The sequence below is a fragment of the Metabacillus rhizolycopersici genome (genome assembly GCF_020075705.1).
This window is the reverse complement of record NZ_JAIQUM010000045.1, coordinates 1-46401: the sequence shown is the minus strand read 5'-3', so window position 1 is coordinate 46401 and position 46401 is coordinate 1. Positions and strand designations below refer to the sequence as shown.

The 46401-nt window shown below is 36.4% G+C and carries 41 protein-coding genes, 4 pseudogenes and 1 riboswitch; of the genes and pseudogenes, 37 read left to right on the top strand and 8 right to left on the bottom strand.

All coding sequences use genetic code 11. From position 1 onward, the window contains the following. Together K9V48_RS17935 and K9V48_RS17930 are read left to right on the top strand one after the other, a co-directional pair. A pseudogene (locus K9V48_RS17935) lies at positions 1-548 on the top strand (hypothetical protein); the annotation flags it as partial. 231 nt (positions 549-779) lie between these two features. Further along, positions 780-989: a hypothetical protein gene (locus K9V48_RS17930; protein ID WP_224140504.1), complete on the top strand. Its 210-nt coding sequence runs from the start codon at positions 780-782 to the stop codon at positions 987-989. Between the two features lie 4 nt (positions 990-993). Here K9V48_RS17930 and K9V48_RS17925 read toward each other — a convergent pair whose 3' ends face one another. Next, positions 994-2085: a CdaR family transcriptional regulator gene (locus K9V48_RS17925; RefSeq protein ID WP_224140502.1), complete on the bottom strand. Its 1092-nt coding sequence runs from the start codon at positions 2083-2085 to the stop codon at positions 994-996. 150 nt (positions 2086-2235) lie between these two features. Here K9V48_RS17925 and K9V48_RS17920 point away from each other — a divergent pair, with 150 nt between their 5' ends. The 4 genes from K9V48_RS17920 (at position 2236) to larE (ending at position 6739) form a co-directional block, all read left to right on the top strand. Next, entirely contained in the window at positions 2236-3396 is a 1161-nt protein-coding gene (locus K9V48_RS17920) for a glycerate kinase family protein (protein WP_224140501.1), read from the top strand. Then, entirely contained in the window at positions 3393-4523 is a 1131-nt protein-coding gene (locus K9V48_RS17915) for a 2-keto-3-deoxygluconate permease (RefSeq protein ID WP_224140499.1), read from the top strand. The genes K9V48_RS17920 and K9V48_RS17915 overlap by 4 nt, the downstream gene beginning before the upstream one ends. A 74-nt stretch (positions 4524-4597) precedes the next feature. Beyond that, the gene (gene larA / locus K9V48_RS17910; protein ID WP_224140497.1) at positions 4598-5878 is read left to right on the top strand and encodes a nickel-dependent lactate racemase; all 1281 of its coding nucleotides are present in this window, start codon (positions 4598-4600) and stop codon (positions 5876-5878) included. Positions 5879-5905: 27 nt separating this feature from the next. Then, the gene (gene larE / locus K9V48_RS17905; protein ID WP_224140495.1) at positions 5906-6739 is read left to right on the top strand and encodes an ATP-dependent sacrificial sulfur transferase LarE; all 834 of its coding nucleotides are present in this window, start codon (positions 5906-5908) and stop codon (positions 6737-6739) included. A 407-nt stretch (positions 6740-7146) separates the two neighbouring features. Here larE and K9V48_RS17900 read toward each other — a convergent pair whose 3' ends face one another. Then, positions 7147-7617 carry a hypothetical protein gene (locus K9V48_RS17900; RefSeq protein ID WP_224140493.1) on the bottom strand — a complete coding sequence of 157 codons (471 nt, stop codon included), beginning with the start codon at positions 7615-7617 and terminating at the stop codon, positions 7147-7149. A gap of 483 nt (positions 7618-8100) precedes the next feature. Further along, positions 8101-8817 (bottom strand): DUF459 domain-containing protein, encoded by a 717-nt coding sequence (locus K9V48_RS17895; RefSeq protein ID WP_224140492.1) that lies wholly within the window; start codon positions 8815-8817, stop codon positions 8101-8103. 478 nt (positions 8818-9295) lie between these two features. On the opposite strand from K9V48_RS17895, the gene K9V48_RS17890 reads away from it, so the two are divergent. Then, a complete protein-coding gene (locus K9V48_RS17890; protein ID WP_224140491.1) occupies positions 9296-9565 on the top strand; it encodes a GNAT family N-acetyltransferase in 270 nt (89 codons plus the stop codon). A 54-nt stretch (positions 9566-9619) separates the two neighbouring features. Then, positions 9620-10951, top strand: coding sequence for a CoA-disulfide reductase (locus K9V48_RS17885; RefSeq protein WP_224140490.1), 1332 nt, complete (start codon positions 9620-9622; stop codon positions 10949-10951). A 289-nt stretch (positions 10952-11240) separates the two neighbouring features. On the opposite strand, the gene K9V48_RS17880 is transcribed toward K9V48_RS17885, so the two are convergent. Further along, positions 11241-11693 carry an Lrp/AsnC family transcriptional regulator gene (locus K9V48_RS17880; protein WP_224140489.1) on the bottom strand — a complete coding sequence of 151 codons (453 nt, stop codon included), beginning with the start codon at positions 11691-11693 and terminating at the stop codon, positions 11241-11243. Positions 11694-11936: 243 nt separating this feature from the next. On the opposite strand from K9V48_RS17880, the gene K9V48_RS17875 reads away from it, so the two are divergent. From K9V48_RS17875 to K9V48_RS17820, 12 genes and pseudogenes are all read left to right on the top strand, one after another. Then, on the top strand, positions 11937-12338 hold the full coding sequence (locus K9V48_RS17875; protein ID WP_224140488.1) for a thioesterase family protein: 402 nt from the start codon (positions 11937-11939) through the stop codon (positions 12336-12338). A 71-nt stretch (positions 12339-12409) separates the two neighbouring features. Continuing rightward, positions 12410-13550 (top strand): annotated as a pseudogene (locus K9V48_RS17870) (Leu/Phe/Val dehydrogenase). Positions 13551-13704: 154 nt separating this feature from the next. Further along, complete coding sequence (pdhA, locus tag K9V48_RS17865; protein ID WP_224140485.1) at positions 13705-14772, top strand: pyruvate dehydrogenase (acetyl-transferring) E1 component subunit alpha; 1068 nt, start codon at positions 13705-13707, stop codon at positions 14770-14772. Continuing rightward, positions 14772-15794 carry an alpha-ketoacid dehydrogenase subunit beta gene (locus tag K9V48_RS17860; protein WP_224140484.1) on the top strand — a complete coding sequence of 341 codons (1023 nt, stop codon included), beginning with the start codon at positions 14772-14774 and terminating at the stop codon, positions 15792-15794. Before pdhA ends, K9V48_RS17860 begins: the two co-directional genes overlap by 1 nt. A 12-nt stretch (positions 15795-15806) precedes the next feature. Further along, complete coding sequence (locus K9V48_RS17855; protein ID WP_224140482.1) at positions 15807-17105, top strand: dihydrolipoamide acetyltransferase family protein; 1299 nt, start codon at positions 15807-15809, stop codon at positions 17103-17105. A 198-nt stretch (positions 17106-17303) separates the two neighbouring features. Then, a complete protein-coding gene (locus K9V48_RS17850) occupies positions 17304-18680 on the top strand; it encodes an amino acid permease (protein WP_224140481.1) in 1377 nt (458 codons plus the stop codon). Positions 18681-18929: 249 nt separating this feature from the next. After that, complete coding sequence (locus tag K9V48_RS17845) at positions 18930-19478, top strand: 3D domain-containing protein (protein WP_224140480.1); 549 nt, start codon at positions 18930-18932, stop codon at positions 19476-19478. A gap of 168 nt (positions 19479-19646) precedes the next feature. After that, positions 19647-19763 (top strand): carbonic anhydrase family protein, encoded by a 117-nt coding sequence (locus tag K9V48_RS29995; RefSeq protein ID WP_438803900.1) that lies wholly within the window; start codon positions 19647-19649, stop codon positions 19761-19763. A 421-nt stretch (positions 19764-20184) separates the two neighbouring features. Continuing rightward, complete coding sequence (locus tag K9V48_RS17835) at positions 20185-20628, top strand: DoxX family protein (RefSeq protein ID WP_438803899.1); 444 nt, start codon at positions 20185-20187, stop codon at positions 20626-20628. Between the two features lie 12 nt (positions 20629-20640). Further along, positions 20641-20865, top strand: a pseudogene (locus tag K9V48_RS17830) (LXG family T7SS effector ribonuclease toxin YxiD); the annotation flags it as partial. Beyond that, a complete protein-coding gene (locus K9V48_RS17825; RefSeq protein WP_224140478.1) occupies positions 20865-21305 on the top strand; it encodes an SMI1/KNR4 family protein in 441 nt (146 codons plus the stop codon). The pseudogene K9V48_RS17830 and the gene K9V48_RS17825, both read left to right, overlap by 1 nt. A 271-nt stretch (positions 21306-21576) precedes the next feature. Then, a complete protein-coding gene (locus K9V48_RS17820; RefSeq protein ID WP_224140477.1) occupies positions 21577-23442 on the top strand; it encodes a DUF2339 domain-containing protein in 1866 nt (621 codons plus the stop codon). A 285-nt stretch (positions 23443-23727) separates the two neighbouring features. On the opposite strand, the gene dapA is transcribed toward K9V48_RS17820, so the two are convergent. Next, positions 23728-24615, bottom strand: coding sequence for a 4-hydroxy-tetrahydrodipicolinate synthase (gene dapA, locus K9V48_RS17815; protein ID WP_224140475.1), 888 nt, complete (start codon positions 24613-24615; stop codon positions 23728-23730). 123 nt (positions 24616-24738) lie between these two features. Beyond that, positions 24739-24917, bottom strand: a riboswitch (Lysine riboswitch). A gap of 462 nt (positions 24918-25379) precedes the next feature. On the opposite strand from dapA, the gene K9V48_RS17810 reads away from it, so the two are divergent. Together K9V48_RS17810 and K9V48_RS29445 are read left to right on the top strand one after the other, a co-directional pair. Next, complete coding sequence (locus K9V48_RS17810; protein WP_224140474.1) at positions 25380-25757, top strand: hypothetical protein; 378 nt, start codon at positions 25380-25382, stop codon at positions 25755-25757. Positions 25758-25873: 116 nt separating this feature from the next. Then, complete coding sequence (locus K9V48_RS29445) at positions 25874-26779, top strand: IS200/IS605 family accessory protein TnpB-related protein (protein ID WP_224140472.1); 906 nt, start codon at positions 25874-25876, stop codon at positions 26777-26779. Positions 26780-26870: 91 nt separating this feature from the next. Here K9V48_RS29445 and K9V48_RS17800 read toward each other — a convergent pair whose 3' ends face one another. Then, positions 26871-27344 (bottom strand): DinB family protein, encoded by a 474-nt coding sequence (locus tag K9V48_RS17800; protein WP_224140470.1) that lies wholly within the window; start codon positions 27342-27344, stop codon positions 26871-26873. A 670-nt stretch (positions 27345-28014) separates the two neighbouring features. Here K9V48_RS17800 and K9V48_RS17795 point away from each other — a divergent pair. From K9V48_RS17795 to K9V48_RS17785, 3 genes and pseudogenes are all read left to right on the top strand, one after another. Then, a complete protein-coding gene (locus K9V48_RS17795) occupies positions 28015-29064 on the top strand; it encodes a DUF3231 family protein (RefSeq protein ID WP_224140468.1) in 1050 nt (349 codons plus the stop codon). A 77-nt stretch (positions 29065-29141) separates the two neighbouring features. After that, positions 29142-29354, top strand: a pseudogene (locus K9V48_RS17790) (hypothetical protein); the annotation flags it as partial. Between the two features lie 356 nt (positions 29355-29710). Further along, positions 29711-30001, top strand: coding sequence for a hypothetical protein (locus tag K9V48_RS17785; RefSeq protein ID WP_224140466.1), 291 nt, complete (start codon positions 29711-29713; stop codon positions 29999-30001). A 252-nt stretch (positions 30002-30253) separates the two neighbouring features. On the opposite strand, the gene K9V48_RS17780 is transcribed toward K9V48_RS17785, so the two are convergent. Beyond that, positions 30254-30688, bottom strand: a complete 435-nt coding sequence (locus K9V48_RS17780; RefSeq protein WP_224140464.1) for a CBS domain-containing protein — start codon at positions 30686-30688, stop codon at positions 30254-30256. Positions 30689-31020: 332 nt separating this feature from the next. Between K9V48_RS17780 and K9V48_RS17775 the strand changes: the two genes are divergently transcribed. The 6 genes from K9V48_RS17775 (at position 31021) to K9V48_RS17750 (ending at position 39531) form a co-directional block, all read left to right on the top strand. Next, a complete protein-coding gene (locus tag K9V48_RS17775; protein ID WP_224140461.1) occupies positions 31021-31278 on the top strand; it encodes an SDR family NAD(P)-dependent oxidoreductase in 258 nt (85 codons plus the stop codon). Continuing rightward, positions 31275-31586 carry a hypothetical protein gene (locus K9V48_RS17770; protein ID WP_224140459.1) on the top strand — a complete coding sequence of 104 codons (312 nt, stop codon included), beginning with the start codon at positions 31275-31277 and terminating at the stop codon, positions 31584-31586. Before K9V48_RS17775 ends, K9V48_RS17770 begins: the two co-directional genes overlap by 4 nt. 16 nt (positions 31587-31602) lie before the next feature. After that, positions 31603-32709 (top strand): GerAB/ArcD/ProY family transporter, encoded by a 1107-nt coding sequence (locus K9V48_RS17765; protein WP_224140457.1) that lies wholly within the window; start codon positions 31603-31605, stop codon positions 32707-32709. A gap of 329 nt (positions 32710-33038) precedes the next feature. Further along, positions 33039-35396, top strand: a complete 2358-nt coding sequence (locus K9V48_RS17760) for a glycoside hydrolase family 2 protein (RefSeq protein ID WP_224140454.1) — start codon at positions 33039-33041, stop codon at positions 35394-35396. Positions 35397-36180: 784 nt separating this feature from the next. Continuing rightward, positions 36181-37833 (top strand): PucR family transcriptional regulator, encoded by a 1653-nt coding sequence (locus K9V48_RS17755; RefSeq protein ID WP_224140451.1) that lies wholly within the window; start codon positions 36181-36183, stop codon positions 37831-37833. A 348-nt stretch (positions 37834-38181) separates the two neighbouring features. Beyond that, entirely contained in the window at positions 38182-39531 is a 1350-nt protein-coding gene (locus tag K9V48_RS17750) for an ArgE/DapE family deacylase (RefSeq protein WP_224140448.1), read from the top strand. A 112-nt stretch (positions 39532-39643) separates the two neighbouring features. Here K9V48_RS17750 and K9V48_RS17745 read toward each other — a convergent pair whose 3' ends face one another. Continuing rightward, entirely contained in the window at positions 39644-39889 is a 246-nt protein-coding gene (locus K9V48_RS17745) for a helix-turn-helix domain-containing protein (protein ID WP_224140446.1), read from the bottom strand. A 353-nt stretch (positions 39890-40242) separates the two neighbouring features. Here K9V48_RS17745 and K9V48_RS17740 point away from each other — a divergent pair, with 353 nt between their 5' ends. The 6 genes from K9V48_RS17740 to K9V48_RS17715 all read left to right on the top strand — a co-directional run bounded on the left by K9V48_RS17740 (position 40243) and on the right by K9V48_RS17715 (position 46120). Next, positions 40243-41070: an ABC transporter ATP-binding protein gene (locus K9V48_RS17740; protein WP_224140443.1), complete on the top strand. Its 828-nt coding sequence runs from the start codon at positions 40243-40245 to the stop codon at positions 41068-41070. Beyond that, the gene (locus K9V48_RS17735) at positions 41070-41903 is read left to right on the top strand and encodes an ABC transporter permease (RefSeq protein WP_224140440.1); all 834 of its coding nucleotides are present in this window, start codon (positions 41070-41072) and stop codon (positions 41901-41903) included. Before K9V48_RS17740 ends, K9V48_RS17735 begins: the two co-directional genes overlap by 1 nt. Before the next feature lie 22 nt (positions 41904-41925). Beyond that, positions 41926-42933, top strand: a complete 1008-nt coding sequence (locus K9V48_RS17730) for an ABC transporter substrate-binding protein (RefSeq protein ID WP_224140437.1) — start codon at positions 41926-41928, stop codon at positions 42931-42933. 127 nt (positions 42934-43060) lie between these two features. After that, a complete protein-coding gene (locus tag K9V48_RS17725) occupies positions 43061-44023 on the top strand; it encodes a carbon-nitrogen hydrolase family protein (RefSeq protein WP_224140435.1) in 963 nt (320 codons plus the stop codon). Next, positions 44016-45374 carry an amidase gene (locus tag K9V48_RS17720; protein WP_224140432.1) on the top strand — a complete coding sequence of 453 codons (1359 nt, stop codon included), beginning with the start codon at positions 44016-44018 and terminating at the stop codon, positions 45372-45374. Before K9V48_RS17725 ends, K9V48_RS17720 begins: the two co-directional genes overlap by 8 nt. Before the next feature lie 5 nt (positions 45375-45379). Next, entirely contained in the window at positions 45380-46120 is a 741-nt protein-coding gene (locus K9V48_RS17715; RefSeq protein WP_224140429.1) for a sulfite exporter TauE/SafE family protein, read from the top strand. Positions 46121-46401 lie beyond the last annotated feature (281 nt).

Sequence of the window (46401 nt, the reverse complement as noted above, 5' to 3'; positions counted from 1 at the left end):
TTCACTTAACAGTGAAAAATCGTTTTGAAATGAACGATTATTACACAAATTCAGTTGTTCAGGAAGCAAATGCTTTGATGAAATCTCAAAGTGAACTTAAGAAAATGTACATTTCTACGAAAGAAGAGCAAATCAAATCCGTCAAAAAGAAAATCAAATCGACAAAAAGTAGAGTAACCACTCTAACAAAAATCAAACACTCGTTCATCAAAGAAAAACCATCCTTCAATAAAACCTCTCGTGAACAACAAAAAGGAAACTTTTTTGTTGTGGAATTCAAAAAGAAAACGGATATTTACTATCATGCATATCAATTTGAACATCACTATTTAGATGCCCAAATAAAAGCTCTTAAGAATCGATTAGGTCGATTAGAATTCCGTTTAGATCGACTTCAAAAACAACTTAAAACGTTAAAAAATAGTGAAAAAAGTGTGGTTTTTGGTGGCAAAAAACTGTTCAAAGGACAGCACAACTTACATCATTATCGGAATAATCATAAACTGTGGGTAGAGGATTGGGAACAATCTCGCCCTTTAATGGAGTAACATACTTGAGTATTACAACTTCGATAAGAACATAAAAAGAAAAATCCTGTTTAATTAATACAGGATTTTGATTAAACTTTATTACAAGTAATCAATCTTTTTTATAAACAATCAGACTTTATTATAAATTATCGAACTTTATTTCAAAGCCACACTATATGCCTTTCAAGGTTTTTTAGTAATTTAAAAAGTTTTAAGGTTAAAAAATTTTCACATTTGAATCAAAAACTCATGAGTGAGGTCTACCAATTAAAAGGACAGGCTGAGCAACAAACAATTGCTTATCTAACTTTCAAAAAGAACCAAGAAGAGGCTCGAAAACGACAAGCAGAAATTGAAGCGGAAATCGAAGCAAGGAAAAGGGCAGAAGCAGAATTTGCCTATCCGTGTTTTCCGCTTCTATCACCATGTTTTGTTTCGGTGCTACTTAAACAAATGTGAACAGTTACTGCTCTGTTTTCTGAAAAATCCATAAAGCTACTTGTAAGATCAAAGCATCTTTGAAACTCCTAGGATCATAACCTGTTTCTTCTGTGATTTTATTCAAGCGATAGATTAACGTATTTCGATGCACATATAGATTATCAGCGGTTTTTTGGATGTTTAGATTATGATGAAAGAAAGACTCTAATGTTTTTGCTTTATTGTCATCAAAATTTTTCAATACACGATGAGAAAAACGATCCGCCAAACCTTGATCAACTTGATAGATTAAAGCTTTTGCTTCGATTTGCTCAAATGAAACAAAGTCTTTTTCGCTCTCACTTATTTTTAAGGTGATTTCACATTCTTTGTAGGATTGTTTGAAATTCTTAAGGCTTTGAAAGGGAATACTGTAGGCCATCCGAAATACCATATGTAAATGCTTCAATAATTTATATGCATTGTTTATTTTCAGATCAATTTCTTTCTCCTCTAATCCGTAAACAGCTATAAAGATTTGGTTAACATGAATAAATCCAACGATGACATGATTTTCGCCAATGACTTCCTCTAATTTTTGAATGAGTGTTCGATTTGGAATAGACTGCTCTGTTATTTGGATGATAACGGTTGAAAAAGGTGCCATTAGCTTTAAATTAAGCAAGCTCAGACTTTGATTAATGCTTGTCATAGAAGGATCGCTTTTTAATAACTGATCAATGACCATCTCTTTTGTTCGTTGCTTCCATTCCATCTGCGAAGCCATGAATTCCTGTTGAATCATTAGTTCTGTCGTCATTTTTACGAGTTCTCCAATGCTTCCCATTTCATCGGGATCCCCAGTAATACCAATGACGCCGATAATTTGCTCTTGAAATATAATTGGAAGATTGACCCCTGGCTGAGCACCTTCCCATGTTTCATTTTCTTCAGATTTAATAATCAGTGTTTTCCTGCTTTTAAGAACTTCGATTGCTCCTTCATGAACTGAACCTATACGAGATTTATCTTTTGTTGCGATAATGATCCCGTTCATATTCATGATGTTAACGTTACGATGGAGACGTGACGATGTCTCTTTTACAATTTCACTTGCAATTTTATCTGTTAGCATCTTCATATCTCCTTTCCTAATTTGGTTAAACCGTACAAAAAATAGGGTGTTTTTGTCATATATATTTATATGGTATAACCATATACAAATTAAGTCAAAATTCTTATAATTTAGATTAAATAAATGAAAACGCTTTCCTAGGAGGTTGTTATGAAAATTATCATAGCGCCAGATTCCTTTAAAGGGAGTCTAAGTGCGATAGAAGCAGCAAATGCCATAAACAAAGGAATTAAAAACGCATTTAAGGAAGCAGAAACCGTATTACTTCCTGTAGGTGATGGTGGGGAAGGAACGATGGAAACGTTGGTAGCCACAACAGGGGGAACGATACGAACGTTAACTGTTACAGGACCATTAGGCAATCAAGTCGAAGCAGTATACGGCATATTGGGGGATGATCAAACATGTGTGATTGAAATGGCTTCTGCATCAGGACTACACTTGGTTCCTGAAGGAAAGCTGTCTCCTCTAAAAGCAACAACGTATGGCACCGGGCAATTAATTAAACAGGCACTTGATGAGGGATTTACTTCCTTTATTATTGGGCTGGGTGGCTCGGCGACAAATGATGGGGGAGCGGGAATGCTTCAGGCACTAGGGCTACAAATTTTGGATGAAACAGAGAATGAAGTCGGCCACGGCGGTGGTGAATTAAACAAAATTAAGAGAATTGCCTTTCATACTTTTGATAAGAGAATAAAAGATTGTTCATTTATCATTGCTTCTGATGTTCAAAATCCGATGGTTGGGCTTGATGGAGCTGCTCATATTTTCGGACCTCAAAAAGGTGCTACAGCATCAGATGTGGAGCTGTTGGACAGAAATCTCACTAATTGGGCAAATGAGATTGAAAAAGCAACTGGAATAAAGCTTCATGATCGACCAGGTGCAGGTGCAGCTGGTGGCATTGGAGGGGCATTTCAAGCGTTCTTTCCTGTTGAAGTGAAACGTGGAATTGATGTAGTAATCGAATACATTAAATTGGATGATGAATTACAGAATGCTGATCTTGTCATTACAGGAGAAGGAAGTGTTGACCATCAAACCGTTTTCGGAAAAACCCCTATGGGAGTGGCTCAAGCGGCCAATCAACGCAATGTCCCAACGATTTTAATCGCAGGATCTGTCGGGAAGGGGATTGAGGCATTATATGATTTTGGTGTTGTCAGCGTAAACAGTATTATAAATAGTCCAATGACTTTAAAAGAAGCAATAGAAAATGCAGAAGAACTACTAGAATCAAGTGCAGAACAAGTTATTCGTTCTTATTTCTACCAAAGTGTAAAAGAAAAAGGGAGGTCGTTAACTTGAGAATTAAAGACACTATCGAAAAGGTACCAGGAGGAATGATGGTTGTTCCCCTTTTGCTGGGGGCTGCTCTAAATACAATTGATCAATTACATATCCCAGTCGTCATGAATGTTTTGAAAGCACTCGGTACAGCGCCGACTGATGACGGTTATTATGAATTTTTAAGAATTGGTGGATTCTCTCAGGAATTATTTAAAGATAGTGCTCTCGTTCTCATCGCCTTATTTTTATTTTGTGTAGGTAGTCAGATGAATTTAAAAGTAGGCGGAGTTGCTTTGAAAAAAGGTGTTTTACTTACTAGTTCAAAGTATTTGGCTGGTCTGACAGTTGGTATGTCGTTCGGATTTTTCTTTGATCCATGGAGTGGAATTTTCGGACTGTCTACACTAGCCATTATTGCAGGCATGACGAATAGTAATAGTGGAATGTATGCGGCACTAACTGGACAATATGGTAATCGATCTGATGTAGGTGGTTTGTCTATTCTCGCGATTAATGATGGACCTTTCTTAACACTTGTATCTTTAGGGATGCTGGGAACTGCTTTTCCATTGATTGCATTCATAGCCGTATTATTACCAATTGGTATTGGAATGCTTTTAGGAAATCTTGATCCGAAAATACGTGAGTTCTTGAAGCCGGGTGAATCGTTGACAATCCCTTTTTTCGCATTTTCATTAGGAGCTGGAATGAATTTAGCTAACTTCTTTAATCCTGCTGTTCTTGCAGGCGGGTTAACACTTGCAATCCTTACATTTGTTCTTAGTGGTGGATTTGGTATTCTCGTTTTTAAATTATTTAAAGAAAAAAGTTACATTGCTCCGATTTCAGAAGCATCAACAGCAGGAAATGCAGCCGCAACACCTGCAGCAATCGCAGCGGCAGCTTCCGTAGCAGTTGGTTCTGGTGCTATGACAGCAGCGGAATTCGAAGCGATACAGAACATTGTTCCAATTGCTACGGCACAAATTTCCGTATCAACCATTACAACGTCCCTACTATGTCCACTTGGCGTTATTTTGATGGATAAGTATCAACGGAGAAAAGGTATTGATGGTACAAAAGAAGATCTCGGACTAAAGGGAATAGAGGGTACAACAGATACAAAACAAGCAGCAAGTAACTAATAGGTCGTTTACTCCTTTACAGTTCAGATGTGATAAATAACATTTTATTTTAGTAAAAAGGAGCGGTATGCAGCATGAAAACAGAACTACTGTATGGAAAAAAAGGGATTTCAGTAGAAGTACCGGATCATTCATTTATTATCGAACCAAAAAACTTACCTAAATTACCAAATCATGAAGAGGCGATTCGCCAGGCCTTAAGAAATCCAATTGGTGCTCCTCCATTAAAAGAATCGGTAAAATCGACGGACACTGTCGCAATTGTCATTAGTGATATCACAAGACCGACACCAAATCATATTTTAGTCCCTTTATTAATCGAAGAATTAAATCACGTTCCTTTAGAAAATTTTGTGATTATCAATGGAACAGGGACACACCGTGATCAAACGAGAGAAGAGTTTGTCCAAATGCTTGGTGAATGGGTCGTAGAGAATATTCGGATTGTCAATAATCAATGTCACAATAAAGAATCCCTTGTAAACGTAGGGAAAAGTAGATTTGGATGTGACGTTTATCTCAATAAAGAGTATGTAGAAGCAGATTTTCGTATCGTCACAGGCTTTATTGAGCCACACTTTTTTGCAGGATTTTCCGGAGGGCCAAAGGGAATAATGCCTGGCGTAGCTGGACTTGAAACGATTATGACGTTTCATAATGCAAGAATGATAGGGGATCCTCTTGCTACGTGGGGGAATATGATTAACAACCCTGTACAGGATATGACGCGTGAAATAAATGGTATGTGCAAACCTGATTTCATGTTAAATGTGACGCTAAATCGTGAAAAAGAAATTACCGCTATTTTTGCAGGAGAGCTTTATGCAGCGCATGACAAAGGCTGTGCGTTTGTTAAAGAACATACAATGATTCATTGTGATGAGCGATTTGATGTCGTCATCGCTTCAAACTCAGGATATCCGCTTGATCAAAATCTCTATCAAGCAGTAAAGGGAATGAGTGCGTCCCATAAAATTGTCAAAGAGGGAGGGGCTATTATTATTGCCTCTGAATGTTCAGATGGTTTACCTGATCATGGGAACTATTCAAAAATCTTTGAAATGGCTAATACTCCTCAAGAATTACTGGATATTATTAACAACCCTGAGTTTAAAATGTTTGACCAATGGCAAGTACAAAAACAAGCAGTTATCCAAGTTTGGGCAGATGTTTATGTGTATTCGAAACTGACAAATGAACAAGTTGAAGGAGCGATGTTGAAACCAACTCATAACATCGAGCAGACGATAGAAGAGCTAAAGGGGAAATATGGTAAAGATATGACAGTAGCTGTTCTGCCTTTAGGTCCATTATCGATACCTTATGTTGAAGAAAGTGAACTTGTTGAATTATAAAAAGCACGACATTTTGAGGAGGAAAATATGCACAAGCTAACTGAAAAAAATCAGCTTCTTGGTGAGATACTTTCTGGAATGAATCGCGTGATTGTTGCCTTTTCTGGTGGGGTAGATAGTACACTGGTCTTAAAAAGAGCTCAACAGGAGCTGGGCTCTTCCAATGTTCTTGCAGTGATCGTTGCATCAGAATTATTCCGTAATGAAGAATTTGATCGTGCTGTTGAACTTGCAGAAAAAATGGGCATAAAGGTTTATCAAACCGAAATAAAGGAATTAGAAGATGAAAGAATTACGGAGAATATTCCTGATAGCTGGTATTACAGTAAGAAGCTGCTTTATTCTCATGTCAATCTGCTCGCTAAAGAACTTGGTTATAAGTATGTTCTGGATGGAATGATCATGGATGATATGGAAGATTTTCGCCCTGGCATGAAAGCTAGAACAGAAGCAGGAGTTCGGAGCGTGTTACAGGAAGCTAACTTTTACAAACAGGAGGTTCGTAAGCTTGCCAAGGAGCTTGAGCTTCCAGTCTGGAATAAACCGGCATCATGCAGTCTTGCATCCAGAATCCCATATGGAACGAAACTAGATAAACATAATATTGAACAAGTCGATCAAGCAGAAAAATTCATGACAAAGCTTGGATTCAATATGGTACGTGTTCGCTATCACGGTGAGGTTGCTCGTATTGAGGTAGCTAAAGAGGAAATTGCTGATTTACTAGATCATCGAGATCAAATAAATTTAAAACTAACATCACTCGGCTTTAAATATGTGTCAGTCGATCTGCTCGGTTACCGAACAGGCAGCATGAATGAAGTATTGACAGAGGATGCTATGAAAGTAGAATTTGGTTGATTAGTAACGAAAGTTCTACACATATATATAAAACGAATCCAATTTATTTAAAGGGGATTCGTTTTTTTCTTGTGTGTTGGTTAGTATTTCATGAGGTTTTATAGGCTTATTAAACTCTCAATCAATGAGCTTTTTTTACAATTGCAGTTTCTGAGGCTGCTAAAACTAACTTGAAAAATTATGAATAAGTAGACTAAAGAAAAAAGTGGGGAATACTCAATTATTAACAAAATTTATATATAATTGAAGATGTATTCTCGAAGTAAAGAATAGAAGAAACTTTTTAAAGGGTAGTTAAAGTAGAACCTAATTATTATAGATCAGAAGTTGATAAATGTCGCAGTTCGCAGATAATACGAATTTGAAAAAAAGCGAAAGAACAATTCAATCGCTTTAAAGTAATACCACTATTTAAATGCATTTGATGAAAACACTTTTTCGTACAAAAACTGAGAACCGTATAAAATAAAAGTCTTGATTAAAAATATTAGTGATAATTGAATTTTTGGAAGCCTTACTAAAGTGACGTAACCTATTTTTTTTAACCAATCCATTCCCAAAAAGGTAAAAAGGGAGTCAATTATAATATTGGTCAGTAGGTATAGATTAAATTTTCCGTAGGTGAATTTTAAGACCCAAAGAGACCCAACAAAAAACGGACCTATTATTAATGGCAATTCTCCCAATACATTAGGTTTTATGTTAAAAGGAAACCACCACCATTTTTTCTTTTCAGCAAGTCTCCCTTCAGCAATTAAATATAAAACCAAAGTAAGTGATGATGGAAGGAATCTTTTGAATGTTTTTAGTCCAAGTAAAGGTATTGAAAACCAAGGTAAACATGTCATTAATATAATAAACATTTTATTTTTTTTCATTTAATACTACCTTCCTTTATTTTAATACCTTTATCTTTGCTTATTTTGGTAATTCTATGTATTATTTGCTTTAATTAAAAGGCTGTTTTAGTAAACTTTGTTGTTTTTAAACTTACTTGATTTCTAATTCAGTTATTCGGAATGATGTATTGTCCATCATCACGATTTATTGTCTGAACTTGAGATTTTTTGGCCAAACTCAAGGTTTTATTGTCTGGTTTTGAATTTTATTGTCCGAAATCACCAAGGTATCGACCAACCCTCAATTTTCGACACATTTTCCGCCCCACTTTGTAACAGCTGTTCATCCTTTTATGTTTAAAAACAACAATCTCTTAGAAAAGAGCCTTTGGAAAAAAGGCTGGAAAAGGTAGGGGATTGCTACAATAATCACTAAAATTGTACGAATCACTTAAAACCCTCCTTTGTTTTTATTTAATTTCCTCAATAGTACAACTCAAACATCCAAATACCAATGACGTATTAAAAGTTGTATTCCTTGAGTATCTCTCTTGTAATCAAATCATAGCCTTTTTTGTTAGGGTGAAGTGAATCGCTGAAATACTTTCTCTTTAATTTATTCTTAAAAATATCGTTCGTTGAGATAAAGTGTACATTCGCAAATCGACTGATAGTCTGTTTACTTGCATAGTTCCATTCCCTTACCACATTCCCAATATCGTTCACAGAAGGATAAGGATTATAAAGTCCTAAGAAAAGAATTGGTGCATTCGGATTTTTATCCCGAATAATTTCTAAAATCTTTTCTAAATTTTTTTGGTAGTCCGCTTTTCCAATCTGTAGCCTTGTATCATGGATAGTGCTTAAATTACCTCCGTTACTTTTTATTAAATCATTTGTACCGATAAATACGATAAAGTAATCTGCCTTATCTAACTCTTCAAAAACTGTAGGTTTTTTAATTTGTTGTAGCAGTCCGTCTGATTTTTGGCCGGGAATACCATGGTTTTGAACAGTGACTTTCCCCTTATAATGTTTATTAAAAAGCCATTGAAGATTATCTACATACCCTTCACCGGAACGATCGCCATATCCATATGTTAAAGAATCTCCTAAAGCGATGATCTGTTTTTCTGGTGTATTTGATGACAACTCCCAATTCTCTTTGTTATATACAAAAACCATTACTAATGTTAGAAGGAGTAGCAAACCGGCTCCATAAAAGAAAATTCGTTTCATATTAACCTCCTAAATCTATTGAAACTATTAGGTATGTATTCCCGATTTGATTTTAGATAAATTTTCAAATATTTTGGAGGAAGTATAAAAAATCTCAAAATCTGGGTTTTTACCAGGTAAATCAAACCTCAAAAACGAAAAAACACTGCCCTTGCTGTGAATTAGTTGGTCCTTTCAGAATAACAAGGAAAACGATGAGGTAATTTATCCCACCTTAACGGGCAGTAAAACTCTGACTTCAAGATTCGAGAGGAGCAAAGAAGATAAGTGGGAGGTAACTGCCCGTAAAGATCCGAATCTTCGAAAAGCAAAAAAAGCAGAATAGGAACGACTCGGTTTTGACATTTCTGGATGAATGGAGAAATCCTTACATTAATTTTGAAGAGGGAAAGAAAAAGAAGTAAATAGGATGAAAAAAAGTCTAAAGAGGGTATAGATAAAAGAAGAAACGGTTTTAAAAAAGGAGAGGAGACTGAACATGAACATTCAAAAGGACGAAAATACATTTTATATTGGCGAGCGAGACGATAAAAAAGCGGAATTGCATTTTGAAGAAAAGGGAGATAGGTTAATTGTCGACCATACTTTCGTGTCAGATGAATTACGCGGACAAGGTGTAGCTGGGAAGTTGGTTGAGAAAGTCGTCCAGTTTGCACGAACGGAAGGGAAAAAGATCCTTCCAACATGTTCATATGCAAAAGAGAAGATGAAAAAAACGAAAGAATATCACGACGTGTTAGAATTTTAAGAGTGAGGCCAACCTGTAAGGACTAGTCGTTATAAGAAAAAAGAGGTGGAGAAAATGAAATATGTGATTATTGGTGGAGAAGCAGCAGGGATGAGTGCAGCAATGCAAATTGTTCGTAATACGGAAGATGCTGAAATTGTTACTCTTGAGAAAGGAGGGATTTATTCATATGGGCAGTGTGGACTTCCATATGTGATAAGTGGAATGATTTCTTCAACAGATGAGCTCATCGCTCGAAGCGTAGAGACCTTCCGACAAAAATATGGGATTGATGCACATTTATATTGTGAAGTGAGAAGTATTGATCCAGAAGAAAAAAAGGTCTATGGAATTCATACGAAAACAGGTAAAGCATTCTGTCATTCCTATGATAAATTGTTGATTGCAACAGGAGCGAGTCCCAACTTACCAGAGTGGGAAGGGATCGAACTCGAACATGTTCATGTATTAAAAACGATTCCGGACACACACCGTATTTTAGATAGTCTAAAAAAAGAAATAAACGATGTAACGATCGTAGGCGGAGGCTATATTGGTCTTGAGATGGCTGAGAATTTCCATAAGCTAGGGAAACATGTCCGAATTATCCAACGAGGGAAACAGCTTGCTTCACTTTTTGATGAAGATATGGCAGAGCATATTCATAAAGAAGCGCAAGATAAGGGAATTGAAGTCATTTTAGAGGAAGATGTGAAGAAAATAGCTGGGCAAACAGCGGTAGAGGCGATTGAAACAGACAAGAGGCGTTATGAGACGGACTTAGTGCTAGTTTCAACTGGAGTACATCCGAATACAAGCTTTCTGAAAGGTACCGATATCCGTTTAAGTGTTAAAGGGGCTATTGAAGTGAACCGTTATATGGAAACGAACGTGAAAGACATTTATGCTGCAGGGGATTGTGCTGTACAATACCATCGGATTAAAGAGCATGACGATTACGTTCCTCTTGGCACAACAGCCAATAAACAGGGACGGATTGCTGGTTTAAATATGGCTGGTAATGGAGTAGCATTTGCAGGAATTGTCGGCTCTTCAATTATTCAGTTTATGGATCTATCACTTGGAAAAACAGGATTGTCTGAAAAAGAAGCCCAAGTTCTTCAGTTTCCATTTCAAACAATTTCGCTAGAAGTGAAAAATCATGCTGGTTATTACCCAGGAGCAAGCCCGCTTTATATCAAACTGATTTATCGAAAAGATAATGATCTGCTTCTCGGCGGACAAATTATCGGAAAAAACGGTGTTGACAAGCGTATTGATGTCTTAGCAACCGCTCTTTTCCATAAAATGACCATCACCGAGCTTGACGATTTAGATCTTAGCTATGCCCCTCCTTATAACAGTCCGTGGGATCCAATCCAACAAGCGGCTCGAAGGCACAAGTAAATACTGTACTACTCTATATTACTAAAAAGATTCAATGTGAGTTAAGGTTAATTTATAGCACGCATAGACGTTTATCTCATAACCATTTAAAAGGAAATATCAACGATTTCTATGTTAAACGATACTCAGGAAATTCCATATAACTAAGATTAACTAAATATGGACTAAGTATTAAAAGAGCGCTGATCTTCAGCGTTTTTTTAATACTGTCTATTCACAGCAATGAGTATATCATGAACATTATTGACCGCTTCAGCGAGGAATAAGAGAATGTCTTTCGTTTTTATGACTACCCTTTCTCAATAGCATTGGGAGTAATGCAGCGAAAAGAGACTGGTGATGATAAAACGATCGATGTATTAACATTTCCATAAGGGGTTAGCCGATCGATCAGTTTACTTAAATGCTCCATTCCTGTAACAGCAGCTTTCAGTAAATAGCTAGTAGCACCGGTTAACCGATGACATTCGATGATATCAGAGTCTTGCATAATCCATTTCTCGAATTCTGTATAAGAAGATGTTTTGAGTTCACTTAGCTGAATAAAAACGATGACATCCCGTCCAATTGCTTTAGGACATACGCGTGCACTAAATCCTTCAATAATCCCCTTCTCTTGCAGCCGGTTTAAACGCTCGGTAACACTCGGACGACTAAGGGATAAATTCTTCGACAATTCACTTATTGTCATGCGCCCATCTGTTTGAAGAAGTTCAAGAAGACGAATATCTAATTGATCCATTGTATATTCTCCTTTTTAAAATGAAGTTAAATATGTAAAAACTTATGCAAAATGTAATGTGTATTACTTGAAATTCATGCAATTTGCTATGTTCTTCGATTCAATTATACCTTATTATTAATACTATAAACAGAATTTTCGCAATAATTGAACAAGCGAAAAATCAAGTTGGCAACCTAGGATTAAAGCAACATGCACTGTATGAATTTCTATGAAACATTTTACTAGTAAAGGAGGAAGGAAATGAGAAGAGGGATGCAAGTGGGAGATACTGCTGTTGTAACGGCAGTAGTAACACTTGAAATGTTTGCTCAGTTTGAGGGGGAAGTTGTCCATCCGGCTTATTCAACTGTTTCCATGGTTTATCATATGGAGTGGGCATCCAGGAAAATTATTTTGCCATATTTAGAGGAAGAAGAAGAAGGAATCGGCGGAGCTGTATCCGTCAAACATATTGCACCGACGGCAGAAGGTTCCATTGTAACGGTTGCTGCCACTGTAACAGCTATTCAAGATAATGTAATTGTGACCAAAGTGGAGGCGCGAAACGAAGAGATGGTCATTGGAGTAGGGGAAGTCAAACAAGTCATTTTACTGAAAAAGGAAATCGAAAAGAAGCTTCGTCAGTCGATCCGTCAACAATAAAAAATGATTTTGTTTTTCTTTCTTTTGAAAGCGGTTTCTTATGTAGACATAGTCATAATGGGGGTATAGCGATGAATGTGATAAAACAATCTGTACAGGCAAAGGAAATAGTTTTAGAAAAAGTGCATGAACATGAGCAAATCGTTTTTTGCAATGATCCGGCAACAGGTCTGCAAGCGATTATTGCCATTCATAATACAACACTCGGCCCGGCATTAGGAGGCTGTCGTATGCGTCCATATCGTACGATGGATGAGGCATTAGAAGATGTACTGCGTCTATCGAAAGGGATGACATATAAATGTGCAGCTGCCGATGTAGACTTCGGAGGAGGAAAAGCGGTCATCATCGGTGATCCTGCAACGGACAAAACACCGGCTATGTTTAGAGCTTTCGGTCAGTTTGTTGATTCGTTAAACGGCCGTTTTTATACAGGTACAGATATGGGGACTTCAATCGATGACTTCATTCATGCTTCAAAAGAAACGAACTGCATCGTCGGAATTCCTGAAGCGTACGGAGGCAGCGGTGATTCATCAGTTCCGACTGCGCTTGGAGTCATATATGGCATAAAAGCAACGAATAAAGTCGTGTTTGGCACGGATGATTTGTCTGGAAAAGCGTACGCCATTCAAGGTCTTGGAAAAGTAGGATTTAAAGTAGCCGAACAGCTTCTTGAATCAGGAGGAGACTTGTACGTAACGGATATTAATGAAAAAGCGATTCAAGCGATTCAAGAACGTGCGAAACAATTGGGTAGCATCGTGCGTGTAGTAAGCGGTGATGAAGTGTATTCAGTGAATGCGGATGTATTTGTTCCATGTGCGTTCGGTGGAATCATCAACGATGATACGCTAGACATGTTAAAGGTAAAAGCGATAGCAGGATCGGCTAATAATCAGCTTTTAACTGAGAAACATGGAGAAGTGCTAAAGAACAAAGGCGTTGTTTACGCACCCGATTATATCGTGAATGGGGGAGGCCTCATTCAAGTAGCGGATGAGTTATACGGCTATAACAAAGAACGTGTTTTAACGAAAACAAAGTCGATTTACACATCATTATTGGAAGTTTACCAGCAGGCAGAATTAGATGACATCACAACTGTTCAAGCAGCGAACCGACTTTGTGAAAAGCGCATGGAAGACCGCAAAAAAACAAAATAGCTTTTTCACTCATACAAAGCGCCCTAAATGGGATGTTCGTAAATAAGAAAAGCGAAGGCGACTGTTCAATCTTGAGAGACATTGGAGCCGCAGTTGGACAACAAGAAAAGGATCAAAATGTAAATTAATAAAGATTGCCTTGCTAACGGCTAATTGAGCCAACCGTCTGTTAGAGCAGAATAATCGAATGAGGTGATGAGATGACAACGAAATTTCCAATCTTGCAAATCGTCGATGAAAGCGGCGAGTTAATAAACGAACAGTATAAAGAACAAATAACAGAAGAGCTTGTCAAAACATTCTACTATAACATGGTTCGCATTCGTACCTTTGATCGAAAAGCGATTAGTTTGCAGCGTCAAGGAAGACTTGGGACATATGCGCCGTTTGAGGGTCAGGAAGCCTCTCAAGTTGGAAGTGCACTGGCGCTTGAAAAAGATGACTGGGTGTTCCCTACATATCGTGACCACGGTGCTACGTTAACGTTTGGGGCCAACATGGCTCGTACGTATTTATATTGGAATGGTCGTGTAGAAGGATGTGTACCTGAAGAAGGAAAAAAGATATTCCCTCCTGCCGTTCCAATTGCTACTCAAATCCCACATGCAGCAGGGGCTGCGATGGCGGAAAAAAGAAAAGGGACAAAAAATGCAGCGATTGCTTATTTTGGTGACGGAGCCACTTCAGAGGGCGATTTCCATGAAGGCTTGAATTTTGCCAGTGTGTTTCAAGCGCCGGCTATCTTCTTTAATCAAAATAACGGCTTTGCGATTTCAGTGCCGATTGAAAAGCAAATGAATTCTGAAACGATTGCACAAAAAGCAGTCGCTTATGATATGCCAGGTATCCGTGTTGATGGAAACGATATATTTGCCGTGTATTTTCAAACAAAGGAAGGACTTGACCGCGCCCGTAATGGAGAAGGCCCAACTTTAATTGAAGCCATGACATGGAGATACGGTGCCCATACAACGGCAGATGATCCGACTAAATATCGCAATCAGTCTGACAGTGACGAAATCCGTGAGATTCGCGATCCTCTCCTTCGTGTAGAACGTTACATGAAATTAAATGGCTTCTGGGATGAAGAGTGGGTAGAGAAGATCAAAGAGGAAATCACGAATGAAGTGGAACAGGCTGTCAAAGACATGGAAAGCTTCCCGAAACCGAATGTCAATGACCTGTTCGATCATGTATTCGAGACACCGACTTGGACAATTGCGAAACAAAAAGAGCAGTATCTTCAATTACTCGGAGGTGAAGGTTGATGGTCATGAGTGTAGAACAACCAAAGGCAGGTTCTGAGACAAAAACAAATCAATTAATGCTTATACAAGCGGTGACAGATGGTTTACGAACGATGTTACAAGGAGATGAAAGCGTTATCTTGCTTGGGGAGGATATTGGGAAAAACGGCGGAGTATTCCGTGCGACAGATGGGTTGCAGGAACAATTTGGCGAAGACCGTGTCATTGATACGCCGCTAAGTGAAGCGGGGATTATCGGGACCTCCATCGGAATGGCGGTCAATGGATTTAAACCGGTAGTCGAGATGCAGTTTTTTGGGTTTATCTATCCGGCTTATGAACAAATTATGACGCACGTATCGCGCATTCGCATGCGGACAATGGGACATTTCACCGTTCCGATGGTCATCCGCGCTCCATACGGGGCAGGTATTCGGGCTCCGGAAGTTCACTCAGACAGCGTGGAAGCATTGTTTACCCATATGCCTGGCATTAAAGTGGTCTGTCCGTCTTCTGCTTATGATGCAAAAGGACTTATGATTGCAGCAATTGAAGATCCAGACCCGGTCTTATTTTTAGAGCCTTTGAGAATTTACCGTGCCAACCGTGAAGAAGTACCGGAAAGAAAATATACGGTTGAAATCGGCAAAGGGAAAAAGCTGAAAGATGGGGAGGATGTGACGATTATTGTATGGGGGGCAATGGTGCAGGTAGCCATGAAAGTAGCCGAACAGGCAGAAAAACGAGGCATCACATGCGATGTGATTGATTTACGTACCCTGTATCCGATTGATAAAGATATCATCGCTGAATCCGTCCAAAAAACAGGGCGTGCGGTGATTGTTCATGAAGCTCATGAAACAGGAGGAGTGGGGAATGATATTGTTTCCATCATTAATGATACATCGTTTCTATACTTGAAATCGCCGATTGAGCGTGTAACAGGCTTTGATGTTCCGGTTCCACTCTTTGCGCTGGAGGATCACTATTTACCGACACCTCAGCGAGTTTATCAAGCAATCGAAAAAGTTGTGCATTTCTAGGAGGGGAAAACATTGGTTGAAGTAAAACTTCATGATATCGGCGAAGGAATGACCGAAGGAGAAATTATTCATTATTTCGTTAAGGTTGGAGATACAGTTAAGGCAGACGAGCCTCTTGTAGAAGTACAAACAGATAAAATGGTGGCGGAGCTTCCTGCTCCAGCTTCAGGAAAAGTAAAAGATATTATCATCGATCGAGGAACAACGGTATCTGTTGGCACAACGCTTCTTGTGTTGGAAGCGGAAGGAGGGGGGGCAGCAGAACCGGCAATCGAAAAGAAACGGGAAGAAGCCGCTCCTAAACAAGCAGAGGTGCAGGCACTACAACCGCAGCAAACCGCTTCGGCTGTGCAAAAAGGTGAAAAGAAATTCATCATTGCGGCGCCTTCCACGAGAAGAATCGCGCGCGAGTTTCGTGTAGATATTAACGAAATTACAGGTACGGGCAAAATAGGGCGAATCACAGTAGAAGACGTCTACAACTTTGTCAAAAAACGAGACGGGCTGCAAAGTTCCAAAGAAGAAAATGCTGTTTCTGTGGAAGTGCCTGAACAAAAGGCAGAAATGAAGCAGGACGTTCAAAAGCAGGAAGTAAGAGAAGGCACCAAACCGCAAGCGGACGAAGAGTTTATTCCATTCAGAGGCCGCCGTAAGCAAATTGCGAAGAAGATGACTCAGTCTCTTTTCACCATTCCACATGTGACTCATTTTGAAGAAATCGATTTGACGGAATTGCTCGTATATCGAAAAGATTTGAAAGAAATGGACATTAATGTGTCGGCTGTCGCTTTCTTTATTAAAGCGATTACGGTTGCGTTAAAACAATTTCCTGTGTTTAATGCAAAGCTTGATGAGGAAAATGAAGTTATCCGCCTGGAAAAAGAATATAATATCGGGATTGCGACAGATACAGAAGACGGCTTAATCGTCCCTGTCATTCATCATGCAGATCAACTATCTGTCCGACAAATTCATGATAAACTAAAAGAATTAACGAAGAAAGCGCAAGAAGGCAAATTGGCACCGGCTGATATGAAAGGCGGTACGTTTACGATCAGCAACGTTGGACCGTTAGGAAGCATCGGAGCTACTCCAATTATCAATCATCCGGAAACAGGTTTAATTGCCTTCCATAAAACGAAGAAAATGGCTGTTGTCATGGAAAATGATGAAATTGCCGTTCGTTCTATTATGAACTTGTCAATGGCGTTTGACCACCGCGTTGCGGACGGTGCTACAGCTGTTGCCTTTACGAACCGCTTTAAACAATTGATTGAAAACCCAAAGCTATGGCCAATTGAACTAGCATAATTGCTTCATTCACGTAACCCATGCAGCATGGGCAAACACTGCTCATGTTGCATGGGTTGCCATAAACAGAATGTATAAGCGCTTACCGAAAAAGGCTTCCCGGTTGAATAATAGTAGCTGTTTAATTGTTGAAAACAGTATAATAAGAATTCGGCAAATACAATCTTTTTGATCGATAGAGCTAAGGAGGAATAAGTAATGGGATCAAATCATGCATCACTTCAAAAAAACCTGTTGCCGCGGCATATAAGTTTGATGGCAATGGGGGGAGCGATCGGTACCGGAATTTTTAAGGGGAGTGCTGAAACCGTATCGTTAGCAGGACCGGGAGTTATTTTCGCTTATACATTCGCAGGGCTATTACTTCTTGTCGTCATGGGAGCTATAGCGGAAATGGCGATCGTCTATCCGAACACAAATATGAAAGGCTTTATTCAAAAAGCATTCGGCAGCCGTGTTTCCTTTGTTGTAGGCTGGATGTATTGCTTCATGTGGCTGGCTGTGTGCATCATTGAGGTAGTCGTGGCAGGATTCTTCTTGCAATATTGGCTTCCAAATATTCCGCTTTGGGTATTAAGCTTAAGCTGTGCAGCTTTAGTCATCGGAATCAACATGATGAATGTTAAAAACTACGGGGAATTTGAATTTTGGTTTGCCGGAATTAAAATTGCCATGATCATGGTATTTATCGTCTTGGGAGCAGCTATTTTATTTGGAATTATCCCAAGCAGCGAATCAAACTATCTGCAAAACTATACAGATCATGGAGGGTTTTTCCCGAATGGGTGGATGTCTATTTTCTCGGCACTATTAATTGTTATGTTTTCGTACGGAGGCTCTGAACTAATAGGAGTAACCGTAACAGAAGCAAAAGATGCGGAACGTGTGTTACCTAAGGTTATTAAAAGCTTTATCGGAAGAATTGTCCTATTCTACACGCTGCCAATCCTCATTATCTGCGGTTTAATTCCTTGGAATGAGCTAAGCGATCAGTCAAGTCCGTTTGTCCAAGTATTATCAATGGCCGGTCTGCAGGGAGCAGCTCACATTATGAACTTTATTTTAATTACAGCGGTTTTATCTGCAGCTAACTCTGGGATATATGGTTGTACGCGGATGCTGCATTCTTTAGCAACAGGAGGAGAAGCTCCAAAGTCTTTTGGCTATGTATCAAAAAGCGGTGTACCACTTTACAGCATAATGTTTAGTGCCGTTATATTGTTCGGCGGATCCCTGTTCGCCTTGGTTGACCAGGATAGGGTATTTACTTTATTGATGGCGATTCCTGGTTTTGTCGTATCATTAGTATGGATCAGTATTTGTTTAGCGCAACTTAAGCTTCGCAAATCTTATCCGAAAGAGCCAAGCTTTAAATTATGGGGCTTTCCATATATAACAGGATTAACAGCAGTTGCGTTAAGCGTTATTTCCGTCGTATTCGTATTTAATGAACAGAATCGCGTGAGTATCATTGCTTGTCTTGTTGTTGTAGCTGTGTTAATTGTGATTTCCATTTTTAAATTTAGAAATGTAGATGAAAAGGATACAAATGTAAAAGAAAAGGATGTAATATAGCCTGATCTAAAGCTATGGAGTTGTTTTTTTATGGAAATTTATATCACAATCAAACTATTATAACCAGTGGTTTTTGATTACCTCTAATCAATGATTATGGTATCCAACCTCTTTAATTGCTCATAGTTAGCTTTATGTTAATTAACTTTTGATACCATTTTGTAACTTAAATACCAATATATTGAAATGTCCCTGTTATATTAAATTGTTAATATAGGATTACAATTTAATATAAGGGAGACTGATCAAATGAAAAAAATGCTCATTACCATTGTGACTGCAACATTTCTGGTATTTGGTTTTTCCGAAGTTTCATTGGCTGCTAGTACATATCAAGTAAAAAAGGGTGATTCATTGTGGAAAATTGCTAATATACATAAAATATCAGTTAATCAGCTTAAAACTTGGAATAATTTAGATAATGATTTAATTAAACCAAATCAAGTGTTAAAGGTACAGAACACAACAAGTACAGTTAAACAGGCTTCAACTACAAAGACGGCTTCTTCTGAAACGATCACAGTAAAGGCTACAGCATTCACGGCGAATTGCGAAGGATGCAGTGGCATTACAGCAACCGGGATAGATTTAAAGAAAAACCCTTCTGCTAAAGTCATTGCAGTAGATCCGAAAGTCATCCCACTTGGCACAAAGGTTCACGTAGAAGGTTACGGTGAAGCAATTGCTGGTGATAAAGGAGGCGCTATTAAAGGAAATAAAATTGACGTATTCATTTCATCAAAACAAAAAGCCATTAATTGGGGTGTAAAGACAGTAAAAGTAAAAGTTTACGAGTAATATAAAAGAATGTTCCAAAAGCATAGCTTTTGGGGCGTTTTTTTTGGTGTAAAAGGATGAAAAATTGCAGTATTGGTGGGAATTTCCTCTAATGATCTTAATGTGGCTTTAAAATAGAGTTATGATAATTTAAAACAAAATCCGATAATTTACAAAAAGTTTGATTAAATTCCTGTATTAGATTTAACAGATTTATCCTTTCTTTATTACAACGGTTCATTAACGACGCCTTCTCGTACAGAAGAAGTAAAATGGATTATGTTTGAGCAACCGATTGAAATGTGAAAAGAACAAATTGAATCATTCCAGCAAATATTTCCTGAGAACCATTGTCCTGTTCAGCTTTTAAACGAACGCGGAATTATTAAGAACTAAGTAGAAAGCTATTTATAATGAAGAAAGACGAAACAAGTTAAAAGAGAACATCGGTATTATAGAATAGCTATATTCTGAAAAGGTTGATCATTATCAATGGCGTGTCGTTAAACAAACGTCACTGATTTAGGTGAAAAGAAGAAATTATTTAATGTCCTTAACAGAGACTTAACAGAGGCTTAACAATTCTTAATACAGATTGTCCAATTTAGTAATAAAATTTTGTTAAATTAAAACTAGGTTGGATAGCACGAGTGGCTATTATGGTATTTAGCGAAGGAGGGGCTAAATACTTTTTAAAATGACTTTTAAATAGTGGGAGGGGAGAATAATGATGAAAAATAATCAAGAAATTGGTTCACTTTTATTAAGAATCATATTAGGTTTTACATTCTTTATGCATGGACTAGATAAATTCCAAGGTGGTATTGAAAATTTTGCTGCTGGTTTCCCATCCATGGGATTGCCAAGCTTTTTGGCATACTTCGTTGCATTCATTGAATTAGTTGGCGGAATTTCTTTAATTCTAGGTATTGGTACAAGAATCTTTTCCGGTTTAATTACTTGCATAATGATTGGAGCAATTATGCTTGTTAAATTAAGAGATGGTTTCTTAGGCGGGTATGAATTTGACGTTGTTTTAATGATCATTGCTCTACATCTCGTGTTAAACGGTAGCTATTTATTATCCGTAGATTCAAAACTATTGCAACTAAAATCGGCATCTTCTCGAAAAGCCCATGAGGAATCCCTTGTAAATGAGAGAACATCTTAATCTTCTAGAATTAAAAAATGGCCTGTTTATAACGAAAATGTTATATCAGAAAAAATAGGTAAGATTATTAGGAAAAAGGGAGATAAGTATGATGCTCACCATATAATTGAAAATACTTTTGGAGGGGAAAATGAATGGTGGAATATGCATCCGGCAAAATTCCCAAGTGAGCATCAAGCTGGTATTCATGAAACAGGTTCACCGGACAATGCACTATTTAAAGAAGGTAAAAAATAATGAGCTATAATTTTATTAAAATAAATCAAGAAAATAGTTTTTATCCAGTGACTGAAAGCGAAATAGAAGAAGTTGAGAAGGAACTCGATATAAAAATTCCTAAGGAGTTAGTTAATTTTTATCTAGAAGTTGGCTACGGGTTTATAAAAGGATCAGAGTTTAATATTAATCGTATAATGGACCCATATTCAATAAGAGACTTTCGATTGAGAATTAATGATTTTGAATTTTATCCCGATATAGAAATCTATGATGAATTTGAGAATAACAAATTAATATTTTTTGAAGGCAGTGAATCCGCTTTAATGTCAATAGAAATGAATGAAAATAATGAGTGTCCAATTTACTATTATGATATTCAAATTGCAACTTCTCTTGAAGAATTTTTGAAAAAAATAGAGGGGAATGACAAATATTACTTAGATTTGCTAGTGGACTAAAAGACATTAATAATACTCATCCCTTGATTGGCTTTATGCTGGTCAAGGTTTTTTTGTTTAATGACATATTATAGTTAAAGGGAGAAATATAAGGAAAATAATCATAAAAGAAATAAAGAAATTATGAAAAGGAAAACATACATGACGTATTTATAAAATTCATACCTTGTTATATCAAGGGTTCATTTGATTTTTCTAGGTGCGGAAGTTGAGTTAAATAAGTATAGTTACATTAGATAATAATAACTTTTTTACGAAAGGAGTTAATTACATGGAAAAAGAACACTATGAACAATTGGAGAAAAGAGTACAGCAATTAGAAAAAGAAGTTCAATTATTAAAGCAACGGCTGGGAAGCAAGAGTGAAATTCTTCTCGAGTCAAAAACAGTAAGTGAACCTAAATTACCATATGAAAATAGAAAAAAAGAAACACTTCATGAAGAGACAATACCTATGAGTCCGTCACCGGTTAAGGAAAAGGAACCGGTAGATTGGGAGAATCTCATTGGACGGGTGTGGTTGCCGAGAATTTTTGTTTTCGTCCTATTACTGGGATTAATATGGGGGTTCAAGGTTGCGGTGGATTATGGTGTATTAACAGAACCGATTCGGGTCGCATTAGGTTTTGGAGTTGCGTTTGGCTTGTACTTTTTAGGAGAAAAACAAATTAAAGGTGCCAGACAGTCGTTGGGGAAGTCATTGTTAGTTGGTGCGATAGGAATCTTAATATTGACCACTTTTGCAATGAATGTCCTATATGGTATGGCTCCGACTATTGTAGCCTTTGGCTTAAATATGATTTGGGTAGGAATCGGATTATTTTTAGCTAATCGTCATCATTCACAAGTAATGGCAATTTTAATGGCGTTCATTGGATATTTAATTCCATTTTTAGTAGCGGGTTCGGGAAATGTTCATGCAGCCGTCATATATGAAATTGTCTTTTATGCAACGTTGGTTTCCTATGCTATCTATAAAGAGTTCAAAGGATTATTTTATGTTGCAACGAGTTTGCTTCATGTTGTTTATATCATTTTTATGATTGGGACTTTGATGAATTATGATAATAATTTAGTCAACCTAATGGCTATGGGTGCTGTTATTCAACATGTAATCATTTTTTATTCTGTCTATCAAGCTAAATTTAATAAGATGTTTCCTGTACCATTATTGTTTACTAGCTTTATAGTAACAACTTTTTGGGTGAAGGTAGGTACACTTCATAATGAATACCAATATGTCATTTACCTGATCGTTGTATCTATTGGGTATGGTTTAGTGGTTTATCTTAATAAGAATAAGCTAAGAAAGGATCTTATTTCTGTTGCATTATCGATTACAACATTCGGCGTATTTTTGTTATTATTACAAGCTTTTAGTGATGACGGAAATGTTTTAATCGCTTCATTTTTATTTGAAGGTGTCATTGCCATTTATCTTGGTTGTCGTTTCCAAGTGGTGTTTCAAAAGCTTTCAGGAGCGCTCGTCTATATAGCTGGGACGCTTATGATTATGTTTACTTATATTTACGAGATTGTAAGTTTAGAAACCTTTATTTGGATCTTTTTTATAATCTCTTTATACTTTCTCATTTATTTAGCAAAGATCTATTATGAAAAAAATGAAGTCGTTCAAGTAGCGATTACTTTTGGGACAATACTAGGACACTTACTGTTTTTTATTCGTTTGCCAAAGTATGGAGCTGTGTTTAGTTTAGAGCTCCTAGCTATGCTTGTAACTGTTTTTTCTCTTTTTATGGTATATGTATGGACAAAAGGAAGTTATGCGACAAACAAAGCGGTTAAAACAATTGTGATAGGGATTAATGCATTTATACAGTTGGTGGTCTTAACAGATCTAGTTCGTTTCAATACGAATGATTTTTCATACAATATTACGATGATGTCTATATCTTTTTCTTGGGCATTATACGCAGCGATATGTGTCATTGCAGGTGTATTCTATAATAAGAAAATCATTCGCTTGTTAGGTATAGGTCTACTAATACTAACTCTAGCTAAATTACTCTTAGTCGATTTAATATATGTAACCATTGTTGTACGTGCCATTCTTTTTATTGGTTTAGGTGCGATTGGTATGTTGTTATCGCGATTATTGTATGTGAAGAAGAAATAGTTTCTGGAAGGATCGAATTTGTTAATAAACTACAAAAACAACATTTAGATAGTGAAACCTAAAATATATTTTAATGAAAAATAGCACCGTCTGCTAATTTGAGAGGGTGCTATTTTTTGAATCCTCAATAATAAAAGCTAAAATAAATATAATTAGAGCTAATGGAAAGATTAAGGAATGTTTCAGAGACAACACAGCTAAGGGTGAAAATAATATTGTGAATGAAATAATCATTTAGGCGTAAGCAAAAGAGAGGAATATAGTATTCGCTCTCTTTTTAACTATTTATCCATTTCCATTAATATTATAAACTTGTAAAACACTCTGTAACGCTCTTGTCTCTTCATCGTTCAAAGCCACCATCGGCAACCGAACACCGCCAACATTTATCCCGCTCATATTCAATGCCGCTTTTACAGGCGTAGGATTTGGTGCAGCAAACAATGCTTTCATAAGCGGAAGAAGGTTGCGATGTAACGTACTAGCTTTTACAATATCGCCATTTTTAAAGCTATTGATCATATCTTGCATTTCATTGCCAATGATGTGTGAAGCAACCGAAATAATTCCTGCTCCACCGATCGCTAATACGGGTACTGTTAAGCCGTCATCGCCGCTGTACAATGTAAAATCACTTGCTGTTTCACTAATAATTTGCGCCATTGCATCAAGGTCGCCGCTTGCTTCTTTTATGCAGACAATATTATCAATTTTTGCGAGGCGAACAATCGTCTCAACCGACATGTTGACAACACTTCTTCCTGGAATGTTGTAAAGCATGATTGGGAGGGATGTTGCTTCGGCAATTGCTTTAAAATGCTGGTACATGCCTTCTTGTGATGGCTTGTTATAGTATGGTGTGACAAGCATTATACCATCAACTCCTGCGTCCTCAGCAAGACGAGTTAAGCTGATCGAAGCTTTCGTATTATTAGATCCGGTCCCAGCGATTACTGGCACTCGTCCTTCTACAACATTTACGACAAATTCGAATAGTTCTACTTTTTCATCGGTTGTTAATGTCGGAGATTCTCCTGTTGTGCCTGCGATCACTAGACCGTCAGAACCGTTCTCAATAAGATGATTCACTAGCGTTTTCGTTGCTTCAAAATCGATTACCCCATTCTGATCAAATGGGGTAACCATTGCAGTTAATACTTGGCCAAAATTCATATCTACACACCCTTTAGGTTATTTTTTACAAGAGGCGGGGCAGGGCATATTATATAAAACGCAAAAAAGCAACAACGAGGGATTCGCTGTTGCTTAAGAAACAATAAGTATTAAAAATCGTTCCCGTGCGATAGCCCTCCATATAGTTACCTATATGACAGTTCTGTATTTATTCAATAGCAGAACCAGCTTCAAGAACATGAGATTCTTTCCGCTTCGGCAAATACCCCTTTCTACAATCTTCAAAGGATCTCATTCTCCTCGAATTGTATACTCTTGATCTTTGCACCTCTATCCTCACTTCAAAAGGTTTTGAAATAAGAAAATATGTAATTGAATGTACTATAACAGTAAAATGCTTTTTTTGCAAGGAACATTTACAGTATCAAACTAGAAAATAATTGAAATGTTTATTCAGTAGCTACTAATAGATAAATAGAAAAGATAGCATAATCAGGTGAATGAATAAGGAAACACAATGTGCTATTAATCTTTCACATACTAATACTAGGTACTGTTTTGATGTTTGTAGCAGTTGGAATTACTCTAACGGCAATGGTTGCTATGATCCTTTTTTATCATTACTATTATACTTGTATTTTAAATTAAGTAAAAGAGATTATTAGTTAAGAAGAAATATATGATAATTACCATTAGAGGGGGAGTAGGATCATGTTCCTAAAAAAATTAGCAAAAAACACATTATCACTGCAATTATACTTATAACATTTCTTTTCATTTATTTTTCCATAAGTAATCAGCAAGTGTATGGAAATGATCAAGCTTCTATAGAACAAGTCATTAAGTCGATAGAGAGTTATGAAAATGATTCAATTGAAATCTTAGAAATAAATGATATAAACGATGACCGAGTTGTTGGTTTTCTGTCTAATCATAATCCCGCTTATATTCAATTTACAAAAAATCATAATGGTGACTATCAATGGAATCATATTGAGAAAAGTTCAGGTCAATCATTTTCTGAGTTCTTAATTAATGTAATGAATGATCATTCTAATGAATTAAAAATGATGATTGTGACTACTCAAGAAAATGAAATTGCTAAAATGCAATTAAGTGTAAATAATCAAGTGAAAGAACAGGAATTTAGTGTGAATCAAAAAAGCGTTTATCTTTTCTAGCCAGAAGACCCCCATCTTCAAGACGAGATAGCGGATAAGTCGGGGATGAATGGCTCTTTTTTTTTGAAAATATTTTTGTTCAAATATGGAATCTCAATTTCACCACTCTAAACGGTGTGGCAGTTGAAATACCGAATCTTGTCTTTCCTTATGGGCAAGAAAACGTTGAAAAAGTTATTCAATCACAAGTAAATATGCCATCTAATTTGAAAAAGGAACACGGAAATGCAGTGGCTTGGTCTGTTGAGGATCACGGTGATTATTATATTTTTAAATGCATCTTGGATATTCCTGAAGAGGAAAACATAAACCACAGTAAATCTGATGGTGTAGTTGGTGTGGATTTGAATGTGAACCACATCGCATGGTCCAACATGAATGTGAAAGGTCAACTGATTAAATCGGGTGTATTTGAGTTTGATTTAGAGGGGAAATCATCGGGTCAAGCAACAAAAATGATTGAAGCAGAAGCGATACGATTAGTAGATTTAGCTGGTAAACTCAATAAACCGATCGTGATTGAAAACTTAAACACAACGAAATCAAAAGTATCAAATCCATATGGGAATAAAAAGGCGAATAAGAAAATGTCCATGTTTGCTTATCGTAAGCTTATTTCAGCCATAAAAAACCGTGCAAACAAAATGGGTGTGGCTGTATGTGAAGTAAATCCGGCCTATACAAGTCAAATCGGTAAAATCAAATACATGAAGCGACTTGGTATTAGTATTCACCAAGCAGCTTCTTATGTCATTGCTAGAAGAGCAATGAGATTTAAAGAAAAACTTCCACCAGTGTTGCATTCCCTACTACCGGAGAAGATAGTAGGTCTACATCATTGGGCGCAATGGAAGTGGGTTTCAAGATGCCTATCTGACATACATACCCATTGTTTGTATCAGATAGAACTTTCTATTCCTAGCAAGCATTACTCGATGAGTGATCTTTTTACTCCAGGGGCTCTTCCAGACTTGGTGGAAAAAGGTTTGTCTAAGAAAGAAAGTAGAAAACCCATTGCCTAGTTGAACGGGCAATGGTCTACTAAGTCACTTAGTATGTCCTTTTAGGAATCCCTTTCCTCAAAAATTAGGTAGAATTTTAGGTGGGGGTAGTTCAATCAGAAAAAATAGATCGGTATAAACGATTAATCGTTTCGATGTGTGATGCTTCATGGTAAAAGCTAAACAAAAATGCTTCACCAACAGTGTAAAACGTAATGCCTCTCCGGTTTGTAAATGGAGTTGGCAGCTTTTCATGCAAACGTCCATGAAGAAAATTTTTTATTCTTGTTTTTTGTTCCGTTAAGATATCAGCAATCTCTGAAAATGATGGAGGAATTTCTTCCCAGTCGACAGGTTTCGTTCCAGCACCAAAAAGTTGTTCGTAATCCTTCGGAATGTTCATCTCATTATCTAACAGTCCAAAGACGAGCTTTTCCTGAATAAATGTAATGTGCCCAAAGTTCCAACGAATATTGTTATTAAAACCATTTGGAATGGTATCTGAAATATCTTCTGGAATGTTCATCATCGTTTGCTCTGTTATTCTGCGTACTGTTTCCATATGGTGAAAAATTAATTGTTCCAAGTTAAAAACCTCCTCTTATGATCCTCTCTTTATAGTCAATTCGAGGTCATTACGTTCTTTTCCTACTTTCATGACTACTTTTCTATAACTTTTTAATCCAAATACTTGAGCCATTTCAAGAGAAAGTCCGTAATAACAAATTGTCATATTAATATACAATGATAAAATCCAAATAATGGCCACAATGACTTCAATTGATTCATATTGAGTTCAAAAGTTTTGTATGAATTGACATGATGATAAAATAAAGGTGTTAATCCCCTTAAATCTTCATCTTCTGGAGTCATTTTTTTCAACCGATATTGGTTGTTGTCATAAAGGGGTAACACTTCATCGATAACATAACCAGGATAGTTTCATAAGTTGCTTATGCAGAGGTATATAAAAAAGTTTAGTTTATGACGAGAACGGTGCTCTCTGTCCCTGCTTGTTCAATAAAAGGGCCAGATTGTAGAGCAACTCCTTTAAAATAAATTAGATTTCTATGTTAAATTTTAAAGGAGATTGTGAAATTATGTAATTAAAGTAACGATGCAGGATAGTTGAAGAAAATGGACTGTTTCGGTAGTCCTTTTTTCATTACCGTTGTAAGTTAAAGGTGAGTTTTGATGGGATTAAATTATTTTCCAATGGTAATCCTAAGCGAAAATGCGGGAAAAGGAGATTAGTTATGACCACGGATAAAGAATTAAATCCAATGAATGTGATGAAACCACTAAATTTAAATCCAAAAATATCAGATGAGACCCAACCTTTAACGACTTTTGAAATGGGGAAACTTTGGGCTACCTATATGGGAAACAGTATGTCAATTCAAATCTTAAGTTATTTTCTTCAACATTGTGATGATGAAGATATTAGGTTGCTATTGGAAAATGGTTTAGCCTTATCAAAGGATTTCATAAAGAGGATAGAAGGATTTTTTAAAAAAGAGAATTTCCCTATGCCTATGGGATTTACTAAAGATGATGTAAATCTTGGTGCTCCCCGTTTATACGCAGATGAATTTTATGTTCATTATTTAAAATATGCTGCTAAGGCAGGTATGAGCCTTTACGCAGTAGCAGTTCCATTGGTAATGAGGGAGGATATAAGGGAGTTTTTTATTTATTGTAATCAATGTGCTACCGTCCTTTTAGGGCAAATTAATAATGTTTTAATGGGAAAAAAATTCATTGCAACACCTCCTATCATTCCAATACCAGAAGGAATTGATAAAATTGATAAACAAAGTTACTTAAATGGATTTTTTGGAAATGTCCGACCATTACAGGCATTAGAAATCATTCATCTATATGATAACATTGAGAATAACACAACAAGTAAGGCATTATTATTGGGATTTTGTCAGATAGTTCAAGATGAAAAGATAAAGGTTTTGTTTAAAAGAGGTTTAGATATGACTGATAAATCTGTAAAGCAGTATAAGGAAAAAATGCACATTGAACACATTCAATCACCATCGTACCTAGACCATTTGGTTACAACATCTACATATCCTCCTTTTTCCGATAAAATAATGCTGTTTCATAAAGTGGACATGTTCGCAATGAAGGTAAGGTCATTCGGAAACTCACTGGCAGTAACTGCAAGAAGAGATATAGATATGTTGTATGTAAGAACTCTTATTAACATAGGCATATTTGTTGACGATGGTATGAATATCTTAATTAATAAAGGTTGGTTGGAATCACCTCCAAAAGCGTATGACAGAGTTTAAGTATACAATTGGAACAGCTTGAACAACTTCCAATTGAAAGCTGGTCGAAAAAGAATTTTGAAAAGGAATAGAATAATGTGGCGAACGGTAAAGAAGCGTTGTTATGGAGTATTGCACTCCCAGGATTCGGTCAATTTCTAAATGGTAAACCAATAAAAGGTATCGTGTTTGTGTTTTTAGAATTTCTAATTAATGTTCAAGGGAATTTTAACACAATCATTATTTCAAGTTTTCAGGGAGATATAACAAAAGCGATTGAACAAGCTGATTATCAATGGTTAATGCGTTACTTGAAAAAGCATTAAGTGTTTTTAGGACTAATGCTATATTTTAATTATTCAATTAAAGGGCGCTTTTCTTGAACAAGAAGTAAGAGGTTTATACATATTAGTCATGACTAATATGTATAAACCTCTATTTTTTATGACTTTTTACTATTTAGGTCTTGATAAAAAAATACTCTTCTTTCTTTTTTATTGTGTAAGAGTCGAATTGTAAGGGAATCGACCCCAACAATTCCAGCTGCATTCAATGCTTCACATTGATGCAGTATGAAAAATAATCAAATAAAAAGATATAGTTGTTGACTTGATCAACAATCTGTTTTATGTCTATGTTGATAAAGTCAACAGAAAGGAGATAGGATTTGAAAAACGTAACGAAACGAATCATTGAAAATTTCCCTAATCTGGAGAAAACAAAGGAAATAAATACAGTTGAAGCTACTTTTTTACATTTAGCTTGGTTTTTTGAAGAGCCTGAAAACCAAGGTTTTAACATTGGCTTGTTGTATAAACATTTAGACAATGATTGGTTGGAATTAGCATTAGAATTAATTGCTCAATTTTTTAGAGAAGAGACCTATTTTATTCAAGAGCCGGTACTTTCATTTATTCGAAAAGGTAGCAAGGCTACATCAAGAAGACAAAATAAATAAGTAGCCTAGAACATAGGTAAGCGTCAAATAGGCCCCAACTGTATTTTCAGAGGGCCTATTTGACGCTTACTTCTAATTAGAGTTGCAGAAGATAAATGTTTCCGACAACTTAAAAGTGAGGTGAACAACCATAACAGACTTTTTCTTGAGTGACTAAAAACCAGTGATTCACTTCTATTATAAAAAAATATAGCACAGACTTAGGTCTGGTGCTGTGCTAATAATTTTTATGACAATAAAAGTAACTCCTTACTATTGTTGAGGTGCGGAAGGAGTTGAAATACTTTGTAATGCCTGTTCTGCCTCGTTTGCATATTGATTTTGTACTGCTAGATCACCTAAAGCAACCATTCCTACTATTTGTCCATTTTCGATTACCGGTAATCGGCGAATTTGCTGCTGTGCCATCAAATTTGCTGCTTGATGAACATCCATATCAGGTGTACCTTGTACGATTTGCTGTGCAGTCATAACTTGAGATACTGGTGTTTGTGCATTTTCTCCTTGCGCTGTCGTACGAAGGGTAATATCACGATCCGTTACAATTCCAACTATTTGTCTGCTGTTATTTATTACTGGGATAGCTCCGATATTATATTTGCTCATTAACGCTGCAGCTTCCTGTACGGTCTGTGTTTCGTTAACTGTAAGAACATTTGCTGTCATGATATCTCTTAATTGTGTCATGAAATTACCTCCAAATATATTTTTCCTTTATAGGATGGAGAACATTGGCGATATTACTAATGGTAATTTTTCCTGAATATAAGCTGCATCGTTTTTATGAATTATAATCCTAGCTATTCAACTGGTTCTCAATTTCTTGTTGATGATTGTATGATTTCATAATTATAAAGACCCTAGTATGGTTATAAAATGGTCCTACATTTTTTTTCTCAAATTATAAGAGGAAATACCTTCAAAAACCAATTTCTTAGGTGTTTGACTTTATTAAAAAGGGAAAGGTATAGGGGGAGTATTTTCTTTAATGAATTTTTTATTATTGGAAGTTATACACTATGGAAAGACTATCTGGAAAAGTTGCAGTAATTACAGGTGGTATCGGTAAAGTAACAGCAAAAAGATTTCTAAAAGAAGGTGCTAAAGTTGTTTTAGTAGATTTGTTTGAAGAATCACTTCATAAAGCTAAAGAAGAACTAGACTCATTTGGTGAGGTACTCAGAGTTCAAGAGGACGTTTCAAAAGAATCCGATGTAGAAAGTTATTTATATATTAGGGAAGAAAATTATCATTGGAGGTTTTTTAGAACGAATTGAAGCCATTTTGGCAATCGTTTGGTTTTTTACAGCATATTTTAAGCTCACCATTTGTTATTATGGGCTCTCTTGGTTTAGCTCAAGTATTTGGATTGAAAAGTTATAAAATCTTGCTTTTCCCATTAGCACTTTTAATCATTACTTTTGCTATCTTTTCACGTCCAGATATTGTCCATTTTCATAACTTTCTTGAGAAAACGTGGACACCTTTATCCTTAACGATTTGTTTTTTTAGTCACTTTCATTACTATAATTTAGAAAAAAGAAAGAACGTTCTGCTACTAAAGCAACTAAACATTAACCTGTAAAGGGAGATTGTTACCTGTGATCCAAAACAAAATACAACCTATTCAATTTTTTGTCTTAATGGTTTTGTTTGAGGTAGGAAGTGCTGTGGTGGTTGGATTAGGTTTAGAAGCGAAACAGGATGCTTGGATAGCGATTTTATTAGGGATGATAGGAGGACTTGTATTATTTTCTCTATACGTTTATCTTTACTTACAATTTCCAACCTTATCTTTAACAAACTTTCTTGAAAAAATTGTGGGCAAGTTAATCGGAAGAACCCTTGCTATAGTATATATTTGCTTGTTCTTATACATCACAGCTAGACTTTTAAGAACCTTTAGTGATCTGTTGTTAACAACTGTATTATATGGAACACCAATAGTGGCAGTAGCTATTCTCATAATGCTTGTCGTCTCTTATAGCTGTTATTTAGGGTTTGAGGTGATTGCTAGAACGGCAGAAATATTCTTTCCTTGGGTCATGATTTTCAGTTTTCTATTTATCTTATTTGTTTTTATCAGCGGACTTCCTAAATTAGAAAACTTACAACCAGTCCTTGAAGCTGGGTGGAAACCTATATTTCAAACTGTCTACCCAACAATTCTTTCTTTTCCTTTTGGGGAAACACTTGTTTTTGCAATATTTTTTCCTTATTTAAATAAACAAAAGGAAGGGATTGTTGCTGGTTTTATAGCTATTATCATTAGTGGAGTGATTATCACAACTGCTACTACCATTATGATTAGTGTTCTTGGCCCTTTTAAAGCATTAATAACTCCATTTCCTTTATTAGAGACAATTGAAAAAATCAATGTTGGTGAAGTTTTTAATCGGCTCGATCCTATCGCCCTTATTTTATTAATTATTGGTGGATATTTTAAAATTACGATCTTTTTTTGTGGAGCTGTTGAAGGGTTTTCAAGTCTTATTAATAAGCCAAATCTGAAAAAGTTTACGATTCCGCTAATGGCTGCAGTTGTCATTACAATGTCCATTTTAATGGCCAGTAATTACGTAGAGCATAATAAGAACATTAAACCTATAGCCAATTTACTTCATGCACCATTATTTATAGCTATCCCTTTACTTTTGGTTGTTATTGTCATAATAAAAAAGAAAATCAAGCAGAAAAATAAAAAATAGCATTAATATCAAAAATCTAAGCTCTATAATGTGAGTGTTATTCGTCAAAAATTCAAAATAAAATAGGACATCCCAATCTATGCTGTTCCCAAAGTAAATGTAGGTTGATTTTCAATTTTTAATTCAACCTACATAATTTTGAAACGAAGGATTGCTACCATTTTCAATTAGGGAATAATGTTGGATTTTCTGGTTTATATCAATCACAAAGAGTACATAGGATCATGATGTTTAAATGTCGTAATGTATTGATTTTTTAATAGTTAGAGCATATTTCTGAAATTTGTGATTTGAGAAATGCAATCCAAATTGAAAAAGAGGAAGAAGAGATGAAAAAGCGTATTTTTAAATTAGTACCATTTTTATTTACAATCTTTACTTTATTCCAATCAATTTTGATAATGCCAACATTAAATGCTGATGCTGTTAATGCCAATGAGAGTAGTACTAAAGATGCATTGGTCAAAACAGGAAGAATTGTAGAAAATATTGATGATAATTGGTCTTTCCATAAGGGGGACCAAGGAACAAAAGAAAATTTTGGTGTAGTTAAATTCAATGACAATGGTTGGGATAAAGTAAGCCTTCCTCATACTTGGAATGCAGAAGATGGCGCAGACGGTGGAAATGACTATTACAAGGGTGATGGTTGGTACAGAAAAGTATTAAACGTTCCTGAAAGATACAAGGGCAAAGCATTATTCTTACAATTTGGAGCTGCGAATAAGGAGGCAGAAGTATTTATTAATGGTAAGTCTGTATACACACACATGGGCGGCTATACTGCATTTACAGTCGATATCACAGCCGATGTAAACTATGGAAAAAATAATATTGTAGCTGTAAGAGTAAACAATGAGGTAAATGATGCTATTCCACTTAGCGGAGACTTCACTTTTTATGGTGGTCTCTACAGAAGTGTAAATCTATTGGTTACTGATAAAACCCATATAGATGTACAAGATGATGGATCAAGCGGTGTATATGTTACCATTCCAAATGTTGAGTCCATCAAGAAAAAAGCAGAAGTTACAGTTAAGGTACCGGTTAAGTTAGATAAGGAAGATTACGGAAGTAAATCTAACTTAGTAACAGTAAAGGCAGTAATAAAGGATGCTGCGGGTAAAAAAATAGAATCAGTAGAACTAAAGTCCGATGGAAAGCAATTACAGTCTGCAGAAGTTTCAGAAGGTAGCACCGTATTTACAGGCACAATGAAAGTAAAAAAACCACACCTATGGAATGGCTTAAAGGATCCATATCTATATACTGTTGAAGTAACAGTAGCAAGAAAGGGCGAAGTAATTGACCAGGTAATGGAAAAAGCAGGTTTCCGTTATTACTCTGTTGACCCAGATAAAGGATTCTTCCTAAATGGTGAAAGTTATCCACTTCGCGGTGTCGACATCCACCAGGACAGAAAAGGTTACGGTAATGCAGTACCTGATGAAGTTAGAGAAGAAGATTTGAAACTAATTAAAGAAATTGGTGCAAACACAATGAGAGCAGCTCACTATCCACATTCACAGTTTGTATACGATAGGGCTGATGAAATGGGGTTAGTTGTTTGGGCTGAAATCCCATTTGTAAACCATATGACAACATCAATGGGATTTGTAGACAATGCTGAAAAGCAATTGACTGAAATGATTAAGCAGAATTACAATCATCCGTCTATTGTAACTTGGGGGCTTCAGAATGAGTTGGGTGGGTTTGGTGGATATATAAAAGATTCTGATTTATCACAAAAAAAGCAGTATGCAAAGGCAACTGAATTGATGAAACGTCTAGCAGCTAAGGCAAAGGAATTAGATCCTGAAAGATTGGTAACACAGGCGATTTTGGGAGTGCCAGCGATTCCGGAATTGCAAATTAATCAGAATGTGATGAATCAACAGCTGGATTGGGCTTCAAATAAGGTTGTAAAAGGTAGTGAAATAGATAAGTTTATCGACCTTTCTTCCGTGAACGTATACTATGGATGGTATACACCTAATGTCCATGATTTAGATGGTGCATTAACGGCGATTCATAAGAATTATCCATATGCAATATTAGGTATTTCTGAATATGGTGCAGGTGCAAATCCATCACAGCATCAGATTATTAGGGATGACTTTGAATGGGATGGCTATGAAGATTCAATCGATCAGTGGCATCCAGAAGAATATCAAAATTATATTCATGAGATTTCATATTTTATTATAAAAAAACATCCGGAACTTTGGGCAACTCATATCTGGAATATATTTGACTTCGGTTCTGATAGCAGAAATGAAGGGGGTAACCCTGGTATCAACGACAAGGGCCTTGTAACTTACGATAGGCAAACAAAAAAGGATGCATTCTATTTCTATAAAGCACAGTGGAATAAAGTAGATCCATTTGTTTATATCACAAGTAGAAGATATACTGAAAGAAGAGAAAGCATAACACCTATAAAGGTTTACTCCAACTTAAATGAAGTTACTTTAACTGTAAATGGCAAGGATTATGGTAAAGGCAGACTGCAACAAACAGGTGTATTTGTATGGGATAATGTAGAACTAAAAACAAGTGACAATGTGGTAGTTGCATCAGCTAAAAAAGCAGATGGAGCTAATATAACAGATAGTGTTACTAATTGGACGGTTACTACCCAACCTGTGTCAAATAACGAGGCTTCAGTTAAGTATCATATCCAATAAACGAGGGCTTTTTAGAGCATTAAGCTTGTTCCGTAATCGGGCTCGATTATTGAAAAAGAAGTAAGAGGTTGATACATATTAGTCATGACTAATATGTATCAACCTCTATTTTATATGACTTTTTACGAATTAGGTCTTGATAATAAAACAAAGTTAAACCGTTTTAAAATAATCAAGACCTAAATTGTATGGGGAGGAGACCGCTTCCTCGTACCGTATGTAAAAGAACACATTTTCAATAAACATCAAGATCAACAAGATACAGGACATGATGAACGTAAAAAAGTAGCTGTGTTATAAAAAGATATGAAGGAAAATAAGGTGTCAAATGAGAACTTAAATATTGGGATTATCTTAGGAAGTACTTGACAAGGACGGCTAAGTTCCCAAAGTTGTATTATGATCTTTCATTAATTGTACCTCGAAATCCCCCCTCTATGAGAGAGAGGGGGGATTTTTTAGCTTTCTTGCAAAGCTTATTAGATGAGTGACAAATGGCTCTCTATCATCCCAAATGATGAATTAATAGTAAAAAATTAATGTAATATTATATTACATGATGATTGTTAATAGCAGGTTAGTGTACTATCTTCATTACTGTAAAAGGAAAAATTTAGTTACTTCACAAGAATTCATTTTCTCTCATCTAATCTTATATAAGACGAAAGATTGCTCTATCGTTGCCGTTTGGTGATTTCGAAAAAAATAGTCGGTTAATGTTTTGAGAGGAGAAGGTTTCAACTTTAGTTGCGTATACAGTAAATAACTTTCTAAGAGGTGATATATGATTACTGTAAAAGAAATGATTCATTTATCAGAAATGCAAAGTGCAATCGTTCGCTCAGGAAAGCATGGCTTAGGAAGAACTATTCAATGGGTACATGTCATTGATCATGATGATGTGGGCTATTTTTTAGAAGGTGGAGAGCTTCTCCTTACATGTGGACAAATTTGGCCTAAGGATCAAGAAGCAGAAATGAAACTTCTTAAATTGTTCTTAAATCATCAAATTGCTGGGATTGTTTTTGCGGTAGGGCGTTATTTACAGGAATGTCCGAAAGCTGTATTGGCGTTTGGCGAAAAATATGCAATTCCCATTATTGAAGTTCCTTTCCAAGTGCAGTTTGTGAAATTAACAAGAACGGTTCACCAAGAAATAATGAAACGCCAATATAAGAAAGGAAAAATAGCTGCTAATCTATCAGGAAACATGACGAAAAAACTAGAAGAAGCAAAGGATTTCTCAGACGCTTCGGATCTTCTTTCTCAACATCTTAATTGTACGATCCTAATTTCAGACCACACGAACAAGATCGTTACTCGCTCAATTCCTACAGGAGAAACAATTAACATTTCTAAAATCATGATGGAACTCAATGAAGTACTAATGAGTTGTCCTCCCCCTTACGAACAATATATGACGAAACTGTTTGATGGTGATGTTCCATTTATCCGTATTCCATCGGACAATTACTCCACTATTGATGGTTTTCTTATCGGGAATAAGGATGAATATTATGGAGCAATCTGGGTCGTTAGTCGACAAAATCAGAATGATCAAAAACAAAAAAAAGTACTTGAACACGCTGTAACAATCGTAAAAGAACTCATTTTACGTAAAAAAGATCTGGAAGCAAAACGGCGACAGTTACAGGCTGAATTGTTAGAATTGCTGCTGGAAAAACCTAAAATTGCTTCAATTATAGTTGAAGAGAAAATGGATGTACTTAGTATGACATTAAGTGAGAATTGGTTGACGGGTATTGTAACACCAATTGAATGTGAGGGTAATACTCACAATGCCAAGCTGAGCGATGACCTATATACTTTTTGCACAAATTGGATTGCAGAAACGGAACAAGTGATTGGATTTTGTGAAAAATATGAAGATAGGTTAGTCCTCATTCTTTCTTTTGAATCAGAACAAGAGCTACTTGAAGGGCAGCTGAAAAAACTCCATCGCCTTATGTGCAAACAATTTTCTGCGGTTTTATTGGTAGGTAGAGTAAAATCACATTACTTTGAATTAAAAGAAAGTTACAAAGAGGCGATGTCTTTAATGACAGCGACTCGAAAGGGGAATCACGTAGATGAATTTTATTTTGCCGAACGATACCGCCGTGAAATTCTTCTTTATGGTTCGATGAGTTCTAGAGAAGCAAATGAGCTTGTAGATATCATTCTTCCAGATGAATTACGATTAGAGCGTGGAGAAGTATTTTACGAAACGTTAAAATGTCTGATGCTTAATAAATATAACCGTGAACAAACAGCGAAGGAATTACATATTCACCGGAATACATTACGCTATCGCATTGAAAAAATTGAACAAATATTAGGCGAAAGTTTGAATTCATATAAATGTCAATTTTGGATTCAAATTGCGTTTGATCTTGAACCAATTGCAGCCTACGAAAAGAGTGCCGTCAACGTATAGATTTTTTTATACACCAGAATTTATATGTTTTGTACTTAGTTTTTGTGTCTAGCGCAAGCGTCCTAGCCCCTCTTGGGTCTAAGCCACTCTTGAATTGAAGGTAAAAAACACCTTCTATTCAAGAGCGCCTTATGCTTGTCGGTGCTGAACAAGGCGCTTGCGCTTTTCTTGAGTGAACTTATGGCTCCATATTGTGCATGACGTACAATGGAGCTGTTTTGAAGAGGGATAAATTAAGCTTCATCTTCCAATTGTTTCAAATAATAGATGAATGTAAGATAAAAACAAGAAAAGTAAGTAATTGATAGATTGCAAGAGATTTTATCTATTTTCTAGGAGGGATTCAATTTGTTAAGTGGTGAAATTCGGGAAAAAGGTCAAGTAAACGATGAGATGAAAAAAATGGTCCATTCGTATGTTCAAGAAAATCGTGAACAATTAATCGAAGGGTTACGACAATTAATTAAAATTCCGAGTGAAACCGGATTTGAAGGTCCTGTCCAAGAACATATAAAAGGAATCATGCAAAAAGATCTTCAATTAGAGGTTGAGACGTTTACAGCTGATCCAGAAGTTGTTAAGCTTCATCCAGAATATACCGAGTCAGAGGTAGAACGGAGAATCGGCTTTAAAGATCGTCCAAATGTTGTCGGGAAGTGGAAAGGTGCAGGAAGCGGTCGTTCGCTTCTGATGTTTACCCATGTCGATACGGTTCCAGTTGGAAATCTAACACATTGGGAATACCCTCCCTTTGATGGGGTGATTGAAGATGGGTTGATGTATGGACGTGGAACTGCTGATAACAAAGGAGGATTTGGATCCATTCTTGCTTCTTTAGAAGTGATGAGGGGATTAGGTCTTCGTCCGAAAGGTGATATTACAGCGATATCGGTTGTAGATGAAGAAGTTGGTGGTGCTGGTGGAGCAGTTGCGATGACTCAACAAGGGTATAAAGCGGATGCTTGTATTTATCCACATCCATTAACTAGCGGATTAGGTGCACAAATTGCTTGTGCTGGTGGCTTGATTTTTAAAATCAAAGTAGTAGGTCAAGCTGCACATAACTTGAATGGACAAATTGGGGTAAACGCAATTGGTAAAGCAATGAAGATTTATCAAGCGTTAATTGATCTAGATACCAAGCGTGCAGAAGAAGTGAGATATGAGCCATTTGAACGTTATTTTGCTGCATCAGATATGCCTGTGCGTGCTAGTAATCTTACACCAGCAATGATCAATGGTGGTGAGTGGGCATATAAAGTACCAGCTGATTGTGAATTGACAGGAACAATCGGTTTCCCACCAACAGAAACACCTGAACGAGTCAAAGCACAGATTGAGGGTGTGGTGAAAGAGGTAGCTGAATCTGATCCTTGGTTGAAGGAGCATCCACCGGTGATTTCGTGGGAATGGCAAACAAACGCTTCAGAAATTAGTCCAGAACATCCATTTGTAAAAATGGTAAAAGGAAACATAGATGAAGTAATAGGTCAAACAACTGAAATCTTCGGAATGCCAACATTTAGTGATATCCGTTTTCCAATGCTTTATATGGATACACCTGCTTTAATTTATGGTCCAAAGGGCGGCCGTTTACATGGTGCGGATGAATGGTTAAATGTTGAAGATTGGTTAAAATGTGTTGAAATAAATGTACTGAATGTATTAGAATGGTGTGGTTTTGAAGAGGAAGCTTGAGTGTGATAATAGATAAAAGCACTGCTGTAAATTAAAAAAAGGGTAACTCGGGGGGCTCATACATCATAGCCGTTTCGAGTTGCCCTATTATTTTTCGTAAAAAGACTTTCATCTAAGAACGAATTTCATCAAGATAGTTATAGATTGTTTGTTTTGATACTTTTAATGTATCACTTATTCGATCGATCACTCCGTTAATCAAAAATACTCCCTTGTCGTCAAGTTGTTTGACAAAAGCAAGTTTATCTTCTCGTCTCATCTGATCAATCGGTGTACCAACCTCTTCAAGCGTATTTTCAATAATATGCTGAAAAATTTCTCCTATATCCTTCGCATACATTTCAGAAACAGGTTCCATTCTAAATATATCAGGGGTCATTGATAAATTATGGAGGATTTGGTTGGCTGATAGAAGTGCGGTACTTCTACCCCATCAAAAAACAACAATCATTTAGAAAACAGCCTTTTTTAAAAATAATAAGTCATGAAAAGATTCAGTGATTGTGCACTTAATACAGTAACTTTCTAGAAAATTGTTTGAAATTAGTAATGTAAGTACAATTGATAGGTTATTTATGTAAGGTTATGATACATGTAACGTAATGAATTAACTGAATTTTAGAAAAAAACAGAAAGGTTTGTGAGAAAATATAACAATTCACCAAGGGGGATTGGGAATACGAACATTATTTTGGAAAGGGTGATGATGGTTTGATTCTAAATTCTACCAAAGTAAGAAATAGTGATAAAAAGGGGATAGCGAATGCCGTTGAGTTACAAGGAGTTAAAAAACAATTCATTGATCAAGGGGATCATGTCATCGAAGTCATTAAAGATATTACTCTTGATATTAAAGACAAAGAGTTTATTAGTATAGTAGGACCAAGTGGCTGCGGGAAAAGTACGATGTTTAATATTATCGCTGGACTACTTGAGCCTTCAGAAGGTGTTGTAAAAGTTCATGGGAAAAATATTGCAAGGTCAACTGGTCATGTAGGTTACATGATGCAGAAAGATTTATTGTTTCCATGGCGAACGATTCTTGATAATGTCTGTCTTGGTCTTGAAGTTAATAGACTATCAAAAAAAGAGAGAGTAGAAATTGCACGTGATTATCTAGCGAAATATGGATTAATCGATTTTGCGAATGCCTATCCAGCTACACTATCTGGGGGGATGAGACAAAGGGTTGCCCTGATTCGGACGCTAGCCATTAATCCTGACATCATTTTATTGGATGAACCCTTTTCAGCCTTGGATTATCAAACAAGACTTGTACTTGAAGAAGAGATATTAACTATTTTAAGAGACTTTGGGAAAACCGCCGTCTTAATTACACATGATATCGGTGAAGCAATCGCGATGTCAGATCGGATAGCTGTTATGACTCAGCGTCCTACAAGCGTAAAAAAGGTATATGATGTTGGACTAGCGAAAGAGCTTGGATCAGGGATGAAAGCGAGATCTGACCATCGATATAATGAGTATTTTCAAAATATTTGGGGTGATTTAGATATTCAAATTGGGAGGGATTCATAATGGAAGTCGTAAATGAGAGTAAAAATATAACCCATCTTAAGGTTAAAAAGGCAAGGAAAAAGCATCAAACTTTATTTTTACACAATTTCGTTCGAATCGCCATTATCTTCTCGGTTTTGACTATCTGGCAGATTGGCGTGAATTTACAAGTAATTGATTCATTCCTGATGGGATCTCCTCTTGGTATCTGGGATGAAACCGTTCGTCTGGTTCAAAGCGGACAATTATTTACAGATATGTTCGCTACGCTGTATGGAACAATACTAGGATTTGTTATTGGGAGTTTAGTAGGATCTGCTGTTGGACTTCTCTTGTGGTATTCACAAACATTTGCGAAGATTATCGATCCATTTGTTGTTGCTTTAAATGGCCTTCCAAAAATTGCACTTGCCCCTATGATTATCATTTGGTTTGGCTCAGGCATGACGTCAAAAATCGCATTAGCCACACTTGCCACATTCATTGTTGCCTTACTTTCAGCCTATCAAGGAACACATCAAATCGATTCAAATTTAGTTAATTTAATGAAGTCATTAGGAGCTTCGAAAGGACAGATCTTTAAAAAGGTTGTTATTCCATCATCCTTGCCTTGGGTCATATCTGCTTTTCGTTTGAATATTGGCTTTGCTTTAATAGCGGTTATTGGAGGTGAGTTCATTTCATCGGATAAAGGGTTAGGAAAAATGATATTTGTAGCAGGTAATCTATTTAATTTAAATGTTGTATGGGTAGGGGTTTTAAGCTTAATGGTTGTGGCAATCATCCTTTATGTAGTGATTTCAAAAATGGAAAAACAATTATTACCTTGGGAAACAGGAAACAAGCAAAATTAGTAGATACTAAGGAGGCTTATCAATGAAGAAATATTCTTTCATAACAATCTTCTCACTCGTATTTTTACTATTATCAGCATGTTCAAGTGGAAAAACAGGCGCTTCATCATCGTCCGATCAAGACGAAGCGAGTAACGGAGAAGTAGAAAAAATTCTTGTAACAGAAGCTTTTCACAGTCTCCTCTATTTACCTCTATATGTTGGCAACCAAGTAGGTATTTTCGAGGGAAATGGTTTGGAAATTTCGAGTATCCGCGCAGCTGGGACAGGACCGACAGCCTTAACCTCTGTTCTTTCTGGTGAGTCTCAATTTTCAGTTCATGGACCTGAGCATGTAGGATTTGCAAAAGAAAAAGGTGGTCATGCAAAAATTATTAGTGCAGTTGCCAATAGTGCTCCTGTTTGGGTTCTTGCAAAAGAGGATGTTACGGTTAATTCTCCAGCAGATTTAAAAGGAAAACGTATTGTTGTTGGTTTAGCCCCAGGGACTTCTCATACTTTACTAACGAGATTATTGCAAGATAATGGTCTTGATCCTAAAAAGGATGTCACGATTACAGAAGTTCAGCTTGGTTCTGAATTAGGACCGGTACTAGCAGGTGAAGCGGATATCGCTGTAGCCTATCAGCCTCAAGCAGACCAAGGGATAGCGCAGGGATTAAAGATTGTTCATGATTTTACAAAGGATTATCCAGACTATGCCTTTTCTACTTTTAACACGTCTCAAAAATTAATTGAAGAAAATCCTGAAATGGTAGGGAAATTTGTTAAGTCTATGGATCAATCACTTGCTTTCATACATGAAAATCCAGAGAAAGCAAAAGAAATTGCGCAAAAGGAATTTCCTGAATTAGATGCAGATGTAGTTGGAAAAGCGGTAGAACGAATGATCGGAAGCAATGTTTATCCGGAAAGTGCAAAGGTTTCTGAAGAAGCATTTCATGCTGCGTTTGACATGCAGAAATTTGTTGGAAATTTAAAAAATGATATTAAATATGATGACATTGTGAGTTCGGAATTTGCTAATTAAAGCGAGATTTATCAGATAATTACCAGTAGTAATCCCCGATCAATGTACATGAATATACACTTGAAACTTGAGTTAGAGGATATACTGCCCGTTAAGAATGGGATAAACCTAGGAGGTTTTTGATGATATGAAATTAAATGTAGTTGGTTTGCAAAGTGGTCCAAATGGGAGAAACGAAAGTTATCATAATCGAATTGAGCAGTTATCTGCTCAATTCGATAAAGTAATAACGAGCAATCCTCATATAGATCTTATCGTTTTCCCTGAATTAATGACAGTTCCATATTTTTGTAAGTTTAATGACAACCGTTTTTTTGAACTAGCTGAACCTCTAGATGGTCCAACATTCACCTACTTTGCTAAGAAAGCGAGGGAAGCTAATGTCAATATCATCATAACCATTTTTGAGAAAAGTTTCAGTAATGAAGCGAGTATATACTATAATACGGCGATTGTTATATCAAATGATGGTGAAATGATTGGGAAATACCGTAAAACACATATTCCGAAACTATCTCTTTCGACATTAAAAACAGATGAAACAATCTATTTTAGTAGAGGAACGGATTATCCAGTATTTGATATAAAGGGGTTTAAAATTGGCATTTTAATCTGTTTTGATCGTTCGTTCCCAGAAGCTTCAAGATCTCTTGCATTACAGGGAGCAGATGTCATCATTATCCCAACGGCTGCTGCTGGGGAAGAAAGGAAAAATGTATGGCTTTCCGAATGTCAAGCTAGGGCAAGGGAAAATGGCTTATATGTAATCGGGGTAAATAAGGCAGGGGTCGAAACGTTAGTTAATCAAGAAGTGATGAATAGCTCAACATTCTTTGGGTTAAGTTGTGCCTTTGATCCAAGTGGTACAGAAATTGGAGGTCACCTAGGGTCTGAATCGTGGAAGTCTATTTCGGTTGAGGTTGACAAAAGTAAGATTAATAAATGTAGAGAACGATTAAACTTTCTAGATTTTTTACAAGGTGATTTATATTTTGTAAATTCTGAGGAAATACAGCAAATTGGCAATTTTAAAATGAAACAAGAGACAGTACCATTATTCGGGCCGAAAGGAGCTGTTTTCATTGATTAATACTTCAACGACTTCTTTAACAATTGCTGAAGCGCGCCAACTACTACGTCAAAAATCGATTTCTCCGACTGAATTAGTTTCATTTTATCTAGATCATATTGAAAAAGTCGAACCAAAAGTGAAAGCATGGGTGACGATTTTAAAGGAGCGAGCTCTTGAAAAAGCAAAGGTATTAGAAAACCGAATGAAGGATGCAACAGAATTGCCGTCTTTATTTGCCATACCATTTGGGGCCAAAGATATTATTTATACGAAAGGGATCCCGACTGAAGGAGGCTCTCAAGTATTAAAGGGCTTTATACCTGAATACGATGCAACTGTGATAAAAATGTTAAATCGATCCGGAGCAATTCTACTTGGTAAAACAACGACGACTGAATTTGCTAACTGGGGAAGTCCCCCTGAAACCCGTAATCCATGGAATCTATCGCATACACCTGGAGGGTCAAGTTCTGGCTCCGCAGCAGCATTAGCATCAGGAATGGTTTTAATGACATTAGGAACGCAAACGGCTGGTTCATTGTCTCGACCTGCAGCTTATAATGGATTGACCATTTTAAAAGCAACGTATGGAAGAATAAGTAAACATGGCATCATACCAGCTAGTTGGAGTTTGGATCATGTTGGTGCTTTTACGAAAACGGTTGAGGACACAGTTATTGTTTACAATGAACTATCAGGTCCAGATGAAGCTGATTCATCTACATGGACGTTACCGAAACAGAAGTTAAGATTGCAAGTGGAGAAAGAATATAAAATTGGAATTGTAGTAGATGGCTATTTTGAAAATACTTCTACTGAAATCTCAATGGCGTGTGAAGAAGCAGTAAAACAACTGAAAAAAATTGGCTATAGCATTACATATGTACAATTACCGTATAGTCTTAAAGCGGCAAATGCGGCACAACATATGGTCATGAAAGCAGAAACAGCCAATTATCATGCAGATCAATACACTGTTGACTCCTCGCGCTATGGCGGATATTTGCAGCAATTTATTCGGGAAGGATTAGATATAAAGGCGAATGATTACTTAAAGGCACAAAAAATTCGAAGTGTATTTCGAGATGAATTAAGTGATGTATTTAAACATGTTGATCTATTGCTTACTCCAGCAACGCCAACAGTAGCGCCAGAAGGTATCTTAGCGACAGGCTCACCGGCATATAACCTACCGTTTACAAACGCAGGGGTTCCAACATTAACTCTGCCTATTGGAATGTCAGGTGAACTTCCAATAGGAATGCAACTTATCGCAGCGCCATTGCAAGAGCAAAAGCTTGTCGATGTTGGCTATTTATTACAACAGCAAACCGATTGGCACTTAAAAACACCTAGTATGAATAGGTAAAGAAGTTGACAATAGTCATAACCATGTTGTTTTTAGGATTAGTGTTGGGATTTGTAGGGGCTGGTGGTTCAGGTTTTATCATAGCCGTTTTAGTGACAATTTTTAATGTTCCAATCCACGCTGCTTTAGGAACGGCGGTTACTGTCATGTTTTTCAGTGTCTTAGTTGGAAGTTTAACACATCTTCGGGAAGGAAGCGTCAACCTAAGGTTAGGAATTTTGATTGGAATTATTGGAGGAGGAGGTTCTTATTTAGGGTCACAAATAGCTATATTTATACATCCTAATGTCCTTCTTGTATCTACTGTAACAATTTTAATAATTTCAGGTGTGCTTCTTTGGGTGCAAACGAGATTTATGTATAAAACGGAAGAAATAGTGGTAAAATCATTCTCTATTCATTGTGTTGCAATTGGTTTAGGTAATGGGGTTATCGCTGGAACATTTGGAATTGGAGCTGCACCATTTATTCAATTATCACTTATGAGATGGCTTGATTTCCCGATGAGAATAGCTGCAGGTACAACGATGCTTGTGATTCTGCCGATTTCGATGTTTGCCTCAGTCGGTTATATCCAAAATGGCAATCTTGATTTTCTATTATTCTTAAAAGTTGTTTCTGGCATTATGGTTGGAACTTATATTGGTGCAAAGCTTACAAAAAGGCTGCCGAGCATATTTCTGCGTTATGCCATGGTCATTACACCAGTAGCAAGTGCGATCTTATTGGTTATAAATTTTCTATGAAAAATCAACGAGGAGTTAGATCCGAAAAAGGATTTAGCTTCTCGTTTTTTGTTTTTGGAAGGCTCTTTTCTAAAAGATTGTTGTTTTTAAACATAAAAAGATTAACAGCAGTTACAGAGCGGGACGAAAAATATATCGAAAATTGAAGGTTGGGCGATACCTTGGTGATTTCGGACAATAAAATTCAAAACCAGACAATAAAACCTTGAGCTTGGACAAAAAATCTCAAGTTCTGACAATAAATCATGATTATGGACGATACATCATTTCGAAAAGTTGAA

Coding starts and splice junctions, on each gene's coding strand:
- K9V48_RS17930 (WP_224140504.1), top strand. CDS start 780: ATGAGTGAGGTCTACCAATTAAAAGGACAGGCTGAGCAACAAACAATT.
- K9V48_RS17925 (WP_224140502.1), bottom strand. CDS start 2,085: ATGCTAACAGATAAAATTGCAAGTGAAATTGTAAAAGAGACATCGTCA.
- K9V48_RS17920 (WP_224140501.1), top strand. CDS start 2,236: ATGAAAATTATCATAGCGCCAGATTCCTTTAAAGGGAGTCTAAGTGCG.
- larA (WP_224140497.1), top strand. CDS start 4,598: ATGAAAACAGAACTACTGTATGGAAAAAAAGGGATTTCAGTAGAAGTA.
- larE (WP_224140495.1), top strand. CDS start 5,906: ATGCACAAGCTAACTGAAAAAAATCAGCTTCTTGGTGAGATACTTTCT.
- K9V48_RS17900 (WP_224140493.1), bottom strand. CDS start 7,617: ATGAAAAAAAATAAAATGTTTATTATATTAATGACATGTTTACCTTGG.
- K9V48_RS17895 (WP_224140492.1), bottom strand. CDS start 8,817: ATGAAACGAATTTTCTTTTATGGAGCCGGTTTGCTACTCCTTCTAACA.
- K9V48_RS17890 (WP_224140491.1), top strand. CDS start 9,296: ATGAACATTCAAAAGGACGAAAATACATTTTATATTGGCGAGCGAGAC.
- K9V48_RS17885 (WP_224140490.1), top strand. CDS start 9,620: ATGAAATATGTGATTATTGGTGGAGAAGCAGCAGGGATGAGTGCAGCA.
- K9V48_RS17880 (WP_224140489.1), bottom strand. CDS start 11,693: ATGGATCAATTAGATATTCGTCTTCTTGAACTTCTTCAAACAGATGGG.
- K9V48_RS17875 (WP_224140488.1), top strand. CDS start 11,937: ATGAGAAGAGGGATGCAAGTGGGAGATACTGCTGTTGTAACGGCAGTA.
- pdhA (WP_224140485.1), top strand. CDS start 13,705: ATGACAACGAAATTTCCAATCTTGCAAATCGTCGATGAAAGCGGCGAG.
- K9V48_RS17860 (WP_224140484.1), top strand. CDS start 14,772: ATGGTCATGAGTGTAGAACAACCAAAGGCAGGTTCTGAGACAAAAACA.
- K9V48_RS17850 (WP_224140481.1), top strand. CDS start 17,304: ATGGGATCAAATCATGCATCACTTCAAAAAAACCTGTTGCCGCGGCAT.
- K9V48_RS17845 (WP_224140480.1), top strand. CDS start 18,930: ATGAAAAAAATGCTCATTACCATTGTGACTGCAACATTTCTGGTATTT.
- K9V48_RS17835 (WP_438803899.1), top strand. CDS start 20,185: ATGATGAAAAATAATCAAGAAATTGGTTCACTTTTATTAAGAATCATA.
- K9V48_RS17825 (WP_224140478.1), top strand. CDS start 20,865: ATGAGCTATAATTTTATTAAAATAAATCAAGAAAATAGTTTTTATCCA.
- K9V48_RS17820 (WP_224140477.1), top strand. CDS start 21,577: ATGGAAAAAGAACACTATGAACAATTGGAGAAAAGAGTACAGCAATTA.
- dapA (WP_224140475.1), bottom strand. CDS start 24,615: ATGAATTTTGGCCAAGTATTAACTGCAATGGTTACCCCATTTGATCAG.
- K9V48_RS17795 (WP_224140468.1), top strand. CDS start 28,015: ATGACCACGGATAAAGAATTAAATCCAATGAATGTGATGAAACCACTA.
- K9V48_RS17780 (WP_224140464.1), bottom strand. CDS start 30,688: ATGACACAATTAAGAGATATCATGACAGCAAATGTTCTTACAGTTAAC.
- K9V48_RS17775 (WP_224140461.1), top strand. CDS start 31,021: ATGGAAAGACTATCTGGAAAAGTTGCAGTAATTACAGGTGGTATCGGT.
- K9V48_RS17760 (WP_224140454.1), top strand. CDS start 33,039: ATGAAAAAGCGTATTTTTAAATTAGTACCATTTTTATTTACAATCTTT.
- K9V48_RS17755 (WP_224140451.1), top strand. CDS start 36,181: ATGATTACTGTAAAAGAAATGATTCATTTATCAGAAATGCAAAGTGCA.
- K9V48_RS17745 (WP_224140446.1), bottom strand. CDS start 39,889: ATGGAACCTGTTTCTGAAATGTATGCGAAGGATATAGGAGAAATTTTT.
- K9V48_RS17735 (WP_224140440.1), top strand. CDS start 41,070: ATGGAAGTCGTAAATGAGAGTAAAAATATAACCCATCTTAAGGTTAAA.
- K9V48_RS17730 (WP_224140437.1), top strand. CDS start 41,926: ATGAAGAAATATTCTTTCATAACAATCTTCTCACTCGTATTTTTACTA.
- K9V48_RS17725 (WP_224140435.1), top strand. CDS start 43,061: ATGAAATTAAATGTAGTTGGTTTGCAAAGTGGTCCAAATGGGAGAAAC.